Annotated in this window: 46 protein-coding genes, 2 tRNA genes and 1 pseudogene (1 of these 49 running past the window's edge); 29 read left to right on the top strand and 20 right to left on the bottom strand. The window is 47.1% G+C overall.

Features of this window, described 5'->3' with window-relative positions; all coding sequences use genetic code 11:
• Positions 1 to 20: the beginning of a hypothetical protein gene (locus HMPREF0650_RS05575; RefSeq protein ID WP_004349021.1), read on the bottom strand. Its footprint begins 1,282 nt before the window's first position; 20 of the gene's 1,302 nt are visible here — the first part of the coding sequence; it begins with the start codon at positions 18 to 20; its stop codon lies beyond the left edge, outside the window.
• 276 nt (positions 21 to 296) lie between these two features.
• Here HMPREF0650_RS05575 and HMPREF0650_RS05570 point away from each other — a divergent pair, with 276 nt between their 5' ends.
• Entirely contained in the window at positions 297 to 1,637 is a 1,341-nt protein-coding gene (locus tag HMPREF0650_RS05570; RefSeq protein WP_004349020.1) for a UDP-N-acetylmuramoyl-tripeptide--D-alanyl-D-alanine ligase, read from the top strand.
• A gap of 421 nt (positions 1,638 to 2,058) precedes the next feature.
• Here the strand turns inward: HMPREF0650_RS05570 and HMPREF0650_RS05565 are convergent, their stop codons facing one another.
• Positions 2,059 to 3,348, bottom strand: a complete 1,290-nt coding sequence (locus HMPREF0650_RS05565) for an acyltransferase (RefSeq protein WP_155813583.1) — start codon at positions 3,346 to 3,348, stop codon at positions 2,059 to 2,061.
• A 194-nt stretch (positions 3,349 to 3,542) separates the two neighbouring features.
• On the opposite strand from HMPREF0650_RS05565, the gene HMPREF0650_RS13490 reads away from it, so the two are divergent.
• The 3 genes from HMPREF0650_RS13490 to HMPREF0650_RS05550 all read left to right on the top strand — a co-directional run bounded on the left by HMPREF0650_RS13490 (position 3,543) and on the right by HMPREF0650_RS05550 (position 7,875).
• Positions 3,543 to 6,224 carry an McrB family protein gene (locus tag HMPREF0650_RS13490; protein WP_004349017.1) on the top strand — a complete coding sequence of 894 codons (2,682 nt, stop codon included), beginning with the start codon at positions 3,543 to 3,545 and terminating at the stop codon, positions 6,222 to 6,224.
• Positions 6,214 to 7,536 (top strand): McrC family protein, encoded by a 1,323-nt coding sequence (locus HMPREF0650_RS05555; RefSeq protein WP_004349015.1) that lies wholly within the window; start codon positions 6,214 to 6,216, stop codon positions 7,534 to 7,536. The genes HMPREF0650_RS13490 and HMPREF0650_RS05555 overlap by 11 nt, the downstream gene beginning before the upstream one ends.
• Before the next feature lie 266 nt (positions 7,537 to 7,802).
• A tRNA-Pro gene (locus HMPREF0650_RS05550) sits at positions 7,803 to 7,875 on the top strand.
• 73 nt (positions 7,876 to 7,948) lie between these two features.
• On the opposite strand, the gene HMPREF0650_RS05545 is transcribed toward HMPREF0650_RS05550, so the two are convergent.
• From HMPREF0650_RS05545 to HMPREF0650_RS05535, 3 genes are all read right to left on the bottom strand, one after another.
• A complete protein-coding gene (locus HMPREF0650_RS05545) occupies positions 7,949 to 9,616 on the bottom strand; it encodes a formate--tetrahydrofolate ligase (protein ID WP_004349013.1) in 1,668 nt (555 codons plus the stop codon).
• A gap of 206 nt (positions 9,617 to 9,822) precedes the next feature.
• Positions 9,823 to 11,004, bottom strand: coding sequence for a CobW family GTP-binding protein (locus HMPREF0650_RS05540; RefSeq protein WP_004349010.1), 1,182 nt, complete (start codon positions 11,002 to 11,004; stop codon positions 9,823 to 9,825).
• A gap of 80 nt (positions 11,005 to 11,084) precedes the next feature.
• Positions 11,085 to 12,005, bottom strand: coding sequence for a helix-hairpin-helix domain-containing protein (locus HMPREF0650_RS05535; RefSeq protein WP_004349009.1), 921 nt, complete (start codon positions 12,003 to 12,005; stop codon positions 11,085 to 11,087).
• A gap of 218 nt (positions 12,006 to 12,223) precedes the next feature.
• Here HMPREF0650_RS05535 and HMPREF0650_RS12705 point away from each other — a divergent pair, with 218 nt between their 5' ends.
• The gene (locus HMPREF0650_RS12705) at positions 12,224 to 12,628 is read left to right on the top strand and encodes a VanZ family protein (protein WP_081454855.1); all 405 of its coding nucleotides are present in this window, start codon (positions 12,224 to 12,226) and stop codon (positions 12,626 to 12,628) included.
• Here HMPREF0650_RS12705 and HMPREF0650_RS05530 read toward each other — a convergent pair.
• From HMPREF0650_RS05530 to dut, 9 genes are all read right to left on the bottom strand, one after another.
• A complete protein-coding gene (locus HMPREF0650_RS05530; RefSeq protein ID WP_004349008.1) occupies positions 12,576 to 13,076 on the bottom strand; it encodes a CYTH domain-containing protein in 501 nt (166 codons plus the stop codon). The genes HMPREF0650_RS12705 and HMPREF0650_RS05530 overlap by 53 nt on opposite strands.
• 3 nt (positions 13,077 to 13,079) lie before the next feature.
• The gene (locus HMPREF0650_RS13325) at positions 13,080 to 13,217 is read right to left on the bottom strand and encodes a hypothetical protein (protein ID WP_023058109.1); all 138 of its coding nucleotides are present in this window, start codon (positions 13,215 to 13,217) and stop codon (positions 13,080 to 13,082) included.
• Positions 13,218 to 13,240: 23 nt separating this feature from the next.
• Entirely contained in the window at positions 13,241 to 14,365 is a 1,125-nt protein-coding gene (gene prfB, locus HMPREF0650_RS05525; protein ID WP_004349006.1) for a peptide chain release factor 2, read from the bottom strand.
• A complete protein-coding gene (locus HMPREF0650_RS05520; protein ID WP_004349005.1) occupies positions 14,365 to 16,173 on the bottom strand; it encodes an AMP-dependent synthetase/ligase in 1,809 nt (602 codons plus the stop codon). Before HMPREF0650_RS05520 ends, prfB begins: the two co-directional genes overlap by 1 nt.
• A 73-nt stretch (positions 16,174 to 16,246) precedes the next feature.
• Entirely contained in the window at positions 16,247 to 17,581 is a 1,335-nt protein-coding gene (gene nhaA / locus HMPREF0650_RS05515) for a Na+/H+ antiporter NhaA (RefSeq protein WP_040562575.1), read from the bottom strand.
• Between the two features lie 105 nt (positions 17,582 to 17,686).
• On the bottom strand, positions 17,687 to 19,321 hold the full coding sequence (locus HMPREF0650_RS05510; protein WP_004349002.1) for a peptidoglycan DD-metalloendopeptidase family protein: 1,635 nt from the start codon (positions 19,319 to 19,321) through the stop codon (positions 17,687 to 17,689).
• Positions 19,322 to 20,221, bottom strand: a complete 900-nt coding sequence (gene lolB1 / locus HMPREF0650_RS05505) for a lipoprotein insertase outer membrane protein LolB1 (RefSeq protein ID WP_004349001.1) — start codon at positions 20,219 to 20,221, stop codon at positions 19,322 to 19,324.
• A complete protein-coding gene (locus HMPREF0650_RS05500) occupies positions 20,218 to 22,017 on the bottom strand; it encodes a tetratricopeptide repeat protein (protein WP_309545638.1) in 1,800 nt (599 codons plus the stop codon). The genes lolB1 and HMPREF0650_RS05500 overlap by 4 nt, the downstream gene beginning before the upstream one ends.
• A gap of 12 nt (positions 22,018 to 22,029) precedes the next feature.
• Positions 22,030 to 22,467, bottom strand: a complete 438-nt coding sequence (dut, locus tag HMPREF0650_RS05495) for a dUTP diphosphatase (RefSeq protein WP_004348999.1) — start codon at positions 22,465 to 22,467, stop codon at positions 22,030 to 22,032.
• Between the two features lie 101 nt (positions 22,468 to 22,568).
• Here dut and dgt point away from each other — a divergent pair, with 101 nt between their 5' ends.
• The 3 genes and pseudogenes from dgt (at position 22,569) to HMPREF0650_RS05485 (ending at position 25,765) form a co-directional block, all read left to right on the top strand.
• Positions 22,569 to 23,906 carry a dGTP triphosphohydrolase gene (gene dgt / locus HMPREF0650_RS05490; RefSeq protein ID WP_004348997.1) on the top strand — a complete coding sequence of 446 codons (1,338 nt, stop codon included), beginning with the start codon at positions 22,569 to 22,571 and terminating at the stop codon, positions 23,904 to 23,906.
• Positions 23,907 to 24,199: 293 nt separating this feature from the next.
• Positions 24,200 to 24,280 (top strand): annotated as a pseudogene (locus tag HMPREF0650_RS13715) (hypothetical protein); the annotation flags it as partial.
• Between the two features lie 42 nt (positions 24,281 to 24,322).
• Positions 24,323 to 25,765, top strand: a complete 1,443-nt coding sequence (locus HMPREF0650_RS05485; RefSeq protein ID WP_004348995.1) for an RNA/DNA-binding domain-containing protein — start codon at positions 24,323 to 24,325, stop codon at positions 25,763 to 25,765.
• A gap of 316 nt (positions 25,766 to 26,081) precedes the next feature.
• Here the strand turns inward: HMPREF0650_RS05485 and HMPREF0650_RS05480 are convergent, their stop codons facing one another.
• From HMPREF0650_RS05480 to glsA, 3 genes are all read right to left on the bottom strand, one after another.
• Entirely contained in the window at positions 26,082 to 28,439 is a 2,358-nt protein-coding gene (locus tag HMPREF0650_RS05480; protein ID WP_040562569.1) for a GH92 family glycosyl hydrolase, read from the bottom strand.
• A gap of 152 nt (positions 28,440 to 28,591) precedes the next feature.
• A complete protein-coding gene (glsB, locus tag HMPREF0650_RS05475) occupies positions 28,592 to 29,593 on the bottom strand; it encodes a glycine N(alpha)-acyltransferase GlsB (RefSeq protein ID WP_004348993.1) in 1,002 nt (333 codons plus the stop codon).
• Between the two features lie 97 nt (positions 29,594 to 29,690).
• A complete protein-coding gene (gene glsA, locus HMPREF0650_RS05470) occupies positions 29,691 to 30,539 on the bottom strand; it encodes a lyso-glycine lipid O-acyltransferase GlsA (RefSeq protein ID WP_004348992.1) in 849 nt (282 codons plus the stop codon).
• A gap of 324 nt (positions 30,540 to 30,863) precedes the next feature.
• Between glsA and mraZ the strand changes: the two genes are divergently transcribed.
• From mraZ to HMPREF0650_RS05400, 14 genes are all read left to right on the top strand, one after another.
• Positions 30,864 to 31,334: a division/cell wall cluster transcriptional repressor MraZ gene (mraZ, locus tag HMPREF0650_RS05465; RefSeq protein ID WP_040562574.1), complete on the top strand. Its 471-nt coding sequence runs from the start codon at positions 30,864 to 30,866 to the stop codon at positions 31,332 to 31,334.
• Between the two features lie 2 nt (positions 31,335 to 31,336).
• A complete protein-coding gene (rsmH, locus tag HMPREF0650_RS05460; protein ID WP_004348990.1) occupies positions 31,337 to 32,275 on the top strand; it encodes a 16S rRNA (cytosine(1402)-N(4))-methyltransferase RsmH in 939 nt (312 codons plus the stop codon).
• Positions 32,275 to 32,763, top strand: coding sequence for an FtsL-like putative cell division protein (locus tag HMPREF0650_RS05455; protein WP_004348989.1), 489 nt, complete (start codon positions 32,275 to 32,277; stop codon positions 32,761 to 32,763). Before rsmH ends, HMPREF0650_RS05455 begins: the two co-directional genes overlap by 1 nt.
• Complete coding sequence (locus HMPREF0650_RS05450; protein ID WP_040562566.1) at positions 32,760 to 34,916, top strand: PASTA domain-containing penicillin-binding protein; 2,157 nt, start codon at positions 32,760 to 32,762, stop codon at positions 34,914 to 34,916. The genes HMPREF0650_RS05455 and HMPREF0650_RS05450 overlap by 4 nt, the downstream gene beginning before the upstream one ends.
• Before the next feature lie 43 nt (positions 34,917 to 34,959).
• The gene (locus HMPREF0650_RS05445; RefSeq protein ID WP_004348986.1) at positions 34,960 to 36,408 is read left to right on the top strand and encodes a UDP-N-acetylmuramoyl-L-alanyl-D-glutamate--2,6-diaminopimelate ligase; all 1,449 of its coding nucleotides are present in this window, start codon (positions 34,960 to 34,962) and stop codon (positions 36,406 to 36,408) included.
• A gap of 36 nt (positions 36,409 to 36,444) precedes the next feature.
• A complete protein-coding gene (locus HMPREF0650_RS05440; RefSeq protein WP_004348984.1) occupies positions 36,445 to 37,713 on the top strand; it encodes a phospho-N-acetylmuramoyl-pentapeptide-transferase in 1,269 nt (422 codons plus the stop codon).
• Positions 37,714 to 37,843: 130 nt separating this feature from the next.
• Positions 37,844 to 39,175, top strand: coding sequence for a UDP-N-acetylmuramoyl-L-alanine--D-glutamate ligase (gene murD / locus HMPREF0650_RS05435; RefSeq protein ID WP_004348983.1), 1,332 nt, complete (start codon positions 37,844 to 37,846; stop codon positions 39,173 to 39,175).
• Positions 39,175 to 40,452 carry an FtsW/RodA/SpoVE family cell cycle protein gene (locus tag HMPREF0650_RS05430; protein WP_004348981.1) on the top strand — a complete coding sequence of 426 codons (1,278 nt, stop codon included), beginning with the start codon at positions 39,175 to 39,177 and terminating at the stop codon, positions 40,450 to 40,452. The genes murD and HMPREF0650_RS05430 overlap by 1 nt, the downstream gene beginning before the upstream one ends.
• Positions 40,453 to 40,546: 94 nt before the next feature.
• Positions 40,547 to 41,659 carry an undecaprenyldiphospho-muramoylpentapeptide beta-N-acetylglucosaminyltransferase gene (gene murG, locus HMPREF0650_RS05425; protein WP_004348979.1) on the top strand — a complete coding sequence of 371 codons (1,113 nt, stop codon included), beginning with the start codon at positions 40,547 to 40,549 and terminating at the stop codon, positions 41,657 to 41,659.
• A gap of 123 nt (positions 41,660 to 41,782) precedes the next feature.
• On the top strand, positions 41,783 to 43,156 hold the full coding sequence (gene murC / locus HMPREF0650_RS05420; RefSeq protein WP_004348978.1) for a UDP-N-acetylmuramate--L-alanine ligase: 1,374 nt from the start codon (positions 41,783 to 41,785) through the stop codon (positions 43,154 to 43,156).
• A complete protein-coding gene (locus tag HMPREF0650_RS05415; protein ID WP_004348977.1) occupies positions 43,153 to 43,944 on the top strand; it encodes a cell division protein FtsQ/DivIB in 792 nt (263 codons plus the stop codon). Before murC ends, HMPREF0650_RS05415 begins: the two co-directional genes overlap by 4 nt.
• 62 nt (positions 43,945 to 44,006) lie before the next feature.
• Positions 44,007 to 45,446 carry a cell division protein FtsA gene (gene ftsA / locus HMPREF0650_RS05410; protein ID WP_004348975.1) on the top strand — a complete coding sequence of 480 codons (1,440 nt, stop codon included), beginning with the start codon at positions 44,007 to 44,009 and terminating at the stop codon, positions 45,444 to 45,446.
• Between the two features lie 51 nt (positions 45,447 to 45,497).
• Entirely contained in the window at positions 45,498 to 46,829 is a 1,332-nt protein-coding gene (ftsZ, locus tag HMPREF0650_RS05405) for a cell division protein FtsZ (RefSeq protein WP_004348974.1), read from the top strand.
• Between the two features lie 53 nt (positions 46,830 to 46,882).
• On the top strand, positions 46,883 to 47,332 hold the full coding sequence (locus HMPREF0650_RS05400) for a GatB/YqeY domain-containing protein (RefSeq protein ID WP_004348972.1): 450 nt from the start codon (positions 46,883 to 46,885) through the stop codon (positions 47,330 to 47,332).
• Positions 47,333 to 47,574: 242 nt separating this feature from the next.
• On the opposite strand, the gene recO is transcribed toward HMPREF0650_RS05400, so the two are convergent.
• Entirely contained in the window at positions 47,575 to 48,300 is a 726-nt protein-coding gene (recO, locus tag HMPREF0650_RS05395) for a DNA repair protein RecO (RefSeq protein WP_004348970.1), read from the bottom strand.
• A 222-nt stretch (positions 48,301 to 48,522) separates the two neighbouring features.
• Between recO and rpsT the strand changes: the two genes are divergently transcribed.
• Both rpsT and gyrB read left to right on the top strand, forming a co-directional pair.
• A complete protein-coding gene (gene rpsT, locus HMPREF0650_RS05390) occupies positions 48,523 to 48,777 on the top strand; it encodes a 30S ribosomal protein S20 (RefSeq protein WP_004348968.1) in 255 nt (84 codons plus the stop codon).
• Positions 48,778 to 49,113: 336 nt separating this feature from the next.
• Positions 49,114 to 51,087, top strand: a complete 1,974-nt coding sequence (gene gyrB, locus HMPREF0650_RS05385) for a DNA topoisomerase (ATP-hydrolyzing) subunit B (RefSeq protein ID WP_004348967.1) — start codon at positions 49,114 to 49,116, stop codon at positions 51,085 to 51,087.
• Between the two features lie 104 nt (positions 51,088 to 51,191).
• Here the strand turns inward: gyrB and HMPREF0650_RS05380 are convergent, their stop codons facing one another.
• Positions 51,192 to 52,223, bottom strand: coding sequence for a C1 family peptidase (locus tag HMPREF0650_RS05380; protein WP_040562564.1), 1,032 nt, complete (start codon positions 52,221 to 52,223; stop codon positions 51,192 to 51,194).
• An 83-nt stretch (positions 52,224 to 52,306) separates the two neighbouring features.
• On the opposite strand from HMPREF0650_RS05380, the gene HMPREF0650_RS05375 reads away from it, so the two are divergent.
• From HMPREF0650_RS05375 to HMPREF0650_RS05360, 4 genes are all read left to right on the top strand, one after another.
• Positions 52,307 to 53,566, top strand: a complete 1,260-nt coding sequence (locus HMPREF0650_RS05375; protein WP_004348964.1) for a peptidase U32 family protein — start codon at positions 52,307 to 52,309, stop codon at positions 53,564 to 53,566.
• Between the two features lie 418 nt (positions 53,567 to 53,984).
• Positions 53,985 to 54,407 carry a SufE family protein gene (locus tag HMPREF0650_RS05370; protein ID WP_004348963.1) on the top strand — a complete coding sequence of 141 codons (423 nt, stop codon included), beginning with the start codon at positions 53,985 to 53,987 and terminating at the stop codon, positions 54,405 to 54,407.
• A gap of 15 nt (positions 54,408 to 54,422) precedes the next feature.
• Positions 54,423 to 54,953, top strand: a complete 531-nt coding sequence (locus HMPREF0650_RS05365; protein ID WP_036874242.1) for an RNA methyltransferase — start codon at positions 54,423 to 54,425, stop codon at positions 54,951 to 54,953.
• 285 nt (positions 54,954 to 55,238) lie between these two features.
• Complete coding sequence (locus HMPREF0650_RS05360) at positions 55,239 to 56,105, top strand: OmpA/MotB family protein (RefSeq protein ID WP_004348961.1); 867 nt, start codon at positions 55,239 to 55,241, stop codon at positions 56,103 to 56,105.
• A gap of 120 nt (positions 56,106 to 56,225) precedes the next feature.
• Here the strand turns inward: HMPREF0650_RS05360 and trpS are convergent, their stop codons facing one another.
• Positions 56,226 to 57,212, bottom strand: a complete 987-nt coding sequence (trpS, locus tag HMPREF0650_RS05355) for a tryptophan--tRNA ligase (RefSeq protein ID WP_004348960.1) — start codon at positions 57,210 to 57,212, stop codon at positions 56,226 to 56,228.
• A gap of 135 nt (positions 57,213 to 57,347) precedes the next feature.
• Here trpS and HMPREF0650_RS05350 point away from each other — a divergent pair.
• Positions 57,348 to 57,422, top strand: a tRNA-Val gene (locus HMPREF0650_RS05350).
• Positions 57,423 to 57,671 lie beyond the last annotated feature (249 nt).

The raw sequence follows: 57,671 nt of genomic DNA, 5'->3' as shown, positions 1-57,671 counted from the left end.
TAGGCTATTCGCTTTTCCATATTAACAATATATAATTTTAACTAATTATTCAGCCGTATTATAAAATATTCTTTGGCGATTGCAAAATTATCCTAAATCTGAACTTTATACAATACCCAAAAATAGTGATTTTGCATTGTCTCACCACCCCACGAAGCTCAATCCCCATTTAATTTCATCCTCATAAATGATGAGGAGATTTCTAAGACGAAAGAAAATATTTTGTCAACAATGTGATTTCAATTACCTTTGCAATTGAAACAGAACGATCATTGATCGCTCATAAAAAAGAAGGTATGGATATTTCTGAACTATACAAACTGTTTTTAAAGCATCCAGTGGTAACCACTGACAGTCGCGACTGCCCAAAGGATAGCATGTTTTTTGCCTTGAAAGGAACTTCGTTTAATGGCAACGAGTTTGCACAAAGTGCCTTAGAAAAGGGATGCGCGTACGCTGTGATTGACCAAAAGGAATACCAAATACAAGAAGACGAACGCTACATCTTGGTAGAGGACTGTCTGCAAACGTTAAAACAGTTGGCCAACTATCACCGCCGCACACTGGGTACGCCCATCATTGGCATTACCGGAACCAATGGCAAGACTACCACTAAAGAACTGTTGGCAACCGTGCTGGCCGAACGGTTCAACGTGTGGTACACGCAAGGCAACTTCAATAACGAGATAGGAGTGCCCAAGACGCTCTTATGTTTGAAGCCCGAACATGAGATGGCCGTCGTGGAGATGGGTGCAAGTCATCCCGGTGACATCCAATCACTGGTAACAGTAGCTGAACCCGACTATGCCCTCATCACCAACGTGGGGCGTGCGCATCTACAGGGCTTCGGCTCGTTTGAGGGCGTAATGCGCACCAAGGCCGAACTCTACGATTACATGCAGCAGCACAAACCGCAAGGCCTCGTGTTCATCAACCAAGACAACGAGTACCTTAAAGAGATGTTCCGCACCCACTGCCCCAACGTCAAAGCCATGGGATACGCACAGACCGACCGGCCGGACATCAGCATCCGCGGCGAGGTAGTGAGCTGCGCACCCTACCTGAAGTTTAGATGGCGTAAGACAGCGGCTGCCCCCTCACCCCGTGAGGACACACGATGGCACGAGGTGCAGACACAGCTCATCGGCGCCTACAATCTCGACAACATGCTCGCCGCCATCACCATTGGGTCGCACTTCGGCGTTTCCGACGAACAAATTAACCACGCCTTGGCCGGATATGTGCCGAGCAACAACCGCAGCCAACTACAGATCACGGCCCACAACAAGCTCATTGTAGATGCCTACAACGCCAACCCAACGAGCATGGAGGCCGCGCTGACCAACTTCCAACGCATGGACGTGCCGAAAAAGATGGCCATCTTGGGCGACATGCGCGAGCTGGGGGACGTGAGTATGGCTGAACATCAGAAGATTGTGGACCTCATCGCCACACTTAACCTCGACAAGGTGTGGCTCGTGGGCGAGGAGTTTGGTCGCACAAACACAACGCTCCGCAAGTTCAAGGACACGGAGGCCGTGAGGGAAGCCCTGCGACAAGAGCCTCCACAAGGCTATTACATCCTCATCAAAGGCAGCAACGGCATCAAGCTGTTCCAACTTCCAGAGCTGTTGTAACAGCATTCGTTTGCAACGGACAGTCACGAATGTGCAAGGACTTACCGTTCCGAAACATTCCCTGTCCTACCGTTGCGACCGCACGTCCTCATCGTTCTTTTTTCACAACTAATTTGGATGAGGAAAGTGATGATAATCATGTGCCATTTCACCTTGCTGCGCACGGGGGCGCAATGTCATAGACTTTGTGCATCAAACCCATTGACTTTGACGCCTAAACCCTTTGAGTTTACCATTCAAAGTCAATGCTATTGGAACGGCCCGTTCATTGGGATGGGTAGATGAAATCAACAACGAAATAAACAATAAATACGAATTGGCGAATTTCTTACTTTTTTTTCAATGGTAAACAAAGCGCGGCAACCTCATACATCACCATACAATACCATTCAGAAATGTACACATGTTTAAAGTCTTCATACTATGATGAAGCAAATGTAACAACGGCACGTTTTATCACGCTCTCTATCTTTTCAGATGTCAACCGTACGATACGATTTATTCCTACTAATTCAAACATTTTTTTTCTGCACCAATCGATACCTATACATATTGTGAAAATAATCAAGCAGCTCGTTAACATTTTGAACATAAACAAACTATCATCCAGCATTCCTTGCCATACGAACATCTTCTGCCATAATAGTTTCCGCACCATCGCATTATCACTGATCAGATAGACCGCAAGCGTATAAGGAGCTATCTTAACGAGGCAGCTTGTCAAACCATTTTCTTTGATGGTTAAACCTCGAACCCAAAGAAAAACATAGAGCGAGAAAAAAAACACAAAACCATTATAGCTAAAACCAAAAGGCGTCATATTAGTACCATCAAATAAAGGTATAAATATGTGCATCCAGGCAGGATATGTAAAGGTAATAACCGCAGCGACAATGGCTTTTCTGCCATATCGATTCATCGTTCTTGCATATAGTCTAACATAACCAGCAACCAAATACAAAAATATGAACCACAAGAACCCATAACCTCCACCAAAAGTGTCACCTAAAGGAAACTTCACTAATAATGTCAAACTTATTGCTCCCAACCCTATTAACGTCAACAAATGTTTGCTTTGACTAACATGATGAACAAAGACGTTCAAGACAGGAGCGAAGATGAGCAAGCCCATATAATTGGTCATAAACCAATATTCCTTGAAAGTGATAGGAAAGATTACATTGGTCAGCTCTTTTACTTGGAAAGTTTGAAAGCCCATACAACATAAGACCGCATACAAACTCACCGCATAAAACAACACCTCAACCCATAATACAGCCAACCTACTCAGCTTAAAAGATTTGGTTATCATGAAATAACCTGTTATCATCACATAACAATTCACAGCAACATGACATATCTCATATACTATTTCGGACATCATGAAATTACACGAGGACATAGAAAGACCCATTACCCCTCCCGAGGAAATATTAAAATGATAATACAAACCATGAGCGAAGTAATGTTGCACCACAATTCCAAACATTGCAGCCACTCTAAGTAAATCGAAATTGATGAAACGCTTCTGCGAAACCATATCATGTGAAATATTAATGTTCTGCGTGCTTATCTCCATTTTCTTACCAGGTAGATTCAACTTCAAATACAACAACGTTTGCAAATTTAAGTAATAAAACTCAAGTGGTCTTCTGAATCCCAACTTTTTTCTTGGTCTGGCACACGGCTCATTGAGTTCATGATTGACCATTCATTTACTTTTTGCTTGAACCTCAGTTTGTACATCACAGAAATTGTTTATCTTTGTCCTTTGGTGAGTTGCGCCATCATGCGCTTCGCTGCCAAATAAGAAAGTTATCTAATGCGTCTGCAACGTTTCTACTTAAAAAGAATGAAAAACAGAAAGTAAGAAGCATTTAATCAGATAATAGCCAAACTGTCAATATGAAAATATATCAAGAAGCGTTCGTTGATGGAATGTATACGGTTCCCGATTTAAAATTGGACTGGGACTCACTCCTCTCTGATAAGTATAATTTATGGGCAAAATACAAGTTTGCCTTACTTAAATTCTATTATTCTCCAAATCATGAAGGATCATGTTCTGATGTAGCACGGGAATTCAATGACAAGGCATCATCACTGAATGCGCTTATCATGAACTTCGGCCGTGCAGTGCAGAAGACTGTAGGCGATTTTTCAGTCATGCAAAATAATAAGATGCAATACTGGATTATTTCCATGAATGGATATTATGATGAGAAAAATCACTTCGTTTGGCGGCTGAGACCTGACCTCACTGAAGCAATCAAGAGGCAGCTGGAGAGCGAAGCCAATTTAAAGGAAATGTTTCTTGAGCGTTTTCCCGTAGAATCTTTGCGTTCTATGCCAATAGAAAAGTATACGAACCTCAATCGTAAAGACTCTTTTTGCTATTGGCTTGAATCAGGAACATACCGTCTTGGTTCGATCTGGGGTGGTAGTTCGCTGAAATTCGGAATTTATATGTTTGACCAAACACCTAAAGAGGGTATGCCAGTAAAGTATGACGATAAATACTGCTGGCAGGCTAAATACAACAGTAAAACAAGTGCGGAAGCCTTCAACATTGTCAGAGATAAGATTGCAACGATAGCAGAAAAAGCCGTTCAGGGTGATTTGCAAGATGTCGAGGACGTTGACTTCGGTGATGTGGTTAAATGGAAAATAGCCTGCCTTTACTCAGACAAGAAGGTTATTAATATGTTTACTAAGGAACTTCTACAATCAGCTGCGAAGGGTTTTGGGTACAAAGGCGACCTTGAATCACGAATAGACATGAACAATTTTATCGTTTCACAGTATGACGAGAAACGCGAGTCTTTCTATGATTTCTACATGCGTGTGGGTATTCACTATTTTGGAAAATCCGAACCAGAAAAAACATATTGGCTTGCCGGTTATTCTTTTGGTAGTACGAAATCTCAGTTTGATAGGTTTGTAAAAGATGGAATATGGGAGAGTAAGCATGATGAACATAACGTTGCGGACCAAAAACTTCTTCCTCTTGTGCAGACTATATCGGAAGGAGACATCATTATATTGAAATCAACTTCCACCAAGGGTAGCCATCATGACCAACCTTTTATGCGCGTAAAAGCAGTAGGCATGGTAACAAGTAATATTGAAACAAATATAATAGGTGGTTCAACATACTGTAGGTGTTCCGTTGATTATATGAATACGGATGACAAAGACTTTGACGGGGCATTTTATGGTTCGTATCGTAAAACGCTTCACAAATCTGATCGTAAATTGAAAGATGTTATTGATTATGTAAACCGTTTAATGTCAAGCAAAGATATGGCAAGAAAAAATATCATCCATGGAAAACAAAAGACGTATAGTGAGTTCATAGAACTTCTCAACGAGAACTATAATCTTGTCTTGACGGGTGCTCCCGGTACAGGTAAAACACACATGGCACAGGAAATAGCAGCAGAGATGGGAGCCGTGACAAAGTTCGTGCAGTTCCATCCTTCTTATGATTATACTGACTTCGTAGAAGGCTTGCGTCCTATCGAGAAGAGCGATGGACAGATGGAATTTGAGCGCAAAGATGGAATTTTTAAGGACTTCTGTCGTGAAGCCATTAAGAACTTGATTGATTCTGAAAAGAGTATAGAAAGTCTGACTAAGGAAATGTCATGGAAGGACAGGCTTGACCGTTTTGTTGAAGATTCCATTGAAAACGGTAATAAATTTAAAACCGTCAATGGCAGTGAGTTCGTCATTTCTGAAATGAGGGGTCACACCATAGTCATTCATAATGAACAGAATGAAAAGACGACACAGGTTGCTGTAAATGCAGATGAAATACTAGAGTTGCTTACTAGCGGTGTTCCTCTAAATATTGTTAGAGATATACGAAATTATTTCAACCGCAAATTTGGGACCCAGCCAGACTCTTATGCCTTTGTTATTACAAAGGCTGTTCGAGCAATGAAACATAAGAAGACGCCTGTGGTGGAAGCAAACAAGATAGATAGAAAGCCATTTGTATTTATCATTGACGAAATTAATCGTGGCGAGGTATCCAAGATTTTTGGAGAGTTGTTCTACGCTATAGATCCTGGCTACAGAGGGAAACAAGAACATTTGGTACAGACCCAATACCAGAATCTTGTACCTGAGTCGGATATGTTTGCAAAGGGGTTCTATGTGCCGGAGAATGTTTACATACTTGCAACGATGAACGACATAGATCGTTCTGTGGAGAGTATGGACTTTGCCATGCGCAGACGATTTACATGGAAAGAAGTAACTCCAACAGACACGGAGTCTATGCTTAACGCCATGCCGTGTGAAAAGAAGGCTAAGGCTACCATGCACAGACTGAATAGTGCCATTGCAGAAACTGATGGACTTGGAGCTGCATATATGATAGGCCCGTCTTACTTCCTGAAACTCAGTGAAAACGGAGGCGATTTTAGCAAGTTGTGGAAGATGAACATCGAGCCGCTGCTGAAGGAATATTTACGTGGATTCCGTAAGGCAAACGAGATTCTTGACAGATTCCGTAGGACATACTTTGGTACAAAGGAAGAAATAATAGCTGACAAGGCAGAACTGATAGATGAGGATTAATCTGACAGATAACAACATCGGACAATCTGATGCCGGAACGTTTCTGAGAGAGGACGTGGCGGCATTGTTCCCAATCGCTGGCAAGACGATTGCAGAACTATGTGGGGAAAATGAGAACCTTCTCATGTTCCCATATAGCATTGAAACTTCGGATGACATGATTGGTGAGTCTTCTATCATGAGCATACTCAATACCGATGATCCAGACAAGGTACGAATCACTACGGGCAATGTAATGGGCTTCATTGGTGTTGATAATCTCCAAATAAAGATAAAATCAAGATTTGACAAGGGTCGAGACGACTACCTTCTGCACTATATGCTTCAGAAAGTATTGTCGTTTAACCTCTTTGACCTCAGTCACAACAATGAAGAAGAAGATGTCTTTGACTTTATCATGTTCATGTTCCCATACTTTTTGAAAGCAGCTATGCGACAGGGCGTTTATAGGGAATACCAAAACTTTAGTCACAACGATGCAAATCTTAAGGGAACCATTGATATTGCTCAGCATATTGCCAAAAATGTGCCATTCGTTGGAAACATAGCTTACTCGACAAGAGAGTATAGCCATGATAACAATATGACAGAGTTGATTCGACATACCATTGAGTTTATGAAAACGAAACGATATGGGCAGTCAGTCTTGAATGTTGACCATGAGACTATTGAGAACGTGAAGGCTATCGTTGAGCACACACCTTTATATAATAAGAATGAGCGGGGCTGTATAATCAACAAAAATCTCCGTGTGAAAGCTCATCCTTATTTTACAGAGTATCGTCCGTTACAAATGCTCTGTCTACAGATTCTTAGAATGGACGAGGTCAAGTACGGTGAAAGCAATAACGACATTTGTGGCATCCTGTTTGATGGGGCTTGGCTTTGGGAAGAATATGTCAACACCATCTTGAGAGATTACGATTTCAAACACCCTGAGAACAAACTGCACAAGGGTGGTATCTATCTTTTTGATGACCATAGTGGTATACGCTATCCAGACTTCTATAAAGATGACATGGTACTTGATGCCAAGTACAAGTTACTAGGTAGTTACGACAAGGTGTCAAAGGTAGATAGCGATGACATCCATCAAGTCATGGCATATATGACGGCACTGAAAGTAGATCAAGGTGGATTTGTTGCCCCACTGAATCAGAAACAGTTGAACATCCCGACTTCACATCTTAAAGGAAGCTCGGCCACTCTATCAATATATGGCATTGAAATTAGTAAGACAGACACGTCTTATATGGACTTTTGTGAGAATATGAAGGAAATGGAATGTGTATTCGTTGAGTCATTGCATTGACACCGTAGATCATAAGTTCAATTAAGAAATGCAATTTTTAGGAAATACAAAAGAAGCGAAAATATTTTTTTTCAGAGATAAGGGAGGGTGTCCTTAGTAGAGTAAACCAACAAGTTTTGCATTTCGATTTTGAATCTGCATCCATTGAAGTGCCTGTGTTGACGAAAACAAATAAACACGGTTTTTTGTTGCGGTTTGCAAAAAAATGATGTACCTTTGCAAACGCTTTACGGTTTGTTACTTACAGCAAACAACAGAAAGCGCATCGGGATGTAGCGCAGTTGGTAGCGCACTACGTTCGGGACGTAGGGGTCGGGCGTTCGAGTCGCCTCATCCCGACAAAAAAGACGGCAAGTGAGCATTTTCACCTGCCGTCTTTTTTTATTTTTCTGCGATTTGGTCAGTCCTTCGGTTACGACAATCCCTGTATCACGCCATTTTCAACATACAACCTTTCGGCTTGCGGACTCTTGGGCAAGCCAGGCATACGCATGATGCTGCCAGCGATGGCCACAATCATTTCGGCACCGGCATTGATTACAAAGTCGCGAATGGTAATTTTGAAATGGGTGGGTACGCCGTATGCCTTGGCATCTTCGGAGAATGAATACTGCGTCTTAGCGATGCAAACGGGGAAATGAGTATAACCCAAAGCAGCGATATGCGCCAGTTTTTTCTTCGCAGCAGGCTTGATAACAACGTCATCAGCACCATAAATGCGTTGAGCCACCTTACGCACTTTTTCCTCAATGGACTCGTCATCGCTGTATAACAGCTTCAATGGGGCAGACGGATGCTCATCGATGGTGTCGATAACCAGTTGTGCCAAGGCCTCAGCCCCCTTGCCACCATCGGTATAAGCCGTATTGACGGCACAGCCTACACCCAGCTCCTGGCAATGTTCCTGTACCAGTGCCAGTTCTTCATCGGTATCATCGGGGAAGCGGTTGATGCACACCACAACGTTCTGCCCAAAGGCCTGCATGTTGGCAATGTGCTTATCCATGTTGGTCAATCCTTGACGAATGCCGTCGGGATGCGGTTGTTTGATTTCCGTTACGTCAATGCCGCCATGCAACTTGAGTGCCTGTGCGGTTACCACCAGTACGGTGAGTTTAGGCGAAAGACCGGCCTTGCGACACTTAATGTCCAAGAATTTCTCGGCACCCAGGTCGGCACCGAATCCAGCCTCCGTGATGACATAATCGCCAAACGTCATTCCCATCTTGGTGGCCATCACGCTGTTGCAGCCATGTGCAATATTGGCAAACGGGCCTCCGTGGATGAATGCCGGCGTGTGTTCGGTGGTCTGTACCAGATTAGGATGGATGGCATCGTGCAAAAGAGCCGTAATGGCTCCAGCCACGCCCAAATCCTTCACGGTGAAAGGCTTGTCTTCAAAGGTGAAACCCAAGAGGATGTTCTCTACCCGACGCTGTAAGTCTTCCTCATCTTTGGCCAAACAGAGGATGGCCATGATTTCAGAGGCAGGCGTGATGTCAAAGCCCGACTCATTGACTACGCCGTCGGTACGATGTCCCAAGCCTGTGACAACGTTGCGCAGGTTACGGTCGTTGACATCCAACACTCGACGCCAAAGCACCTCTTTGAGTGCGAAACCCTGGTCCTGGTTTTGATAACAGTAGTTGTCGAGCAACGCTGATATCATGTTGTTGGCCGAGGTGATAGCATGGAAGTCGCCGGTGAAATGGAGGTTGATTTTCTCCATAGGCAGCACTTGCGCATAGCCTCCGCCAGCCGCTCCACCCTTCATGCCGAAGCAAGGACCAAGAGATGGTTCGCGAAGAGCAACCACCGCCTTTTTTCCAAGACGGTTCATACCCAGGGCAAGTCCCACGCTGACCGTTGTCTTGCCATTGCCTGTCTTGGTGGGCGTGATGGAAGTGACCATGATGAGATTAGCTTTTTTTACTTTTTCCTCATCGATGAGCGTGTATGGAACCTTGGCCATGTACTTGCCATAAGGTTCAAGAGCCTCTTGAGGAATGTTGATTTTCGCGCCTATCTCAGCGATAGGCAGTAGCTTTGTTTCGTGTGCGATTTGTGAATCTGACTTCATTTTTTCTAATAGTAGTAAGTGTTATAGATTGATTTGCCCTTCAAATGTACTGGAAAAAAATACAATAAACAAAGTTTTCAGCAAAAATCTGATGACATACAGACAGAAAGGGCAAAAAAAGAGTTGGCATTTGCGGTGTCAACTCTTGATGAGTATGTTGTTTTATTGGTAAAGAAAGATGCTTTCAGTACAAAGCCTTGCCGATTTTAGTCGCGCAAGCAAGCATCCAACTCCTTGGTGATGGCTTCCTGATCGAGGTTCTGACCAATGAAAACCAACTTCTGCATGCGGTCACCATACGTTTCATCCCAATCGCGACGCAAAGCCGGTGCTTGAGCTTTCATCTGCTCCAACTGGTCGGCCGGCATGGTGGCATACCACTGACCGGCATCGCGTATCTGCACTTGCTTGCCGGCTTGTTCGAAGACATAGCATTTATTTTTTTCGTCATTGAAATAGCAAATGCCTTTGCAGCGAATGACATTCTTTGGCCAACGGCGCGCCACGAAGTCGTCGAACAGCCCCAAGTCCATGGCTGGCCGGCGATAGTAGACGAAAGTCTGGATGTTATACTCCAGTGCTTCGCCACTCTCCTCGTTCTCAATGCCTTCGGGATGGTCGTGATGATGATGGTGATGGTGTTCGTCCTCGTCATGCTCACCCTCTAATTCTGCTATCCAACTGGCCGACGTAGCCACCTCGTCAAAATTGAATTGGCCCGTGCCAATAATCAAATCTAGATCTACATCGCCGTAATTACACTCAAGGATGTTTGCCTTGGGTTGCAGTGCACGGATGATTTTCTTGACCTTTGCCAACTCTTCAGGCGTTACCTCAGCAATCTTATTGATAATGATGGTATTGCAGAACTCAATTTGTTCGATGACCAAACGCTCCAAATCATCTTCGCCAATATTCTCTTTCAGCAAATCGTTTCCACCGCCAAACTCGTCCCGCAAGCGCAGGGCATCGACCACTGTCACGATGGAATCGAGCTTGGCGATGCCGTTTTTGGCAAGCTGTGGGTACAATTCGGGGTAAGCACAGATGGTTTGTGCGATGGGAGCTGGCTCACAAATGCCACTCGCCTCAATGACAATGTAGTCGAATTTGCCCATGCTAACGATGTCGTTGAGCTGCTGTACCAGGTCGAGTTTCAGGGTACAGCAGATGCAACCATTTTGCAAGGCCACCAAACTGTCATCCTTCTGTCCAACCACCCCACCTTGTTCGATGAGGCTGGCATCGATGTTCACCTCACCGATGTCGTTAACAATGACGGCAAACTTGATGCCTTTCGTGTTGGATAAGATTCGGTTGACCAGCGTTGTCTTGCCACTTCCCAGGTAACCTGTGAGCAACAAGACGGGTATTTCTTGTATTTTCATCTCTAAACCTATTTATGATTGTGCCACAAAGGTATAAAAAAAGTTGGACAGGTGGCCATCTGTTTCCAACATTTTAAGCACTACTCCTCAAACGAAACATAGGGTTTGAGCCGCTCAATGGCCTCGGGTGTGAAATCTTTCAACATGCCCAGGTCTTCCAATCGATGGATAGGTCCTTTCAATCGGCGATAGTCAGCGATGGCACGGGCTCGGTAATAACCCATGTAGGGGTGCCGCTTCAGCTGGTTGATAGATAGTTTGTTGATGGACAGGCGATGAATTTGATTGGCATCGCGTGGTGGTAAAGAAAAATAAGTCAATGCTTCTTCGGGGAAATCCTCTATTTCTAACAGCTGTCGAGTATTGTAAAAGCCTCCTAAACGCATTCGGTAGTTCACGATTTGGCGGGCGAAATAGCTGCCAATGCCCGGTACTTTTTTCAACATGGACGTGTCGGCAGCGTTGAGAGCGACATGCTCGGTAGATTTGATTTTGATGGGAAAACGAACGGTGTCACGCACCAATTCAGGCGTTGGTGCTGCATTTGCGGAGAGTGTTGACGCAGGTAGATAATCAGAACTGATGTGAATGTATGGCTCCATGGCAAGATATTGCTTACGCGTCAGTCCATACAAGCGGGAAAAATCGGAAGCCTTGCGATACACACCACCGGCCGCTCTGTATTTGTAGATATTGCGCACCTGCCACGGTTGCAATCCCAAGCGCAACAGGTCTGTGCTGTCGGCTGTGTTTGGATCAAAGGGGAAGAGTTCAACTTGTCGGCCTTCCACCTGATAATATGCTACAGGTTGAGAGCTGGAACGGTATGAACTGCCTGGCTCTTTGACGAAAACGGTGTCACGTTCAGATGCGCCTGTCGTTGTTTTCTCTTCGTCACTGAGCAAGAAAAACAGGGCCGTAGCACAAATTCCAACCGTGAGCAGAAAGATAAGCGCTTTGCGGTCGGACTTGTTGAAATAAAAAAAATCTTTGATGGACATGGCAGATTCGGCAAATGATTTGATACAATCGTGCTGTTGATATCTTGAAAATATTGTATCTTTGCATAAAATAGGCTACGCCTCAACAAAGTAAGTAAACTTCCTTTGTCTTCGGCTTGCACTATTTTTGCATAAAATAGGCTACGCCTCAACAAAGTAAGTAAACTTCCTTTGTCTTCGGCTTGCACTATCTTTGCATGAAAAAAGTTCGGTTTCCTATGCAACAAATCATACAATTTATCAAGCGCTACCCCTTTACTACCGTACTTATCTTTGGTATTTGGGTTGTTTGCTTGATTCCTATTCCAGAAATCCCATTAAGTGGTGTCACGCTCATAGACAAGTGGACGCATGTTGCCTTGTACACTATTTTGGGTTGTTGCATTTGGATTGAAACTGCACGCAGCCGCCAAAAGCTAAGTAACAAACAGCTCTTCATCCTCACATTTGCAGCCCCAATCATCATGGGAGGCCTGATAGAAATCGTTCAAGCAACCTGCACAGGGGGCAACCGCAGTGGCGAGTGGATGGATTTTCTGGCCGACAGCATCGGTGTTGTGCTGTCACTGCTTATCGGTATTCTTCTGGTAACGTGTCTTTCCAAGCGGAAAAAGGATTCGTGAGCATGTATTTGTTGTAGAAACGCGCATCTCCAGTGACCTCCGGACCAATAAAATCTGGCTTCTCGTAAGGTTCATTTTCTGACTTCAATTCCACCTCGGCCATAACAAGTCCCTCGTTATCGCCATAGAATTCATCCACTTCAAACACATGATTGCCACTTTTAACGAGATAACGACGCTTGTCGATGATATCTCCTTGGCAAAGCTGTAGTAGATGCGAAGCTTCTTCGAGCGTGATTTTTGTCTCAAACTCATAGCGCGTCATTCCGCCATGAGTGGATTTTCCCTTGATGGTTAAATATGCTTCGTCGTCACGAACACGAATCCTCACCGTCGCATTGAGGCAAGGTATGTATCCCTGTTGGATATGACTACTGGAAAAGGCGGCACGCTTGAATGCTCCGCCTTTCTTGACAAGGAACTTGCGTTCAATCTCAAATCCGCTCATCCGTTATACGTTCATGGCGACAATAATCCAAATGATGGCACAAACAAGCAATGCTATGGAGAGCCATTTAATGACATTCTGCGCTTGTTTTTCTTGTCTTGCCTCGCGCTTAGCTCGATTCATTTTGCTTTTTTCACTCATAGTTGTATTATTTTAAAGGTTGATTAGTCATTCTCATCCGCAACTGGAAATTCCATGAGGTAAGCTTTGATAAACTCATCCAGCTTACCATCCATCACTGCGTCTACATCGGTTGTCTGATAATTGGTGCGGTGATCTTTCACACGACGGTCGTCAAAAACATAACTTCGGATTTGACTTCCCCACTCTATCTTCTTCTTTCCAGCCTCAATTTTAGCTTGCGCCTCCAACCGTTTTTTCATGGCACGGTCGTAAAGTTGACTCTTCAAGAGCTGCATGGCCTTGGCTCGGTTCTTTGGTTGGTCACGTGTTTCGGTGTTTTCAATCAGAATTTCTTCTTCCTCTCCCGTGTCAGGATCTTCGTATTGATAGCGAAGACGAACGCCAGACTCCACCTTGTTCACATTTTGTCCGCCTGCACCACTCGACCGGAAGGTATCCCACGACACACGAGCAGGGTCAACAAACACCTCAATGGTATCGTCCACCAGGGGTGAAACAAAGACACTGGCGAAGCTGGTCATACGCTTACCCTGGGCATTGAATGGAGAAACGCGCACCAAGCGATGCACTCCGTTCTCGCTCTTCAAATATCCATAGGCATATTCGCCACCTTCTATCTTCATTGTCACGCTCTTGATGCCAGCCTCATCACCGTCCTGAATATCACTGATGGTACACTTGTAATCATGAGCCTCGGCCCATCTCATGTACATACGCATGAGCATTTGTGCCCAATCCTGACTTTCTGTACCGCCTGCTCCCGAGTTAATCTTCATCACACAGTCCATGGGATCTTCGGTTTGACGGAGCATGTTCTTCATTTCCAGATGCTCTATGGCGGCAACAGCCTTGGCATAGTCGGCATCCAACTCGTCTTCAGTAATCATTTCATCACGATAGAAATCGAATGCCAACTCCAATTCATCAGCCAACTGACGCACCTGCTGATAACCAACGAGCCACTTCTCAATACCCTTGACCTTAATCATCTGTTCTTGGGCCCGCTTAGGATCTTCCCAAAAATCAGGCGCTTGTGTGCGTAGTTGTTCTTCTTCGAACTCTACTTTTTTCTGGTCTATGTTCAAATACCGATGAAGGGCTTCAGCACGCTCCATCACATCTTTTAACTGGTCGCTTGTTATCATTATTCTTCGTACATGCTGTCAATGACGTCCTTGTAGATTTTATAGACGGCTGGACGTCTGATTTTCAATGTATCCGTCAATTCCCCACGCTCCATATTGAAATGGTGAGGAAGAAGAGTGAATCGCTTGATTTGCTCATAGTGGGCCAACGACTGCTGTAGAGTCTTGATGCGTTCCATCATCATGTCCTTGATCTGTTTATTTTCACACAAATCTTCTCTATCCACATAGGCGATACCGTGATCGCTGGCATATTCTTCCAAGAGCCTGAACTCTGGTACAATCAATGCCGAAACAAACTTTCTTTGGTCAGCGATTACAACCACTTGGTCCACATATTTGTCTACCAAGAGCATCGCCTCCACCATCTGTGGTGCGACATATTTTCCGTTACTCGTCTTGAACAGATCCTTGATTCGCTCTGTCAAGTACAGCTCTCCGTCTTTCATGTAGCCTGCATCGCCCGTATGGAAGAACCCATCCTCATCAAAAGCTGCTGCATTTGCATTGGGCAGTTCATAATATCCTCTGGTGATGGTAGGCCCTTTGAGCAGGATTTCATTATTCTCTCCTATCTTAATCTGAATACCATCAACCGGTCTACCTACCGAGCCAACCGTGTATGGCCTGTCCATACGATCACAAGAAACGGTGGCCAAGCTCTCGGTGAGACCATACCCAACCATCATGTAGATACCAATGGAATGGACAAACTCTTCGACTTCCGGTGAAACATAAGCACCCGCTGTTGGAAAGAAGTGTGGGTTCTGCAAACCAATTTGTTTGCGAACCAATGCCATGACACTCTTATTATATACTTGATATTCTGCAGACAAGGCAAAAGGAGGTCGTTTTCCTTTACTCAAATAGTCGATATTATATTTCTTTCCAACGGCCAATGCCCTGTTGAAAAGTTTCTTTTGTACGGGATTAGCACTATCAATGCGCTCTTTCACCGCTATATAAACTTTCTCCCAAAAGCGAGGAACGGCCGACATAGCGGTAGGTTTCACCTCACGCATGGTCTGTTGTATTTCTTTGGGATACGTGTTAATAATGACGTGGGCACCTGCCGTTAGACACAAATACAACCAACCCCGTTCAAAAATATGCGTAATGGGCAGAAAGCTCACTACACGGTCTTCCTCACCAACAGGCACACTTTTTCCATTTGCTTCCATGGCTGCGTCGTACTGACCGTAGGTCAATACCACGCCCTTGCTTACTCCTGTGGTTCCACTGGTATACAGAATGTTGCAAATATCCTCATCATTGGCATCTGTCCATCGTTTTTCTACCTCCAATTGATGTGGCAGATTCTCACCTAATCTAATAAAGTCTTCAAAATAAATAGCATTTGTATCGTACGCACTCAATCGAACACTGTGATCAAAAATGATAATTCGCTCGAGTGTAGGACATAGCGAAAACACACGATGTGCCTTGTTATACTGTTCTTGTTCGCCAACAAAGAGGAAGCGTATCTGTGCGTTGTTTATTATATATTGTATCTGCTGCTCACTGCTGGTAGCATACAAAGGGATGGAAACGGCCCGAACCCCATAAGCACCAAAATCTGTATACAGATACTGGAGGCAGTTTTGTGCAAACACACCGATTTTTTCTTGTGGTTTCAATCCAAAGTCAATCAACGCATTAGACACCTGTTTCACACGCAAAGAGAACTGCTTCCAAGAAACAGTCTTCCACTTCAAACTGCCAAAGCTACGAAAGGTCAGCGCATCACGCGAACCATATTTCTTTGCTTGTTCATGTATCAGTACGGAAAGGTGATGTCTTGTTTGCATAAGATAGAAAAAATTTATATGTTGTAATCACAAAGGTACGACAAATTGATTCATTTTCCAAGAAATGGCTCCCTTAATTTTTATTGCTCGATGATTTCAATAACTTGTAGCCAATGAGTCCACCGAGGATTGAAGCCATGAAGATACCAATCTTTGCTTGCGTGAGCATCATCTCCGTTTGAAAGGCAAGAGTTGAGACGAACATCGACATCGTAAAGCCTATAGATGCCAGGAAGCCCAGGCCCATCAATCGACGATTTGACATATCTGCTGGCGTTTTTGCAAAACCAAACTTATTCAACAACCAGGAAATGCCTACCACTCCCAATGGTTTTCCCAATAAAAGTCCCAGCGCAACCCCTATGGTAATATTCGTAGCAAACACTGCTGACCAATCGATGTCCACCAAGTTTACACCAGCGTTGGCAAAAGCAAAGACGGGTAGCACGATAAACGTTACGATTGGGTTCAGATGATGCTCTATCAACTGCAGGGGAGGAATGGCAGTGGTGGTGTCTTTCTGGATATGAGCCAGTATCTCCACTTGCTCTTTCTCGAGCGTCCTCACGTCATTCGACTCGGCCTTGTCGAATCGTCTGGTCAGCTTTCGCACACGATGCAGGAATGCATTCTCATCAATCTCCGAATCTGCGGGGATGGTCATGGCAGCCAGTACAGCTGCGATGGTGGCATGAACACCCGACAGGAGGAAACAAACCCACACGCCGGCAATGCCCAGCAGGGCGTAGAAGAACAGGTTCTTCACCCCCAACTTGTTGCCGACGAACATCAGCAACAGAAAGCCCAAACCCAATAACACATTAAGCACAGATATTTCCGAGGTATAGAACAAGGCTATCACGATGACGGCTCCCAGGTCGTCAACAATAGCCAAAGTTGTTAGAAACACCTTGACGGATGATGGCACGCGACTACCTAACAAGCTAACCACGCCCAGGGCGAAAGCAATATCGGTTGCCATGGGTATGGCCCATCCCACCGCCTCTTCTGTACCAGCGTTGAGCGAAAGATAAATCGCCGCAGGAATCAGCATACCTCCCACAGCAGCTCCTATTGGCAAAACCGTGTTGCGTAAGTCGGCCAGCTCGCCAGCAATAAACTCGCGCTTCAGTTCCAGCCCCACCAGGAAGAAGAACACGGACATCAGTCCATCGTTAATCCAGTGGTGAAGGGTGAAATTAAAATACGAATCACCATTCCATAAGAACCCAAATGTCTGTTGGAAAAAGTCGTGATAGCTTGGCCCTAGAGCCGTATTGGCCAACACCATGGCCAACAGAACGCTGATGGCCAGCACGATGCCGCCCGACTTCTCCTGCCCCATAAACAGTCTTACGGGTTCTAATACCTTATTATTTATCCTGGTTGCAATCTGATTTTTATTCATCTCTATGTTTTTTCGGGTTAGCTTTTTATTCACGGCCAGCCTTCAATCCACACACAAAACCGCTCCATGGCGACTGATGGATGCTGCCGCACAAGGCGCTCGGAGCTATCTACCCAGCCACGACTCGGGATTGAGTTTGGCTGTCCCGTTACGCAATTGGAACTGCAAAATGTTATCCCGTCCGACAGTTCCAAGCACTTGACGGGTCTTTACTTTCTGTCCTTGAGAAACGCTAACCGACCCCAAGTTGCAATACACTGAAATATACGAGCCATGGCGAACCATCACCACCGTCGTTCCTGCATAAGACATCACGGCACTCACCTCGCCGTCATAAATAGCCCGTGCCTTGCAACCGGGGCTTCCGAGGATATTAACACCTTTATTATCAAGCGTTACATTCTTCAATCCCTCCACATTGTACTGCCCAAAATGGCTCACGATGCGGTACCCACCAGTAATCGGGATGGGCAAACGTCCGCGATTAGCCTCAAACCCTCCTGACAGCATACGATCTACCGAACTCATCTTAAGACTCTCATCAGCGCGCTTCTGCGCCCTGGCGATGGTCTCCCTGTTGCGCACTGCGTCACTGGCAGCCTTGCGCTCGGCAGCCTCACGGGCTGCTTGAGCCTCGCGAGCGGTTTGCTCTGCGGCCAATCTAGTCTCAGCTGCCGCCTTTGCCTGAGCAGCCGACTTCTCCTGTTGAGCCTTCTCTGCGGCGGCTGCGGCAGCACGTGCCTCGGCTTTCAAGCGCTCCTCACGCTCTTTGGCCTCAGCTATCCTACGCGCATTCTCACGGGCGGCGGCCTCGGCTTCGGCCTTCTTTCGTGCCAGTTCGGCTGCTCTTTTGCGTGCAGCCTCTGCTAGTGCGGCCTTCCGTTTGGCCTCAGCTTCTGCTCGAGCCTTGGCTTTGGCCACCTCGATGGCAACCAACTTATCAATCTGGGCGTTGAGCGCAGCATCTTTCTTGCGCTGCTGGGCAATAACGTTTTGAATGGTTTTCTGCTGCTTTTGCAGGTTGCTAACCATCTGCTTCTGTTCCACCTGCTGTCCCTCGAGGGTTTGTTTTTCTTTCCTTCCCTGATAGAGCAGATTATTTTTCCTTCCCTTAGCATTCTGCAATTGTACATGTTTTTCTTCCACCTGCGCCTGTTTAGCTTTCAAGCCTTCCCCCTGTGCGCGTTGATAAGTGGCATAGTCGCGCACAAACTGAAAGCGACGGTACATCTGAGCAAAGTTCTTCGCCGAGAAGATAAACATGATTTTGTCCTGTATGGTATGGCTGCGCGTCATGTAGGCCATCGACTTGATGTACTTTTGTTTGCGCTCCGCCAATTGTGTTTGCAGCGTTTGCAGCTGCGACTTGATGATATCTATATTCCCATTCAAATGATGAATGTCGGCCTCAATGCTGTCGATATTTTTCTGTCGATCGTTAATCGCCGTGTTGAGAATCATCAAATCTTGCAACCTTTTCTTCACATCCGACTGGTTGGTACGCAACGCTCTTTCCTGTTGCTTAATCTTCTTCTGAATCTGACTGCGCTGACTTTCCAATCCTTTGATGGATGAATTGGAATATCGAACTGTCTTTGTCGACTTTTTCTTGGTTGCTTTTTTCTTCTTGGTCGTGGTCTTTGTGGTTCTTGCTCGCTGTTTCGTGGGCGTACGTTTCTTCTGTGCCGGCAGCGAAACCGTCAAAATTAATGCTAGAAGTATAATTAAATAACGTTTCATTTACTTGTTTAAAAGTTTGCCTAAAACCGCCTTTACATCCATCTGCTTGTACCGACTAGAGACCGTGGAACGCTCTTCCCAATTGCTGTCTGTCTGTACATCATTCATGTCGATGGTTACTTGGCCTTGTTGCGGTGTCTTAGTAGCCGTGGTCATGAAGGAGAACACCTGCTTGGCAGGAAACTGTTTCACACCAACGGCCTTAAAATTGTCGTAATTCCAAGTCAAGGTTGACTTCCCGTGTTTGTTACTTTGGTAGGAAACCACGGTAGACAAGATGCGTCCATTGGTTCTATGGGCATTCCAACGATATTCCATGCTGCCCTTTTTCAGCAACAATGGTACGGTTTCACCCATGGGCGACAGGCGCACATCGAACGACTTCAGGTCTGATTCGCTGACCTTTTCTTTCCCGGGAACCAACAACTGATTCCAGAAGAGTGCCTGCAAGCTGTAGAATGTCAGACCATTATCGCGCAAGAAATCCAACTCACGATAGTCGGCTCGCACATACTCTTTGTGCATACGGTCTATGATAAGCACGCCATCGGGGGTGAATTCAATCCGTCCCACCTCTGTCCCCAAAAAGGGAATGAACACTTGCAGACGAATCACCTTGTCCTTCCGCATGCGTACAGAGCCTGGCGCAGAAATCCTTTTGCCACCTCGGGTAAGACTAAACGTCATGTTCCCAACGATGTTTTGCGCGTATACCTGATTATCATACACACGCTGCACGAAAGCCAGCTCTTGCATATCCTCGGCAATACCGGGCTTGACAGCACTTGTATGAGGTTCTTTTCCTGGCAAGGGTTCCTTGACAACAGTTTTTTTGGAGGCACAAGATGCCAGCAACAAGACAGCGCACACGGTCAAAACCCCATGGAGTATTTTATTCATTTCTTGATGTATTTCTTCTGTTTAATCTTCCGTTCAATCAGGGCTTGATCATCTTTTGAGGCTAGTTTCAAGGCCTCTTGCCAATATTTCAGCGCCTGATCGATGTTTCCATTCATGGCATAAATATCCCCGGCATGCTCAATGATGACGGCGCTTTGCACGGAATCGGTATCATTCTTCAGCGCCTGATCAATGTATAACTTTGCCTCGGTGTATCGCTCTTGCATGAACAGTATCCAAGCGTAGGTGTCCAGATACGTCGCATTGTTAGGCGATGCCGTTACCGTTTTATAACTCATTTGCTCTGCCCGCTTTAAATTCTGACCATCTTCACTTAGAAAATAAGCATAATTGTTCAAGCAGGCAATGTTGTCATCCTTCCATTGCAGACAACTGTCGTAGGCCGCAAAAGCCCCCTGTTGGTCGCCTTGCTGGTGCAACAAATCGCCCATCATGGAATAAAACTCGCTCACCAATTCGGTATCGCTCTTGTCGTTGATGGTACTCACGCCGCGTTTAAGGGCATCAATGGCCTTGGGTTGCTCGTCTTGCTGCACATGGGCCCAAGCCATGTAGTAGTAATAAGCCATCTCGTCGGGCGTAAACTGCGCGCCTTCTTCACAAAGGGCAATGATTTTCTTCCAGTTTTTTCCAGGCAGATACATGCGCAACAACTGCAAACGAGCAGGCGAGTTGTCGGGCGCAATGTCAATGACGTGTTGCAAGGCTGCCATCACCGTGTCTTGCGGCATCTTCTTCAAACTCATGTAGGCGGCTGCTAAGGAAGCGATGTCAGCATCTTTGGGATGAACTTTCATCATGCGCTTAAACAGATTGAGCACCTCTGTACTGTCGCCCTTGTGGTCTTCATTGTCCCGAATCACTTGCTGTAGCATCGTCATCTTGGTCTGAATCTCCGTGTCCTTACTCATCAAGATGCGGTCTCTCAGCGCGATAGCCTTCTCTTTGTCACCCACCTGGTTATGATAATCGTATAGCGAAGCCAACACAAAGCCGTTATCGGGTTCCTCTTCCAAGGCCTGGGTGAACAGTTTATAAGCCTTCTTTTGTCCGCCATGCTGCATGAGCCAATTGCCTAACATCACCCTGTAGTTCACGTCATTGGGATGACTGTCGGCCAGTTGTTGCAAGGTTTTGCGAGCCGATTCCTTATCACCCATCATCTCATAAACGCTCATTTTCGAAAGCGTAAGTTCCTCATTGGTTCCTTCAGCCTGCTCGATACGCTCCAAAACAGAAAGCATCTTGTCGTAATTTTTCTGCTGATTGTACAACTGTCCCAAGATGCTGAGCACATCCGTGCGCTGATGATTGTTTTCATACAGACGCTCGTAGGCGGCGATGGCCTTGTCGAAAGCACCCGTTCCGATGTAATATTGCGCCACCCGCTCTTGGTAATGACTGTTTTCCGGTTGCAAGGCAGCCGCCTTCTCGAACTTCTCCAGTGCCAGCGTATCTTTCTTTTGTTGGGCCAACAAGCGCCCTTGCGCATAATAAGCTTCGGCTCCCTGTGGATGGAGGGTCAAGCACTGGTGCAGTAAACTATCTGCCAACTCCAGCTTACCTGCATTCAGTTGACTAACAGCCTCAAGGAAGAGATAGTGGTATTGTGACTGCTTGTCCTCAAACAGCATTTTCTTCAAATCCGCTTCGGTCAGCGGTTTGCCTTCTGGCTCCTGTGCCCAAGCTGGCAAGGCCAAGCTCATCAGCATCCAGCCCACAAGCAAACAGCAAAGAATGTGATTCAAACTAATTTTCAAGTTTTGCTTCATCATATTGACGCTTGCCTATTTCACACCCGTGTGGCCATAGCCTCCCGTTCCACGTTCGGTCTCATCCAGCTCCTCCACTTCGACGAAATGCCCTTGTTCGTGTCGTGCTATCACCATTTGGGCAATGCGCTCACCATCGCGAATAACAAATTCTTCCTGCGAGAAATTCACCAACAGCACCATCACCTCGCCCCGATAGTCGGCATCTATGGTGCCAGGCGTGTTGAGTACCGTGATGCCATGCTTCAACGCCAACCCGCTACGAGGCCGAACCTGAGCCTCGAATCCCTCTGGAAGAGCGATGAAAAGCCCCGTAGACACCAGCTTTCGTTCCATCGGCTTCAACACGATGGAAGCCTCAAGGTTGGCTCTCAAATCCATTCCTGCACTCTGACTGGTGGCATAAGCAGGCAACTGCTGATGACCTTTATTGATGACTTTTATCTGTATCATAACTATTCAATAATGTGCAAAAATAAGGAATAATCGCCATAAAGTGGCATTATTACTATTAAAAAGAACCAAATTACGCAAATTTCCACTACTTTTGCGTTATGAAATGGCAAAAATTAATTTCCAACAAAAGGCTTGGACAAGAGCTCAAGCACACCGAACGTCATGACGACCGGTCGGAGTTTAAACGCGACTACGACCGTCTTATTTTCTCGGCACCGTTCAGACGCATGCAGAACAAGACGCAAGTGTTTCCCCTACCCGGTTCCATCTTCGTGCACAACCGCCTCACCCACTCGTTGGAAGTGGCCTCGGTGGGCATGTCGCTGGGCAATGACGTAGCTGCACAACTGTGCGAGAAGCATCCCGAACTGCGTGGAACGACGTTTGAACAGATAGGAACCATCGTCAGTGCGGCCTGTCTGGCACACGACATGGGCAACCCTCCGTTCGGACACAGCGGCGAGAAAGCCATCCAAACCTTCTTCACCGAGGGTGCCGGAACCTACTTGCAGGAGCGCGTAAGAGAACGATTCTGGGACGATATCACCCACTTCGAAGGTAACGCCAACGCCTTCCGACTGCTTACGCACCGGTTCAACGGTCGGCGAATAGGCGGCTTCGTGATGACCTACTCCACCCTGGCCAGCATCGTGAAATATCCATTTGCCAGCAGTCTGGCAGGGAGTCACCGAAAATTTGGTTTCTTCTCATCCGAAGAAGACACCTACGTCAAGGTGGCAGAAGAACTGGAAATTAACAAACTCTCTGAACCACACCAACCCTTACGGTATGCACGTCACCCGCTGGTTTATCTGGTTGAGGCTGCGGATGATATCTGCTACGAGATCATGGACATTGAAGACGCCCATAAACTCAAGATTCTCTCATACGAAGAAACAGAGCATTTGCTCATGAATTTCTTTGCCCCAGAGATGCAAGATCACATCCGACAACGCATCAAAGACGAGGGCGTGACCGACAACAACGAAAAGGTGGTGTATATGCGGGCCTCGGCTGTGGGCAAACTGGTTAACGAATGCGTGGAAGCCTTCGTGGCAAACGAGGAAGCGATACTGGACGGTACGCTACAAGGCTCGCTCATCGACCACATCAGTGAGCTACAGCGTAAGGCTTACAGGCAATGCGCAGAACTGTCGTACGAGCGCATCTACCACAGCAAACCCGTGCTGGATGTGGAGCTGGCGGGTTATAAAATCATGCAGACACTTATGCAGACGCTCATCGAGGCGGCCGTCAATCCCGACCGTTTCTATTCGCAACAGCTCATGCGGCGATTCAGTAGCCAGTACGACATACAAAGTCCTGACCTTGAAACGCGCATCATGGCCGTGATTGACTATATCAGCGGCATGACCGATGTGTATGCCTTGGACATCTATCAGAAGATTAACGGAATCTCCCTACCAGTTATCTGATGCCGGAAGTATCACGACTCGCTGCCCACTCTGCAAACATCCTTTACAACACACTGATATAGAATCCCTTACAAAAGCATTGACTTTGACCGTCAAACACATTGACTTTGACTGCCAATAGCATTGACCTTGCTTGGCAAACCCATTGACCTTGCAGCGGCAGGGCATAGACACCTTGATTTGTGTCATAAAGATACGCTATAGCTAACGAAAAATACTCCAAATACAAGAAAATATCAATGTTGTTCAATAATAACCTTTTTTGCTTGCAGTTATGATATGAAATTCTTAATTTTGAGCATCCTAACAATAACACCTTCCATTTTACGGCAGAATTTACCTGTAAGAATGGGCAAGACGAATTCCGTCCCGATGCTTGACAGCTTGAAATTTAATGAGAATATACAGTAAAGGATATGGTAACAAAAGATGAAGTTCTTGAACTTTTACGCAGCACAGAAACCTACAGAATAGAGCGTACAATTTCTACAGGCGACATGGATAAGTTTCAGGAGGCTATTTGTGCATTTTCAAATGATTTACCGAACTGTCGGAAAAAAGGTTATCTTATTTTAGGCGCTCATGACAATGGAACTTTATCTGGGCTAAGGGTAGATGATACCTTGATGAAGAAAATAGCGGGGATTCGTTCTGACGGCAATATACTTCCTTTGCCGATTATGTCTGTAGAAAAGTTTGAGTTTGATGAAGGCGATTTGCTTGTTGTAGAGGTGTCACCCGCTTTGATTCCGCCGGTTCGTTATCGTGGACGCACCTTTATACGTATAGGACCGCGTCGGGATATTGCCACGGAGTCAGAAGAAAGAGTGCTTTTGGAAAAAAGGACATCTTATATGGCTTCATTCGATGCCATGCCTTGTTTCGGTTCATCACTAAAGGATATTGATGTCCAGTTTATAAAGCAGGAATATCTCCCACAGATAATAGACACTGATATCCTGATGACGGATAATCGGTCTTTACAAGAACAATTAGCAGCAATCCATCTTTATGACATTGCCAACGATTGCCCTACAAATGCCGCCATTATTCTTTTCGGGAAAAATGCCTCTTTCTTCCTGCATGGTTGTTATGTTCAATATGTGCATTTCGCAGGAGAGGACACAGGAAGTGAGATTCTTAACGAAAGACAGATTCGTGGCAGTCTGTGTTCAATACTTCCTAAGCTGGAAAGCTTTGTGAAAGATGCTATCGTCACAGCACGTCCGATGCCTGTGAGTATGCTGCGAGAACAGATTGTGTTTAACTACCCTGAGTTAGCACTTCGGGAGTTGCTGATGAATGCCTGTATGCATCGTGACTATCAGTCTAACATGCCTATCAGAATATACCAGTTTAGTAATCGGATTGAAATTCTCAATGCAGGAGGCTTGTATGGGGAAGCTCGTCCTGAAAACTTTCCAACAGTCAACGATTATCGAAACCCTATCATCGCTGAAGCTATGCGTGGAATGAAATACGTGAATATGTTCAATCGAGGCATTCAGCGTGTCAAAACCATGCTAAGAGACAACGGAAATCCAGAACCTGTCTTCAATGTAAGTAAAATTACAGCTTTCGAAGTGATGGTGCAACCATCTTTGTCACTTAACTTAGTCACTGACGGAGAAAAAGTGACTAAGTCAGCGACTAAGTCAACAGAAACGATGAACGAGGTTTTGGCTTTCTGTGAACGCCCCAGAAGTCTCACGGAGATTATGGCGCACTTGGGACTAAAGCACCGTAACAACGCTAAAAGTCGATATATCGACCCTTTGATAGAGAATGGATTTCTTGAAATGACAATACCTGAAAAGCCCAACAGTAGAAATCAAAAGTACGTGCGGGCTTTATCTTAGTCACTTATCTTAGTCGTTTAGAAGTGACTAAGTCGCCTTTTCGGTAATTGAATTACCGAAATACTTTTTTCAAAGGCGGTTCTCTTCATTTGTGATTTGTTTGATACACCCTCATAGGTGCACGTTGAAGAACTACGCCCTGTAGAGGCAAAATTGTTCTGACGAAGTTGACGAAGCCAGGTAAACAGCTACACTTCCGATACAGGGCAACTTGGGCAGCATGAGGAAAGCGTGCCTACCCCTGGCTAATCAAGGGGCTGGCACGCTTCGATTACGGCGACGCACCGCCTTTGCGGTGCGTCGAATGAAGTCTATTTTAATACTTGTCCTTAGGCGTATTGCCCATGGTCACATCCAGTGTGCCGCCCTCGGTGAAGGTTGCGAACGGCAAGTAAGTGCTGTCGAGCGTCTTTCCGTTGAGCTTGTATTCCTGCACATAGATATTCTCCTTGCTGTTGTTGCTCACGTTGATGACAAACTTGTCACCCTTATAATAATCCTTGTTCAGACGAATGGTAATCTTGTCGAACAAAGGACTACCTAAACCAAAGGACGGTTGCTCGGCTGTGAGTCCCTTGACATCGAACATACCGATAGACGACTGTACGAACCAAGCACCCAACTGACCCTGGTCCTCATCCTGTCCGTAACCGTAGCCATGAATACCATCTGTACCATAGAACTCGTCCAAGATGGCACGCACCCACTTCTGGGTGTGCGATGGCTTGCCAGCCTCGTTGAACATCCATGAGATGTGCAGACAAGGCTGGTTGCCTTGGTTGTAAAGCGTCTTCAATCCAGCGAAAGCACCCACCTCGGTACCACCGCTGAAGATGAGCTTCTGCGATTGGGTGAAGATGCTATCCAAACGGTTGTTGAACTCTTCGGCACCCACCTTAGCCACCAACGCTTTGGCATCGTGCGGCGCATAGAACGTATACTGCCAAGCGTTGCCTTCCTGGAATCCGCGCCATACTTGTATTGGGTCAAAATTCTCAATGAAGCTGCCATCGGCCTTCTTCGGACGAACAAAATTGGTTGACGTGTCATAGATGCGTTCCCAGCCCTTGGAAAGATCCATCAACTTCTTATAGTCGTCTGTCTTTCCCAATGCCTTGGCCATCTGTGCGGTAGCCCATGCGCCAAAAGCATACTCCAAGGTGTGCGAAGCAGAGAACATGAACATTTCGTCTGATCCTTCACCCGTGTCCTGGTGAGGCACATAACCGTGTTCTACAAAGAGTTTGGTATCGGTCTTTCCTGCACCAAATGGTCGGTTCTCACCATCCAACTCGTTCTTGCGGCAGGCCTCGTAGGCAAGATTAACATCGAAATCACGGATTCCACAAGCATAAGCCGCTGCAATCATCAAGCTCAACTGATTGGTTCCTACGCCCGATACATAACGGCTATTGGCCAGTCCATCGCCCAACCATCCACTGTCTTTGTATACCTGAAGATGACTGCTGATGAAGTCGGACATGTGCTCGGGATAGGCCATGATCCACACTTGGTTGAGATTCCACTGTGCTCCCCACATGGCATCGGTATTGTAGAGGTTGAAAGCAGGTTTGCCATCCTTCATCTCAATTTGGCCAACGGTACCATCGTGTTTGGGGTAAGCGCCGTTTACGTCACTGGCAATACCACGACCCAAGATGGCATGATACAATCCTGTGTAGAATTTCACCTTATCATCCTTGTTCGTTGTTTCAACCGCAATGCGACTCAAATGCTCATTCCAAGCCTCATGCGACTGCTCCTTAGCCTCGTCAAAAGCCAAGTCCTGCGCCTCAGCCTCAAGGTTCTTCTGGGCATTCTCCACCGAAGTGTAGGACACACCCACCTTTACGGTAATCTTTTCCTGATCAGTTGTCTCGAACGTCAGATAAGCACCCGCGCCCAAACCCGTAGTGGACAGCGAGTCAGCTTTAACGGTTTCGCCGTTGAAAGTACCTACCCCAACAGGTTTCTTGTCGACAACGGCATGGAAATACAAGGGGACTTCGGCGCCCGGCTGGTATTTCTTTACATACTCAGGCAGGGTGATCACCCAGCCTTCGACAACGGTTCCGTTATCCTTAATCTGTACTGAGGCATCCTTTACGGCACCACTTTCGCCCTGGCGGTTACCGATATCAAAGAGGATGCGGCTCTCCTTGCTGGCCGGGAAGGTGTAACGCTGGAAGGCAACACGCGTGGTGGCCGTCATTTCGGCCGTGACATTGTAGTCCTTGAGTAGCACAGAGTAGTAGCCAGCCGTGGCCACTTCATCATCGTGCGAGAAGCGTGAGCGGTAGCCTTTACGCTCGTCCGTCATGGCAGTGTCGCCAGGTACGGTGAACAATTTGCCCACGGTGGGCATCAACGTGATGCCTCCAATCTGGAATTCGTGCAGGCAGGGGAATCCCTCGATGCTGGTGTCACGATAATCATAACCCGTAGCCTCCCAGCCAGATTTATTCCCATAATGTCCATTGGTTGATGGCCCGGGCTTAGCCATGCCGAAAGGTAAGGCACCGGGAGCCATGTGGAAATAACGACAGTGCGCCGTTCCGATGCGTGGCTCTACATAGTTTGTCAGGTCTTCTGTTGTTGCATTGTCAGTTTTCGTACAGGACATCATGCCAAAAATGCCGGCGAAAGCCAGTAATGCCATTGAAATTTTTCTCATGTCTGTTGGTTCTTGTTAGTTAATAATAGTGAATTAGCTAAATGTATACGCCACCTCCTACTGTTTGAATCATGCAAATTCTGACTATTGAAGATGGTGCAGATGAACAAGCATGCGCATGCCAGTCACTACCAATTGTAACTTTTGGCTGCTTATGACTTGTTGTTGTTTTCCTTATAAATGATGTTGTTGACACCCGAAGTGATTTCAAGCGACTCGCGATGCTCCTTGATGAAACTATCGATATGTCGTACACGTTTGTCCTCCAATATCTCGTCTACCGAAATCAGGATTCCCGTTTCTTCCACATCACCGAACCCATTGTTGATGGCAGTGCCAAACAGTTTCATCGTAGGACTTAACCCCATGTAGGCATTAACCAAGGGAGGGATGTTGTATCCCAATTGCCGTATCTCTCTGTTGAGGATTCTGTAATCTGACTTGAAATCCGTTTCAGAGAACAACTTTTCCAATTCTTTGGGATCTTCCTGTAACTCCAAAGGATTTCTCGACACGATAAGATGATCCTTATCATCAAAATGCTTCTTCAAGAAATAAAGTATCATGTCACGTCCCCTGCGGATATAAGAAGGGTACATCGTCATCTTACCGAAGAAATACTTGAGATTAGGATTGAGAACGGTCAGTGCACCGAGACCATCCCACAGGTTGTCCAAGGCGAAGATGCTTTTGGTGTTGCGGCGCACGTTTTGATATTCCAACGCCACGAAAGACCTTCCCAGCTCTACGGTATAGGGCATGTAGTCTTGAAGAAACTTATCGGAGAAATGGAAAAGGTGGCTGGTGGCCAACTTAGGCTGCCCATTGTCGTCCAATTCCCAGTTGGAACCGTACTGATACCGATAGCCTCCGATGATTTCATCCGCATCGGGATTCCACACAATCAGCTGCTTGTAACAGTTGTCGCAGGTATCAAATTCATCGATATCCATGGACTTTCCGGTGCCTCCGCCAGCGGTACGGAAGGCAATTTCGCGCAATCGTCCAATCTCCTTCATCACGTTGGGTGAGTCATGGGCTGTGACCACGAAAATTTTGTTGTGGCTTTTGTTCGTCATCCGGAGCCGCTTCTCAGGCGTCAATTCAGCTTTCAACAGCTCCCTATCGATGGGCTGGATAATCTCTTCTTGCATGGTTTCTTAGAGGATTGACGAAGAAGGACCATTCATTGCGAGTATGGGATTCTCTCAAATAAGATCTCTCAACGCTTGATTGATATTTCAGTTATCTCTATTCAGCTGTTTGTGTTGGTTGCAGTTGGTATACTTTATTTTGTACATACTGCGCCCATTGCTGCGCATTCTTACGCTTGTCAAAGGTCTGCCAAGGTATCGGTTTGCCTATCGTAACGCGGAATGTCTTGTGTCTGTTGCGATACATTTCATCAACTAAGAACAGCATCGCCACGTTAAATTTTAATTTCAGGGCCTTACAGATATTGGCGATACGATAAAACCGGTCTGAGTTTCGCCCCTCAAAATGAATGGGTACCACGTCTCTCTGATATTCAACACTCTTGGTAATGAAGGTTTTCTTCCAGGGAATGTCACGAATTTGACCATTGATTTTACGTGAACAGAGGCCGGCTGGGAACATGATGATGTGGTTGTCACTTTGGAAGGCCGCATCCACCATTGCGGGGAAATTGCGACTTTGTTTACCAGTTTTATTGATGCCGATGCCTAAAGGGCGCAGTCCCGGCAGGTTCATCAACAAATCATTCAACAGGTATTTGATGCGGCCACCATAATGTCGGCCGATAATAGCGCCCAAAGCGACCCCGTCAGCACCACCTAGCGGATGATTTGATGCGAAGATGTATAGTCGACCATCTTGTGGATTCGGCAAATTTTCCCTACCTTTGACCTCCAAAGAGGCATCCAGATATTGGACACACGCTTCAAGCCAATCGACTCCTGTCAAGTCTTTGCTTTCCCAAAGAAATTGATTCACTTCATCTTGATGGGTAATCTTCTTGAGCCAACGGGTTGCAAAATGTGGAACATATTTAGCCTTGTCGCCTAGTTTACTGCGCAAGATGTCATCGATGTCTATGGTTTTCTTTGTTACGTCACTCATTTAGGTCAAAAAACTTTCTTTGCAAAAATAACATAACTTTTTGTATTATGCCGCTTTTTTATGCAAAAATGTTCAAAAATTATCTAATCTGTTATACCGTTGTCACACGACGAAACAGGTGTTTCATGGATGTTACAGATATCATTTTGAACGATTGATCTGAGTTAAGTTGAAGCCATCGAATCGAGAAGTTGTAGAGAATAAAATACGTTAAATAAACTAAAAATACAATTTTCTCATCATTTTATGTATGAAAGTGGGGAAATGTGGGGAAAAATATGTATCTTTGACAACAAATATCGATATGCATATAAAGAGGTACACATGCGATTTTTAGGAAATATAGAAGCAAAGATAGACGCCAAGGGCAGAGTGTTCTTGCCGGCAACGTTCAGGAAGGTACTGCAAGCAGCAGGCGAAGAGAGCCTCGTTCTGCGGAAGGACGTGTTCCAATCGTGCCTCACCCTCTATCCTGAATCAGTATGGAACGCACAGTTAGACACCTTAAGAAGACGCCTTTCACGCTGGAATGCACAAGAACAGCTCATCTTCCGTCAGTTTGTTTCCGACGTTGAGCTGTTGTCACTCGACGCCAATGGACGTTTATTGATACCGAAACGTTACCTAAAAATGGCAAATATCGAACAAGCTGTGAAATTCATTGGCATGGACGACACCATAGAGATGTGGTGCAACGACGTGACAGAGAAACCTTTCATGCAGCCGGAGGAGTTCGGCAAGGCCCTGCAAGAAATCATGAGCAAAGGCGCAGAGCCAACCAAAGAGACTGAATAAAAATGAGCATCAAGACAGCAGAAACATACCATGTGCCGGTTCTCTTACAAGAGAGCGTTGAGGGGTTGAACATCCAGCCCGATGGGATTTACGTGGATGTAACCTTCGGAGGCGGTGGCCACTCCATGCAGATTCTGCGCCAACTGGGGGAAAATGGCCACTTATTCAGCTTCGATCAAGATCTGGATGCAGAGAAAAACATCCCTCAAGCGGGCAATGAACTGCTGCAACAAGACAATTTTACGTTTGTACGTTCAAACTTCAGATACCTCAAGAACTGGATGCGATACTACGAAATAGAGCAGATTGACGGACTGTTAGCTGACCTAGGCGTATCCAGTCATCATTTTGATGACGAAAGTCGGGGGTTCTCTTTCCGCTTCGACGCACCCCTCGACATGCGCATGAACAAGACAGCGAGCATCACAGCTGCCGACGTTGTAAACACATACAGCGAAGAACGCCTTGCCGATGTGTTCTACCTCTATGGAGAATTGAAAAACGCTCGACGCATCGCCTCGCTCCTGGTGAAAGCGCGAACCGAAGAGATGATTGTGACCACACAGGACTTCATTCAAGCCACAGCACCTCTGTTCAAGAGAGAACGAGAGAAGAAAGACATGGCTAAGCTGTTCCAAGCCCTGCGCATCGAGGTGAATCACGAGATGGAATCCCTAAAAGAAATGCTTGAAGGTGCCAAGCAACTACTTCGACCAGGAGGCAGATTGTCTGTCATCACTTACCATTCTCTGGAAGATCGGATTGTCAAAAATATGATGAAGACTGGCAATGTGGAGGGAAAAATGACGCAGGACTTTTTCGGAAAGATAACAACTCCTTTCTCACTAATCAACAAAAAAGTGATTGTGCCAGCAGAGGATGAGCAGCAACGAAACCCAAGAAGCAGAAGTGCGAAGTTAAGAATCGCTGAAAAGAAGTAATGAAAAAAGAAGATATTGACAAAGAATCAAAACCCATCTTGTCGGTTTCAGAAGGAAAACAACCGGAAGAATCTGCGAACAACCAAAAGGAAGTTGCAGATGAGGGTCCTACACTCAAGGAAGTCATCCTAGAGCAAGCCAGAGAAGGAGAGGCTCCACTGTCCAAGAATTTCACATTGAAGAAGATTCTTGGTGGAGACATTTTGACTACTTCCACCATCCGCAAGCAAATCTGGGTCGTACTGCTCATTACTTTTTTCATCATCATCTACATTTCAAACCGATACAGCGTGCAGCAACACCTCATTGAAATTGACCAGTTACAGAAAGAGTTGCAAGATGCCAGATACAAAGCACTGTCTACCAGTAGTCAACTGACGGAAAAGAGCAGAGAAAGCAACGTGCTCGAAATGTTAAAGAACAATAAGGACAGCGTCCTCAAAATAGCAAACCAACCACCTTACATCATCACCGTTCCTGCAGAATGAATAAGTTTGATTATAAAAAGATAATGCCTCGCTACAGTGCCCTCGCCATCATGATGACACTGATAGCACTTGCCGTGGTTGGTAAAACAATCTACATCATGACAGCCAAGCGCGACTATTGGACCAAAGTGGCCAATCGCGTAAAGCGCGACAGTGTAGACATCAAACCTATGCGAGGCAACATTCTTAGCAGCAATGGTGAACTCATGGCAAGTTCATTACCCGAGTTTAAGGTGTACATGGACTTCAAAACCTTACATGAGTCAAAAACCGACACACTATGGGATGAGAAGATTGACTCTATCTGTCAAGGTCTGGCAACCATCTTTCCAGAAAAGCCTGCCAGTGCATTCAGAGCCGAGTTGGAAGAGGGAAGGAAGAAACAAAGCCGCCATTGGCCCATTTGGAAAAAGCGCATCGACTACAATACTTTTACAGATGTGAAAGCGTTGCCGTTGTTCAATCTTTCTAAATATTCCAGTGGTTTCCACTACGAAGAATTCAACGCGCGACAACGCCCCTATGGTTCGCTAGCTGGAAGAACCGTGGGTGCCATGTATGGAGCTAAAGACACGGCTCGATTTGGACTTGAGTTGTCCTACGATTCCATCCTCCGCGGAAAGAACGGCATCGTGCATCGTCGCAAGGTGCTCAATAAGTTTCTTGACATCATGGACACACCTCCTGTCGATGGGGCAGACATTGTCACAACCATTGACGTTGGCATGCAAGACCTTGCGGAAAGAGCTGTCATCGACGAGTTGAAGAAAATCAACGGAAATGTTGGCGTGGCACTGGTCATGGAGGTGGCTACTGGTGACATCAAGGCCATCGTCAACATGGAGAAATGCTTTGATGGTGAATACCGAGAAGTAAAGAATCATGCCGTTAGCGACCTGCTGGAACCTGGATCTGTGTTTAAAGTTGCCTCGATTATGACAGCACTTGATGACGGTGTTGTGGACACCACGGCCAGAGTAGAGACTGCTGGTGGCGTTTGGCCGATGTATGGCAGACACATGAAAGACCACAACTGGCGTAGGGGCGGCTATGGTTTGTTAACGCTTCCACAGACTCTTCTATACAGCTCCAACATCGGTATCAGCCGCATTATCGACGACAATTATAAAGATCAGCCCGAGAAATTCGTACGAGGAATCTATCGAACGGGGCTGGCCGACAACCTGAATATTCCGTTAGTGGGTTCGTCTCCAGCTGTTATCCGTCTGCCCAAGAAAAACAAACGCGGCCAATGGCTCAACTGGAGCAAGACTGCTTTGCCCTGGATGAGTATTGGTTACGAAACACAAATTCCACCCATTTCCATGATCACGTTTTACAATGCCATCGCCAACAACGGCAAGATGATGCAACCGCGCTTTGTAAAAAAGGTGGTGAAAAATGGAGAAGTGTTAATAGAGTTTCCACCCAAGGTACTCCGCTCACAGATATGCAAGCCCAAAACGCTTGGTGAAATTCAAACCATTCTTGAACATGTGGTCAGCCAAGGATTGGGCAAGAAAGCCGGATCACCATCTTTCAAGGTGGCCGGCAAGACGGGTACGGCACAAATCTCACAGGGTTCGGGTGGATATAAGGTAGGACGAACCAACTATTTGCTGAGCTTTGCCGGCTATTTCCCCGCCGACAAGCCTCGATACAGCTGCATTGTTTGCATCCAGAAGTCGGGACTTCCCGCATCAGGAGGTGGCATGAGTGGTGTTGTGTTTCATCACATTTCAGAGGGTATCATGGCCCAAGACCTTAAACTTGACGTTAAAGATGCCAAAGATTCAACATCGATTTTGTTGCCAGATGTAAAAAATGGCAATGTCCTCGCAGCCAACTACGTGCTCAGTCACTTGGGAATCAATGCCAATCAAGATTGGTCTGGCTCATACACCAAGGGCAATCCCATCTGGGGTTCAGCTGAAATACAGAACAATACGGTTGTCAAACTCAGGAAAGTAAAGGTGCATGGCCACAAATTCATCCCCAATGTGGAGGGAATGGGGGCGCGTGATGCCGTCTATATCTTGGAGAGCAGAGGCGTCAGAGTCAAGCTTGACGGACGTGGAAAGGTTATCAGTCAGAGTCTGGAACCAGGCCATAGCATCAAGAAAGGCGATGTATGTCACCTGACATTGCAATAGATTTAGCAATACACCACAGTAACATTTATAAGAAATTACCTATATGACATTCAGTGAATTGATTAAGGGCATCAAGACATCCGCCGTCATCGGCGAAGCCAATGTCAACATCACAGGCGTGGAAATCGATTCCCGCAAAGTAAAAGAGGGCAACCTATTCGTAGCCATCAAGGGCACACAGGTGGACGGTCATCAATACATACCCAAAGCGATAGAGCTGGGAGCCGCCGCTATCTTATGTGAAGAAGCGCCACAACAGCCACAACCAAACGTCACCTACGCGGTGGTGAAATCGACAGAAGATGAAGTAGGGAAAGTTGCCACCCGCTTTTTTGGCGACCCTTCCAAACACCTCAAGCTGGTAGGTGTCACAGGTACCAACGGAAAGACCACCGTTGCCACCTTATTATATAATCTATTCAGAAAGTTAGGTCACAAGTGTGGACTGCTTTCTACGGTCTGCAATTTTATCGAAGGGCAGGAGATTCCTGCCGACCACACCACCCCCGATCCTATTGAACTCAACGAATTGTTAGCCAAGATGCTGGCTGCTGGCTGCGAATACGTATTCATGGAATGTTCGTCACACGCCATTGCACAGAAACGAATCGGCGGACTTACCTTCACGGGAGGCATCTTCACCAACCTCACGCGCGACCATTTGGATTATCACAAGACCTTCGAGAACTACCGCAACGCCAAGAAATCATTCTTTGACGGCCTACCCAAGTCGGCTTTTGCCATCACCAACGCTGATGACAAGAACGGCATGGTGATGGTGCAGAACACCAAAGCCAGCGTTAAGACCTACTCCATCCAGTCGATGGCCGACTTCAAAGCGCGCATCATCGAATGCCATTTTCAGGGAATGTACCTGGCGATTGACGGTCAGGAGGTTGGTGTACAGTTCACGGGCAAGTTCAATGTCAGCAACCTGCTAGCCGTTTACGGTGCCGCACGCATGCTGGGCAAGCAACGCGAAGAGACACTCATCGCCATGAGCACCTTGCACACCGTCAACGGCCGCATGGACACGTTGCAGTCGCCCGAAGGGTTTACGGCCATCGTAGACTACGCTCATACGCCCGACGCATTGAAAAATGTGCTGTTGGCCATACACGAGGTTGACGGAAAGGGGCATATCATCACCGTTTGTGGTGCCGGTGGCAACCGTGACAAGGGCAAGCGTCCACTCATGGCGAAGCAGGCTGTGCAGCTCAGTGACAAGGTTATCATCACCAGTGACAACCCTCGTTTTGAAGATCCACAAGACATCATCAACGACATGCTGGCGGGTTTGGATGCGCAAGACCAGAAAAAGGTGCTAACCATCGCCGACCGTAAGGAGGCCATCCGCACGGCCTGCATGCTGGCACAGAAGCAAGACGTGATTCTTGTTGCAGGCAAAGGACACGAAACGTATCAGGAAATCAAGGGCGTGAAACATCATTTTGACGACAAGGAAGTGCTGCGCGACATTTTTGCCCAGTAACATCGTCATTGAACAACATAATAAACAGCACACAGCATGTTATACTATCTTTTCAGATTCTTAGAACAATACGGCATCTCGGGGGCTCACGTATGGGGCTACATCTCCTTCAGAGCCTTGCTTGCCCTCATCTTTTCGCTGGTCATCTCGGCCTGGTTTGGTGAGCGATTCATCAAGTACCTGCGCAAGAAACAAATCACCGAGACGCAGCGCGACGCCTCCATCGACCCCTTTGGCGTCAACAAGATTGGCGTTCCTTCCATGGGTGGTGTCATCATCATTGCCGCCATTGTCATCCCCGTGCTGCTTTTGGGCCGACTCAGAAACATCTACCTCATCCTGATGGTCGTGACAACCCTTTGGCTGGGGTTCCTCGGTGGCATGGACGATTACATCAAGATATTCCGCAAAAACAAAGAAGGACTGAAAGGAAAGTACAAGATTGTGGGACAGGTGGGCATCGGATTGATTGTCGGACTGGTACTTTGGTCGTCGCCGGATGTGAAGATTAACGAAAATTTAGCCATCGAACAGCAAGGAAAGGAAATGGTTATCAAGCACCGAACCGATGCGCGCAAGTCGCTCAAAACCACCATTCCGTTCGTCAAAGGGCACAACTTGGATTACGCGGGCGTAATGCGTTGGTGTGGCAAATACAAGACAGCGGCCGGTTGGATATTGTTTGTCGTGATGACCATCATCGTGGTGACGGCAGTTTCGAATGGTGCCAATCTCAACGATGGCATGGATGGCATGTGCGCAGGCAATTCGGCCATCATCGGCGTGGCACTGGGCATCCTGGCCTATGTCAGCTCGCACATCGAGTTTGCCTCGTACCTCAACATCATGTACATACCAGGTTCGCAAGAGCTGGTGGTGTTTATGTGCGCCTTCGTGGGTGCCCTCATCGGTTTCTTGTGGTACAACGCCTACCCCGCGCAGGTGTTCATGGGCGACACGGGCTCGCTAACCATCGGCGGCATCATTGGCGTTTGCGCAGTGATTATTCATAAAGAACTGTTGCTGCCCATCCTTTGCGGCATCTTCTTTGTGGAGAGTGTGAGCGTTATGTTGCAAGTATATTATTACAAAATGGGCAAACGCAAAGGGGTGAAGCAACGCATCTTCAAGCGCACGCCCATCCATGACAACTTCCGCACGCAGGATTCGCAACTGGATCCCGACTGCAAATACCTCATCAGAAAACCTCATTCGGCCGTACACGAGTCGAAAATCACCATTCGCTTTTGGATCATCACCATCATCCTGGCAACCATGACCATCATCACACTGAAAGTGAGATAGTTACAAACTCATTGAGATTGACACGCAAAGTCATGGAGATTGGAGGCCAAAGTCAATGACATTGTACAAACAACCAAAGCCAACAGCCAAATTAGCGGGTGCAAGTAAATAAAAAAAAGGAGTAGAACACATGAAAAGAATAGTTATTCTCGGAGCAGCAGAGAGTGGAGTTGGAGCTGCCATCTTAGCCCAAAAAGAAGGTTTCGACGTATTTGTTTCTGACATGGGTGAAATCAAAGACAAATACAAGAAGACGCTGGATGAGCACAACATTAGGTGGGAAGAGAAGCATCACACCCCCGAACTCATTCTGAACGCTGACGAAATCATCAAGAGTCCGGGCATCCCGAAAGAGGCTCCAATGGTGCAGAAGGCCATGGCAAAGGGCATCGGCATCATCAGCGAAATAGAGTTTGCCGGGCGTTACACCCACTCGAAGATGATTTGCATCACGGGCAGCAACGGCAAAACCACCACCACGTCGCTGATTTACCACATCTTCAAGTCGGCTGGCTACGATGCCGGACTGGCTGGCAACATAGGGCGCAGTCTGGCACTGCAGGTGGCCGAGGACCCGCATGAGTACTACATCATCGAGCTGAGCTCGTTCCAGTTGGACAACATGTACAAGTTTAAGGCCGACATCGCCATCCTGCTGAACATCACCCCCGACCACTTGGATCGCTACGACAACTGCATGCAGAATTATGTGGACGCCAAAATGCGCATCATACAGAACCAAACCGCGCAAGACAGCTTCATCTACTGGAACGACGACCCCATCATCAAGCGCGAATTGAAGAAGTATAACATCAAGGCCGTGCAATGCCCCTTCTCTGAACTCAAGGAGAAAGGCTCGATAGGATACATCGAAGAGGGCGAATACACCATTGAGAAGCCTACCCCATTCAACATGGAGCAGGAGGCACTGGCACTCACCGGCAAGCACAACATCTACAACTCGCTGGCCGCAGGCATTGCCACCGACATCGCAGGTATCAGGAACGAGGTTATCAGAAAGAGCCTCAGCGACTTTCCCGGCGTGGAACATCGTCTGGAAAAGGTGTGCAAGGTGGGCGGCGTACAGTACATCAACGACTCGAAGGCCACCAATGTGGATGCCTGCTGGTATGCGCTGGAAAGCATGCGAACGCCCACCATCCTCATTCTGGGCGGAAAGGATAAGGGAAACGACTATGGCCCAATTAAAGATTTGGTGAAAGAAAAGTGCGTCGCACTGATGTATCTCGGAGCCGACAACAGCAAGCTGCACGACAATTTCGACAACTTGGGCATCCCAGTTCGCGACACCCACTCGATGAAAGAATGCGTGGCAGCCTGTTACGAGTTGGCCAAACCAGGCGACACGGTGCTGCTCAGTCCTTGTTGTGCCAGCTTCGATTTGTTCAAGAACATGGAAGATAGGGGCGATCAGTTTAAAACTTTGGTAAGAAATCTGTAATGGACAAGACGTTAGGAAATATCTTCAAGGGAGACAAGGTCATCTGGATGGTCTTCTTCTTCCTCTGCATCATTTCGGTCATCGAGGTGTATTCGGCCTCTGCCGGACTGACTTACAAGGGCGGACACTATTGGGCTCCCATCGTGAAGCACACGGGCATCCTGCTGGTGGGCGTGTTTGCCATGGTGGTAACGCTCAACATCAAGTGCAAGTACTTCAAGATTGTAACCCCCTTCCTACTACTGATAGCCGTCGTCGCGCTGATAACGGTTTTGCTGGCAGGGCAGTCTACCAACGGTGCCCAACGGTGGATTAGCATCGTAGGCATACAGTTTCAGCCCTCCGAAATCGCCAAAGGCGCGCTGGTTCTGGCTACAGCGCAGATACTAAGTGCCTTGCAAACCGAGCACGGAGCGGACAAAAACGCCTTTAAATACATTCTCATCGTGAGTGCTTTCATCATTCCGCTCATCATGGTAGAGAATCTTTCCACGGCCATGTTGCTGTGTATGGTCATCTTCATGATGATGATTATCGGGCGCGTACCTGGCAAAATCCTTGGGAAGGCATTGGGGGTAGTCACATTGTTGATTCTAACCGTCTTCACGCTGGTGATGGTTGTGGGGGAAGACCATGAGAAAGAAAACGCCAACCCAAACCACATAGAACAGGTTGCCGTAGCGGAACAAAAGAAAGATCCCAGCATGTTTGGCTCTGTGTTCCACCGCTTTGACACCTGGAAAGGGCGCATCGACCGATTCATAGCTGGCAAAGAGACCCCTCCGGAGGAATTCGACTTGGATAAAGACGCACAGATAGGGCATGCCAACATTGCCATCGTGTCGTCGAACTTTATTGGTAAGGGACCGGGAAACTCGGTAGAACGCGACTTTCTGTCGCAGGCTTTCTCCGACTTCATCTATGCCATCATCATCGAGGAGATGGGGCTTTTCGGCGGATTCTTCGTGGCCATGCTGTACATCATCCTGCTCTTTAGGACTGGACGCATAGCCAACCGCTGCGAGAACAATTTCCCTGCCTTCCTCGCTATGGGACTGGCTCTGCTGCTGGTGACCCAGGCTTTGTTCAATATGTGCGTGGCCGTGGGCCTGGCACCCGTTACGGGTCAGCCGCTGCCATTGGTCAGCAAGGGCGGAACTTCCACCATCATCAACTGCGTTTACATCGGTGCGATACTCAGTGTCAGCCGTTCGGCCAAGAAAAAACCAGACGCCGACAGTGACGAAGTGATGGCCGAAAAGCTCGCAACGGCATAGTCTTGTCACCTAATGGCATAAAATAAATATGGTGAATCATGACAAAAAGACATATTTTTTGATTACTTTTGTCCATTAAATACATCTGAGTTAGATGAGCAACGAATTGAGAATTATTGTCAGTGGTGGCGGAACGGGAGGACATATCTTTCCAGCCATCTCCATCGCTAACGCCATCAAGGCAAAGCGTCCTGATGCGAAGATACTCTTTGTGGGGGCTATCGGGCGCATGGAAATGGAGCGCGTGCCCAAAGCTGGCTACGAGATAAAAGGACTACCCATTTGCGGATTCGACCGCAAACACCTGTTGAAGAACATCTCCGTGCTGTTCAAAATATGGAAAAGTCAGCGCATGGCTAAGGCCATCATCAAAGACTTCAAGCCGATGGCCGCCGTCGGAGTGGGTGGATATGCCAGTGGCCCCACGTTGAACGTTTGTGCAAAACGGCACATTCCTTGCTTGATACAGGAACAAAACTCGTATGCTGGGGTGACCAACAAGTTGTTGGCGAAGAAAGCAGACAAGATATGTGTGGCTTACGAAGGCATGGAACGATTCTTCCCAGCCGACAAAATCATCATGACAGGCAACCCCGTGCGGCAAAATGTGCTGCAAACTGCCTTGACACAACAAGAGGCAAGGAAGTCATTCGGGCTAGACCCAGACAAGAAAACCGTGCTATTGGTAGGCGGAAGTCTTGGAGCCAGAACCATCAACGAGAGCGTGATGAGCCACCTGGATATGGTAAGAGCGAGCGGTGTGCAATTTATTTGGCAAACTGGGAAATATTATTTCGAAGGCATCACCAAGGCCTTGCAGTCGGAAGAGCCGCTGCCCATGCTCCACGTAACTGACTTTATCAGCGACATGGGGGCTGCCTACAAGGCGGCAGACTTGGTGATAAGCCGCGCCGGAGCCAGTTCTATCAGCGAGTTCTGTCTTATTGGCAAGCCCGTCATCCTGGTCCCCAGTCCGAACGTGGCTGAAGACCATCAAACGAAAAACGCCATGGCTTTGGTCAACAAGAACGCTGCCATTTATGTCAAAGATTCCGAAGCGAAGGACATGTTGCTACAACAAGCCATCGAAACCGTACAGAACGACAGTAAGTTGGCATCGCTGAGCGAGAATGTTTTGAAGCTCGCATTGCCTCATTCTGCCGACATCATCGCAGATGAGGTCATCAAACTGGCATCGAACCGGTAGACAAAAACGCCGGCAAAGAAAAGCATAGAACATGAAAGGGAACGTCCGCCAACGCCAATGAGCGAAGCGAACGAACTACCTGCAACTTTCGATAACTCCACAAGACAAAAGAAGAGAAGAGAAATGGACATAACAGAGATCAAGTCGGTTTATTTCATTGGGGCTGGCGGCATTGGCATGAGTGCCATCGCTCGCTACTTCATTCATAAAGGTGTGGTGGTGGCTGGTTACGACAAGACACCTTCTGCACTGACCAACCAGCTTGAGAAAGAGGGAATGCTCATTCACTATGAAGAAAATGTGGAGGAGATACCGCATGCATGTAAGAACCCACAGACATGCCTTGTTGTCTACACACCCGCCATTCCGGAAACCCATCAAGAGTTGAAATACTTCAGGGAAAACGGCTTTGAGATACAAAAGCGAGCACAGGTGCTCGGCACATTGACCCAGACACACAAGGGATTGTGCTTTGCAGGAACGCACGGTAAGACCACAACCAGCACCATGTGCGCCCACATCATGCACCAGAGTCATGTCGACTGCAATGCCTTTCTCGGCGGCATCTCAAAGAACTATGGCACCAACTACATCCTGTCAGATGCGAGCGATTATATCGTTATCGAGGCCGATGAGTTCGACCGTAGTTTCCATTGGCTGCGTCCGTGGATGAGTGTAATCACCTCCACCGACCCCGACCATCTGGATATCTACGGCACAAAAGAGGCTTATCTGGAGAGTTTCCGTCACTATACCACGCTCATTCAGCCAGGTGGAGCGTTGATTATCCATCGGGATTTGGAGATGAAGCCTGCGGTTCAGGAGGGCGTAAGCATGTATGACTACAGCAGGGACAAAGGAGATTTCCATGCAGAGAATATCGAAATTAAAAATGGTCATATCACTTTCGATTTCATTTCGCCCTTGGAAAATGTAGAAGGCGTAGAACTTGGTCAGCCCATTCCCATCAACATTGAGAACGGCGTGGCTGCCATGGCTATGGCACAACTGAATGGTTGCACGGCCGAAGAACTGCGATATGGCATGTCTACCTATCATGGAGTGGAGCGAAGGTTCGACTTCAAGATTAAGAACGACCGCCATGTGCTGCTCTCCGACTATGCGCATCACCCAAAGGAGATATACCAAAGTGCCAAAAGTCTGCGCGAGTTGTATCACGACCGCAAGGTGACGGCCATCTTTCAGCCGCATCTTTACACCCGAACCAGAGACTTCTATAAGGAGTTTGCCAAAGCATTGAGCCAGCTGGACGAAGTGATTTTGTGCGATATCTATCCCGCTCGTGAGCAACCCATCAAGGGAGTGACGTCACAACTGATATACGATGAACTTACCTGTAAGGAGAAAAGCATGATTCACAAGGAAGAGGTTCTCGACCTGGTGAAGCGACGCGACTTCGATGTCCTCGTGATATTGGGCGCCGGTGACTTGGATAATTACGTTCCACAAATGGCTAAGATCATAGAAAGCAAGTGAGAAGAAACCTGAAAAAGATAATAACCATCGTACTGGATGTGGTGCTGGGCATCTATCTGGTCTTTGCTTTCACGGCATTCAACAAGCCTGATGAAACGGCCAACGTATGCACAAAAGTAAGCATTGACATTGCAGACGAGGCCCAAAATGGTTTTATCAACGCCGCAGAAATCAGGGATCGACTGGAGAAGCACAAGCTCTACCCGCTGGAAAAGCCATTGAAATACGTAGATGCCCGCAAGATAGAGGACATGTTGAAGACCAGTCCGTTTGTCAATACGGCTGAATGTTACAAAACACAAAATGGACATGTCAACATCAGCATCACGCAACGAATGCCCATCGTGCGCATCAAGTCGGTCAATGGTGACGACTATTATCTGGATGATAAGGATGCCATCATGCCCAACTCCAGTTACACGAGCGACCTCATCATCGCGACTGGCTACATTAACAAATGGTTTGCCACGCATTATGTGTCGGCGCTGAGCAAAGCATTGATGGGTAACGAGCTATGGAAAAACCAAATAGAACAAATTCATGTTCTACCCGACCGCGGCATAGAGTTGGTCCCCAGGGTGGGCGACCACATCATTTATTTGGGTCAGTTGCCCACAAGCAATGACCGAACAAAGCGGCTCTCGTTGATTGAGAGCTTCACCAAGAAGAAACTCACACGTCTGGAAAAGTTCTATAAATATGGCCTTTCACAGGCGGGATGGAACAAATATTCTTACATCAACCTGGAGTTTGACAACCAAATCATCTGCAAAAGACGAAGCAATTGAACGGATGTGAGAACAAAAGTACATAACACGAACAAAAAGATTTGATAAAGATATAAAAACGTATGGCAAAGGAATTTATCGTAGCTATTGAACTGGGATCGTCAAAAATCACAGGTATTGCAGGAAAAAAGAATTCAGATGGAAGCATCTCCATTCTTGCTGTTGTCAAAGAAGATTCCACCTCGTGCATACGCAAAGGTGTAGTTTTCAACATTGACAAGACAGTATTGTGCTTGACCAACATCATCAAGAAGTTGGAAACTACGCTCAAAACCAACATAGCCCGAGTTTATGTTGGTGTCGGAGGACAGAGCATCCGCAGCGTCAAGAACGTCATCATCAAGGATTTGCCCGCTGAAACCGTCGTAACTCAGGACATGATTAACGAGCTGATGGACGCCAATCGCAGCATGACTTACGCTGAACAGGAGATATTGGACGCTGCCACGCAGGAATACAAGGTTGACGCGCTATACCAGTTAGACCCGGTTGGCATTCCTTGTTCAAGGTTGGAGGGTAATTTCCTCAACATACTTTGGCGCAAAACGTTCTACAAAAACCTCAACCAATGCCTCAACAAGGCTGGCGTGGAGATTGCCGAACTGTATTTAGCACCACTGGCTTTGGCCGACGCCGTACTGACAGAGACCGAAAAAAGAACTGGCTGTGCACTGATAGACCTGGGTGCTGACACCACAACCGTATTGGTATATTACAAAAATATCTTGCGTCATCTCGCCGTGATCCCATTGGGTAGCGAGAACATCACCAAGGACATCACCTCCTTGTTGATGGAAGACAGTCAGGCTGAGCAAATGAAATTGAAATACGCTTCTGCCTACACCGACAATAGTGACATTGATGACAACAAGAAATACCCTATCGACCAAGACAGAAAAGTTGAGAGCCGCAAGTTCATCGAGATTGTAGAATCGCGCCTACAAGAAATCATTGAGAACGTTTTTTATCAGATTCCAAACGAATATGCCGACAAACTCATTGGCGGAATCATCCTCACAGGCGGCGGTTCGAACATGCCCAACATTGAGAAGGCCTTTACCAACCAAGCCCCAACGGAGAAGATTCGCATAGCCAAGTTTGTGAACCAGAATATCAATTCCAACCTCCCAGAGATTACAGCTCATACCGGAACTATGAACACCATCCTGGGTTTGCTCGCCAAAGGCGACATCAATTGCGCTGGCGAAGAGATTACTGCCGACTTATTCCAAAGCAACGAACCCAAGCACACCACGCCGACGCCCGCTCCAGCCAAAGGTCCTCGATCGTATACGGAGACGTCCGGAACGGGCATCGTACAGACCGAAGAAGAAAAAGAATTGCTGCGTAAGAAAAAAGAGGAGCAGGAAGAAGCTGAGCGAAAGGCGCAGGAAGAGGAGGAACGCCGCATAGCGAAAGAGAAAAGAGAGAACTCTCCCGTCAACAAAATATGGAAAAGCATTAAAAACTTTGCCAGCAAAATAACCGAAGAGGAAGAATAAGCAGCAGCCCTATCACGACATCCCAAGAACGAACCATTAAGAATTACAATTATGTCAGACAATACCCACACCCCTAACATTCTCGATTTCGGAGAACCAGACAAAGCAAGCAGCATTATCAAGGTAATCGGTGTTGGCGGTGGCGGTGGCAATGCCGTCAACCACATGTATCGCGAAGGCATTCACGATGTAACCTTCGTGCTCTGCAACACCGACAATCAGGCGCTCAACGACAGTCCGGTACCCTTCCACTTGCAGCTCGGCAAAGAAGGACTGGGAGCCGGCAACAAGCCCGAAAAAGCTCGCCTGGCCGCCGAAGAGAGCCTCGAAGATATCAAAAACATGCTCAACGATGGTACCCGCATGGCATTTATCACGGCCGGTATGGGCGGTGGTACGGGTACAGGAGCTGCTCCGGTCATTGCCCGCGTGTCCAAGGAATTGGGCATTTTGACCGTTGGCATCGTCACCATTCCTTTCCGATTCGAGGGCGATAAGAAGATTAATCAAGCCCTGGACGGCGTGGAAGAGATGGCCAAGCATGTGGATGCCCTGCTGGTTATCAACAACGAACGGCTGCGCGAGATATACCCTGACCTCACCGTGCTCGACGCTTTCGGCAAAGCCGATGACACCTTGAGCATTGCAGCCAAGAGTATTGCGGAGATTATCACCAACCACGGACTGATTAACCTCGACTTCAACGATGTGAAAACGGTGCTGAAAGACGGCGGCGTGGCCATCATGAGCACGGGCTTTGGCGAGGGCGAGGGCCGCGTGAAGGCTGCCATCGAGGACGCATTGAACTCTCCGCTGTTGAACGATAACGACATCTTCAACTCCAAAAAGATACTGCTCAGCATCAACTTCTGCAACGAAAAGAACGACAACAGCGGTCTGATGATGGAGGAAATGAACGATGTGAACGACTTCATGGGACGCTTTGACAGCGACTTTGAAATCAAATGGGGCATCGCCATCGACCCAGACCTCGGCAAGAAGGTAAAAGTCACCATCCTGGCCACAGGTTTTGGCATCAGCGATGTAGAGGGAATGGACAGCCACATCGGCAAACGTCACTCGCAAGAAGAAGCCATGCGCCTGGCCGAAGAGGAAGAGCGAAAGATACAACTCATCAACCGCAAGGAGCAATATTACAAGGATGGGAAAAACTCTAAGTACAAACGTCACCCGCACGTCTATCTCTTTAGCAACGAAGACCTCGACAACGAGGACGTTATCCTGGCCGTAGAGAGCTTCCCCACCTACAAACGTACGCGCCAAATGTTGGACGACATACGCAAACAGGCATCGGGTGAACCCAAGGAACCCGAACAAAAAGAGAACAATGAACCCATACAGGGACTCATCAGTTTTGAATAAAACAATATACACCGACGACAGCTCGTCAACAAATACAATAAAACATCAAACAAATGGCATTATTTGAAAAGGTTAACGAAGACATCAAAACCGCAATGAAAGAGCGCGACAAGGTAGCACTTGAGACGCTGCGTAACATCAAAAAAGTTTTCCTCGAGGCTAAAACGGCACCGGGAGCCAACGATACATTGGAGGATGCAGACGCTTTGAAGATTATTCAGAAGCTGGCCAAGCAAGGCAAAGAATCGGCACAGACGTACATAGACGCAGGCCGACAGGATCTTGCTGACGCCGAATTGGCACAGGTTTCTGTCATTGAGCGCTATCTGCCCGAACAACTGTCGGAAGCCGAAATAGAGAAAATCGTCAAGACCATCATCGAGCAAACGGGCGCCGCAAGCATGAAGGATATGGGGAAAGTCATGGGAATGGCCAACAAGCAATTGGCTGGCAAGGCCGATGGCAAAACCATTTCAGGCATCGTTAAAAAGCTGCTCGCCTAATTCTTAAACTCAATTTCGCCATCCGAGAAACTAACGGCAAGAACCCTTTGAAACACTATGTATCAAAGGGTTCTTGCCGCTTTCTATTTCCTTGAAAATCAATTCATTAATACTCGCCCTACAATTGCATTGAGTTTGGGCTGCAAAGTCATGCACTTTGCACGCCAAAAGCATATAGATTGATGCCCAAAGTCAATGACTTTTCAAGGCCAGGCCACAAAGGCCCGAGAAACAACCAATGGCTACCGGAACAAATCTTGCAAAACCGAGAGTGATTTCAGCTCGGGGAACGAAGGGATGTGCAAGCGATAGTAGCGCAATATCAGGTTGGCGCAACGATTGCGCTCCTCACGGGAAAAGCGGAAAAGGTGCATCGTTTCGTAGTTCATTCGCATCAGCTGACCAATCTTCGCCGCCTCATCTGGAGGAATAAAGTCGGGATGTAAGGGAACGAGGGAACAGAACACCCCGTTGCGAAGGTCGAAGAAATCGCCCGCATGCCAGTTCTCAAGATTTGGATAAAACCCAATGAAGCGCGTCAGATGCATCATGAACACCAGATGAAAATTGGCGAAAGCCCCCTCCGCCGAATCCAACCAACGAATGCTGTTCTCCACATATTGATACAACGCCCCCACCTCATGCTCGCCACGCACGCTGAAATACAAGAATTCTGACAAGAACAAGGAGATGGACAACTTATAAGAATTGAAAGGAATGGTAGAGAACGGATAGGCCAGTCGCATCTCCTTGATGCGCTGCAACTGCTTGTTGGGACGCTCATCAAACTCGATGTCCAAGATGGTGAGCGGCTGAAAATAGGGCTTCCCTACCCTGCCGCCCTTGCCCGTGCGCATCCGCTGAATAAACGAGACGTTCCCCATCGCCTGAGTGAACAAATCTGTAATCAGCTGAGAATCGCCATATTTGATGGTGCGTAGTACGATAGCTTGCGTTTTTACTAACATCTGAACGTGGGTTTGAATGGCAAAAATACTGATTTTCATACATTCAATGAAAAATTACAGCATAAAATTTGGTTGGTAAGGAAAAATGTCATAACTTTGCACCCGCTAATCAAATGGCACGGTCCCTTCGTCTATCGGTTAGGACGTGAGATTTTCATTCTCAAAAGAGCAGTTCGACTCTGCTAGGGACTACACAAAAGAAATAAAAGAAGTAAATAGAAGATGGCAAATCACAAATCATCACTTAAAAGAATCCGTCAGGACAAAGTTAAGACTTTGCACAATAAATATTATGCAAAGACCATGCGCAATGCTGTACGCAAGTTGCGTGCAATGACCGACAAGGATGAAGCTGTCAAGCTGTATCCTGAAGTACAGAAGATGGTAGACAAGCTGGCCAAGACCAATGGCATCCACAAAAACAAGGCTGCCAACTTGAAGTCAAGCCTCTGCAAGCACATCAGCAAACTCGCATAAGTCCATCTGACGACCCCACATACAAAGGTTACATTTCGAAAGAAGTGTAACCTTTTGAGGTTTCACCCACCTCAATCTCTTCCTCCGTTAACACAACACAGCGTCTTTCCCAATCTTTAAGCAGGCGAATCATCACAGGTTCGTCGCTGACCAACACTGGCTACGAGGTGGGCAAGAACCACAAAATACCAGAAAACAGAAATACTTTATTCGCATCTTTAAACCACATAAAAAAGGCAGACGCACGCTACCCTTTTACGCATTTTTAGCAACAAAACATTTCCTCATTTGGCTGTAATTTCGTATCTTTGCATATCATAATATACAAAACGACAAATGGCAGAAAATCAGAATACCGAAAACAATTATTCGGCCAGTAACATCCAAGTATTGGAAGGACTTGAGGCTGTTCGCAAACGCCCTGCAATGTACATCGGTGACATCAGTGAGAAGGGTCTCCATCACCTGATTAACGAGACCGTGGACAACTCTATTGACGAAGCGATGGCAGGTTATTGCACCGACATTGAAGTGACCATCAACGATGACGAATCAATAACTGTACAAGACAACGGTCGAGGCATTCCCGTTGACCAGCACGAAAAACTGCACAAGTCGGCCCTGGAAGTGGTCATGACGGTACTGCATGCCGGCGGAAAGTTCGACAAAGGCTCGTACAAAGTCAGCGGTGGTCTGCACGGAGTAGGTGTAAGTTGCGTTAACGCACTATCCTCTCACATGACATCTCAGGTGTTCCGTGACGGCAAAATTTACCAACAGGAATACGAAAGGGGCAAAGCCCTCTACCCCGTGAAAGTCATTGGAGAGACCAACCTGCGTGGAACGCGTCAGCAGTTCTGGCCAGACGGATCTATTTTCACCACCACTCACTTCCAATGGGACATCATTGCGAGGCGCATGCGAGAGCTGGCTTTCCTGAATGCAGGCATTCGCATCACCCTTACTGACCTGCGTCCCAATGAGGAGGGCAAGACACGAACGGAGGTTTTCCATGCCAAAGACGGTCTCAAAGAGTTCGTCCGCTACGTTGATCGGCACAGAACGCACCTCTTCGATGATGTCATCTACCTGAAAACAGAGAAGCAAGGCATCCCCATTGAGGTGGCTATCATGTACAATACCGACTATTCTGAGAACATACACTCGTACGTTAACAACATCAACACAATAGAGGGTGGCACGCACCTCACAGGTTTTCGCGCCGCACTGACACGCACGTTGAAGACGTATGCAGACAACGACCCCGTTATTTCAAAGCAAATTGAAAAGGCAAAGATAGAGATTGCCGGTGAAGACTTCCGCGAAGGACTTACCGCCGTGATATCTATTAAGGTGGCAGAGCCACAGTTTGAGGGACAAACCAAGACCAAATTGGGCAACAGTGAGGTATCTGGTGCCGTGCAACAAGCTGTTGGCGAAGCACTTACCAACTACTTGGAAGAGCATCCTACCGAGGCAAAACAAATCTGTGAGAAGGTGGTTTTGGCAGCTACGGCACGTATTGCGGCACGAAAGGCGCGCGAGAGCGTTCAGCGTAAGAACGTCATGAGCGGCGGAGGACTGCCAGGCAAACTGGCCGACTGCTCCAACAAAGACCCGAAAGATTGTGAGATATTCCTGGTGGAGGGTGACTCCGCAGGTGGATCGGCTAAGCAAGGACGCGACCGATACACGCAAGCCATATTGCCATTGCGTGGTAAAATCTTGAACGTAGAAAAGGTTCAATGGCATAGAGTGTTCGAGGCCGAGTCGGTGATGAACATCATTCAGAGCATCGGCGTGCGCTTTGGCGTAGACGGAGAGGACGACCGAGAGGCCAATATCGACAAGCTGCGCTACGACAAGATTATCATCATGACCGATGCCGACGTCGATGGTTCGCACATCGACACACTCATCATGACGCTGTTCTATCGCTTCATGCCCAAAATCATCGAAGAAGGGCACCTCTACATCGCCACCCCACCGCTTTATAAGTGCACGTACAAGAACAAGGCAAGTGAATATTGCTACACTGAACAGCAACGACAGGCCTTCATAGACAAGTACGCCCAGGGCGAGGAAGATAGCAAGAGCATTCACACGCAGCGATACAAAGGTCTTGGTGAGATGAACCCTGAACAATTATGGGAAACCACCATGGATCCAAAGACCCGTCTGTTGAAGCAGGTAACCATCGAGAATGCAGCCGATGCAGACGAGATATTCTCCATGCTCATGGGTGATGACGTGGAGCCACGTCGTGAATTTATTGAACAAAATGCAACCTATGCGAACATTGATGCATAGGCGCTAAATAAGTAAAAGCTAAGGGGCATGCAATCGATTTGTATGCCCCTTTTTTTGTTTTCTAATGTGTCGTGTGGGCCAACCCTTGTTGTTAGGAAGGTTTATCACACCCCATAGGCCGCTTGACTCATGTAAACAGCCACCGTTTTCAAACGCAGATAATTGTCGCTGAGATACATATATCCGCCAAAAGGATTGTTCTTACCCCACGAATTTTTAGCAATATAGTAGGTATTTCCTCGCTTATCGTGCGCCAATCCCACCAATACCATACAATGGTCGTCAGTAGTTTTCAGTGTTTCAAACTGCCTTTGACGCGCTGCTGGCGTAACGTTTACGGCCTCATTGGGCAACTTGGCCACGCCCTTTGCAAACGAAAATCCCGGCTCGCTGATATCTCCTTCCCAGCAAACAGGATGCCCCGTCTGCAAAGCCCGCTTGACATGTGCCATCAAAGTGTCCAGGGATACATTCATAAAGGCATCGCGGTACCGATTATCTGGTATCTCCAAAGCAAACGAATGACCGTAGGGATGGTGCGTAAAGCTGGTTAATGAGAGATATTCATGAGGTAAACAAACGCTGTGAGCAAACTGTTTTGGCGTATATTCGGCATGCCTGAAAAAGACAAACCGCGGCATGAAACCTACTTCAGCGTCCAATATTTCATCCACACGCCCATCCATTTTCTGCAAACTTGCTGACCGCGAGGCCGCCAACTGCATCTTTCTTGCCAACACATTGTAATTCACTTGCTTCCCATTATATGTGTCCTCATGCAACATACCATACCTTTCCAGCAAACGAAGAGCCATCGAAGCCGTCCCACGAAGCGACACCTGCTTTCTACCTCCCGCAAAGAAAGACTCACGAGCCTGTTCCTTCAGCAACATTCGAGCGAGATAATCAACCGACAAGTTGACCGAATCGCCCATCATTAGTCGTTCCGATTCGATGGTTCCCAGCATGGCATACGCCCAACAAAGCGAACTGCTTCCCTGATTCTTCACTGGGGTGGCCTTCAACATCACATCCGTTTTGAACTGATGATGCAGTAACTCGTTCGACTTATTCGCATTTCTGCAAGCCGAAACTACAACCAACGTGCTACACACAAACAAGAGTATCTTTCTCATCTCTGTGCAAAGATAATACAAAAACCGAACAAATCGCACAGCTTTACTTTGCAGTTATTACAAATAAGCGTAACTTTGCAAGTATGAAGCATCAATTATCAGACTTTGAAATCATGGCACCCGTGGGGTCCAGAGAGAGCCTTGCAGCCGCCATTCAGGCCGGAGCAGGAGCGATATACTTCGGCATCGGCCAGCTTAACATGCGCTCACACTCAGCCAATCATTTTACAATTGACGACCTGCACGACATCGCCGACACTTGCAAGGCACATGGCATCAAAACCTATCTCACAGTGAACACGGTGATTTACGGCGAGGACATCCCAACCATGCGCAAGATAATCGATGCGGCAAAGGATGCCCAGATATCGGCAGTGATTGCCAGTGACGTGGCCGTGATGACCTATTGCGTGGAGAAAGGGGTGGAGGTGCACCTATCCACCCAACTCAACATCTCCAACATCGAGGCCCTGAAGTTCTACGCTCGCTTTGCCGACGTGGTGGTATTGGCGCGTGAACTGAACCTAAAACAGGTGAAAGAGATTCACCAACAGATTGTCGAACAACACATCTGCGGCCCCCGTGGCGAGCTCATCCGCATCGAGATGTTCTGTCATGGCGCGTTTTGCATGGCAATCAGCGGCAAGTGTTACATGAGTCTTCATGATGCCAACCGCTCGGCCAACCGTGGTGAATGCGTGCAAATCTGCCGCCGTTCGTACACCGTTACCGACAACGAGACGGGCAACCAACTTGAGATTGATAACAAATACATCATGAGTCCGAAGGATTTGAAGACCGTTCGCTTCATTAACCTCATGATGGATGCGGGCGTTCGGGTGTTCAAAATCGAAGGCAGGGCTCGCGGGCCAGAGTATGTGTACAATGTGGTGACGTGCTACAAAGAAGCCATTCAGTCGGTTATCGACGGCACTTTCACCGAAGAAAAGAAAGATACTTGGGACAAACGCCTGTCCGCCGTCTTCAACAGAGGATTCTGGGACGGCTATTACCAAGGTCAGAAGCTGGGCGAATGGACCAAAGAATATGGCAACAAGGCTACCGAGAAAAAGGTCTTGGTGGGCAAGGTGGTGAAGTATTTTTCTAACCTTGGCGTCGCAGAGTTAGCCATCGAAGCCGCTGAGATAGAGCTTGGTGAGCATCTACTCATCACGGGTCCCACCACGGGCGTGATGTATTTCGACGCCAACGAGATACGCTATGAGCTGAAACCGGTACAGAAGGCCGAGAAAGGATGGCGCATCTCCATTGCCGTTCCTGACAAAGTTCGCCCCAACGACAAGCTATTCAAGATAGTTAGTGCGGTGAAACGGGATGCGTGAAAATGGCGGCCTCTCCCCCAACCCCTCCCCGAAAGGGAGGGGAGTAATTAGCTTGTTCGCTGCAGGATATTGTTCAAACCCCAAAAAATCAACGTGAACAAATCATAAAGTTCAAAGCTCAAAGCTCAATGTTCAAAGTAAACAAGCTATAAAGTTCAATGTTCAATGTTCAATGTTCAAAGTAAACTGACTATAAAGTTCAATGTTCAAAGTTCAATGTTCAAAGTAAACAAACTATAAAGTTCAAATCTCAAAGCTCAATGTTCAAAGTAAACAAATCATAAAGTTCAATGTTCAAAGTTCAACGTTCAAAGTAAACAAGCTATAAAGTTTAATGTTCAAAGTTCAATGTTCAACGTGAACAAACCAAAAAGTTCAATGTTCAAAGTTCAATGTTCAAAGTAAAATCCCTCTTTTTATGACCATCAACGAATTGCAAGACGAAGTAATAGAAGATTTTTCAACGCTGTCCGACTGGATGGACAAGTACCAAATGCTCATCGACTTGGGCAACGAATTAGATCCATTAGACGAACGGTACAAAACCCAATCGAACCTCATTGACGGCTGTCAGAGTCGCGTTTGGCTGCAATGTGACGAGCAAGAAGGCAAGTTGTACTTCACGGCCGACAGTGATGCGCTCATCGTCAAGGGCATCATAGCGCTGCTCATTCGCGTGGTCAGCGGTCATACGCCCCAGGAAATCATGGATGCAGAACTCTATTTCATCGACCGCATCGGCCTTCATGAGCATCTATCCCCCACACGAGCCAATGGCTTACTGGCGATGGTAAAGCAGATGAAGATGTATGCGTTGGCCTTCCAAGCCAAACAACCTTAACCTATTGCTGGGAAATTGAGAAAATTAAAGACCATAGAAATGCAGCGGTTGTCGGTCAAGGACTTCAAAGCGGCCGACAAACTACCGCTGGTCGTCGTGCTGGACGACGTGCGTTCCTTATATAATGTGGGGTCAGTATTCCGCTCGTGCGATGCCTTTCGGGTTGAAGCGGTGTACCTCTGCGGCATCACGGCCACCCCTCCACATCCCGAGATACACAAGACTGCCTTGGGTGGAGAGGATAGTGTGGACTGGCGGTACTTCGCATCGGCCACCCAAGCGGTAGAAGATTTGAGGGAAAGGGGATACTGTGTTTACGCCATCGAACAGGTGGTAGGCTCCACTAAGCTGCAACATTTGTCCGTTGACCGCAGTCAACGTTACGCCGTAGTGTTTGGCAATGAGGTGAAAGGCGTGCACCAAGACACCGTTGACGCATGCGACGGATGCCTGGAAATACCGCAGTTTGGCACCAAACATTCGCTCAATGTTTCCGTCACCGCAGGCATCGTGGTATGGGAGTTCGCCCAAAAACTGCTGTTGTAATCATACGACACTCATCAAAGTTGATGACAGAAGAAAGTCAAGTTGAATACAGCAAACTGTAAAATAAACACAGCAATCGGCATTCGTCTAACGTGTTAACGCTCAATAAATAACGGCTTAAGCGGTTAAAATATTTTAATTTCGGTTTACTTCTCATTGCCTTTGCCGTCATTATATGTATATTTGGCACAAGAACCGTGTACCCAAACAGGCTTAAAATGACGTTCATCCAAGAGCCTGACACGCACGAAAAGAAGATTTTAAACTGAATAAAACAATAAAATCATGAAGAAGAAAAATGCTGTTATATTGCCCTTGTTGGCCGCAACATTACTTGTTACAGGCTGTGCCAGCAAGAAAGATTTAGAGAATTGCCAAACGGAGAACCGCGAGTTGACGAACAACTACATGACAGCCAAAGAACAACTGGCTGCCGCACAGGCTCGTCTTACCTCGCTGGAGGAACAACTTGCACAGCAAAAGAAAAACTATGCTGACTTACATAAGTCACTGGACAAGAGCTTGTTGAACACCAGCTCCAACAACATCAACATCTCCAAGTTGGTTGATCAGATTAATGAGTCAAACCAATACATCCGTCATTTGGTAGAGGTAAAGTCTAAGTCAGACTCGCTGAACATGGTGCTCACCAACAACCTCACCCGCTCTTTGAGTCGTGAGGAGTTGAAAGAGGTTGACGTTCAGGTGCTCAAGGGCGTGGTATACATCAGCTTGGCCGACAACATGCTGTACAAGAGCGGATCTTACGAGATTAATGACCGTGCTGCAGAGACGCTGAGCAAGATTGCCAAAATCATCATGGACTACAAGGATTACGATGTCTTGGTAGAGGGTAACACGGACAACGTGCCGGTAAACCAAAACAGTCCGCTGATGAAAAACATCCGCAACAACTGGGATTTGTCAACCCTTCGCGCATCGAGCGTGGTGCAGTTCTTGCAAAGCCACTATGGTGTTGATCCTAAGCGAATGACTGCCGGCGGCCGTGGTGAGTACAATCCGCTGACAAGCAACAACACGGAATTGGGCAAACAGCGCAATCGCCGTACGCAAATCATCATCACACCGAAGCTCGACCAGTTCATGGATCTGATTGACAAGGCACCCGAGAATGAGGGCATGGCGAAGTAACGCAATGATTTTCTGCCGATGCCGCAGGTCTCGGCAGGTAAAAATATAACTGAAAGCGGGGGCGTTCCAAATGTTGGAACGCCCCCACTTTCGGTGTTCATGCAGCCTTTGTCAGACCTGTTATGACCTGAATCCGATGATTCTACGCACCTCTTTCAAGGTAACGCTGGCACTCTCGCGCGCCCGGTCGGCACCCTCTTTGGCAATCTTGTCCAACAACTCCTTATTCGAAATGTATTCGTTAATCTGCTCTCTAATGGGAGCTACTGTCGCACAGATGTCCGCTGCAATCTGCTTTTTCAGGTCTCCGTAGCGAATGCTGCAATCGTTCCACTTCTCATCAAAATAGTCGTATGTGTCTTGTGTCGAGCAAATTCGCAAGAACGTGAACAAGTTTTCTATTACCTCCGGTTTCTCACTGTTGGCCTTCTCGGGGCCACCGTCCGTAACGGCCTTCATCACTTTCTTCGAGATGGTCTTGTCATCATCGTGCAGATAGATGCAGTTTCCGGTGCTCTTCCCCATCTTTCCACTTCCATCCAGGCCAGGTACCTTCAAAGCCTGCGAGTTGAAATAGAAGTTTTGCGGTTCAGGAAAGAAGTCAACGCCATAAATTCTGTTGAAGCGCGAGGCGCACTTTCGCGCCATTTCCATGTTTTGTTCCTGATCTTTACCTACCGGAACCTTCTTAGCCCGATGCTGCAAAATGTCGGCGGCCATGAGCGTTGGGTATGTAAAGAGCCCTGCGTTGACGTTGTCTGGCTGCTGACGGGCCTTTTCCTTAAACGTGGTGACGCGCCCCAGTTCACCGATATAAGCGTTCATGTTGAGGTAAAGATACAATTCCAGCGTTTCTTTCACGTCACTCTGAACATAGATGGGAGCCTTTTGGGGATCGATGCCACAGGCAAGATATTCAGCCAAAATAATGCGTGCGCTGTCTTGTATGTCTTCTGGTTTGGGTCGAGTGGTCAATGAATGCCAGTCTGCAATGAAAAACATGCAATCATACTTGTCCTGCATCTCTATGAAGCTCTTCACTGCACCGAAATAATTTCCCAGGTGTAAATAACCTGTCGGGCGTATTCCACTAACTACTTTTTCCATTATTTATTCCTTTTTTTAATTGATTATCATCTGCAAAGGTACATCAAATTGAACTCAACGCAAAAAAATATAATCAAAAGTTTGGAGGTTATCAGAAAAAGGCATATCTTTGCACCCGCTTACTTCAAGTAGCAAGGGCGTTTAGCTCAGCTGGTTTAGAGCATCTGCCTTACAAGCAGAGGGTCGGCGGTTCGAATCCGTCAACGCCCACTGGGGTGTTTCCCTGTAATCCTTCGGGATTGCAGGGATATTTTTTTTATCATTATGTTTGCACCGCCTCGCCCATCAAAATTTTATCAATCAGTAAATCAAAGAGTTATAACTCCTTTCTAATAGCATTGAGTTTGGCGGTCAAAAGCAATGAGTTTGGCGGTCAATAGCAATGAGTTTGCTGGCCAAAAGCTATGACTTTGTTTTTCATCCGCATATCAATCATTTGTTTCAACAACGAATTGAACC

The sequence above is a fragment of the Hoylesella buccalis ATCC 35310 genome (assembly GCF_000177075.1).
GTDB classification, from domain to species: Bacteria; Bacteroidota; Bacteroidia; order Bacteroidales; family Bacteroidaceae; genus Prevotella; species Prevotella buccalis.
The sequence above is the reverse complement of the archived record's forward strand: the minus strand, read 5'-3'. Positions and strand labels throughout refer to the sequence as shown.

What these genes read in the sequence shown, in the direction of transcription:
- rpsT (WP_004348968.1), top strand. Translation starts at nt 48,523, where the DNA reads ATGGCAAATCACAAATCATCACTTAAAAGAATCCGTCAGGACAAAGTT.
- HMPREF0650_RS05570 (WP_004349020.1), top strand. Translation starts at nt 297, where the DNA reads ATGGATATTTCTGAACTATACAAACTGTTTTTAAAGCATCCAGTGGTA.
- HMPREF0650_RS05430 (WP_004348981.1), top strand. Translation starts at nt 39,175, where the DNA reads ATGGACAAGACGTTAGGAAATATCTTCAAGGGAGACAAGGTCATCTGG.
- lolB1 (WP_004349001.1), bottom strand. Translation starts at nt 20,221, where the DNA reads ATGAATAAAATACTCCATGGGGTTTTGACCGTGTGCGCTGTCTTGTTG.
- HMPREF0650_RS05555 (WP_004349015.1), top strand. Translation starts at nt 6,214, where the DNA reads ATGAGGATTAATCTGACAGATAACAACATCGGACAATCTGATGCCGGA.
- murC (WP_004348978.1), top strand. Translation starts at nt 41,783, where the DNA reads ATGGACATAACAGAGATCAAGTCGGTTTATTTCATTGGGGCTGGCGGC.
- ftsA (WP_004348975.1), top strand. Translation starts at nt 44,007, where the DNA reads ATGGCAAAGGAATTTATCGTAGCTATTGAACTGGGATCGTCAAAAATC.
- HMPREF0650_RS13325 (WP_023058109.1), bottom strand. Translation starts at nt 13,217, where the DNA reads ATGAGTGAAAAAAGCAAAATGAATCGAGCTAAGCGCGAGGCAAGACAA.
- rsmH (WP_004348990.1), top strand. Translation starts at nt 31,337, where the DNA reads ATGAGCATCAAGACAGCAGAAACATACCATGTGCCGGTTCTCTTACAA.
- HMPREF0650_RS05510 (WP_004349002.1), bottom strand. Translation starts at nt 19,321, where the DNA reads ATGAAACGTTATTTAATTATACTTCTAGCATTAATTTTGACGGTTTCG.
- HMPREF0650_RS05545 (WP_004349013.1), bottom strand. Translation starts at nt 9,616, where the DNA reads ATGAAGTCAGATTCACAAATCGCACACGAAACAAAGCTACTGCCTATC.
- HMPREF0650_RS05440 (WP_004348984.1), top strand. Translation starts at nt 36,445, where the DNA reads ATGTTATACTATCTTTTCAGATTCTTAGAACAATACGGCATCTCGGGG.
- prfB (WP_004349006.1), bottom strand. Translation starts at nt 14,365, where the DNA reads ATGATAACAAGCGACCAGTTAAAAGATGTGATGGAGCGTGCTGAAGCC.
- dgt (WP_004348997.1), top strand. Translation starts at nt 22,569, where the DNA reads ATGAAATGGCAAAAATTAATTTCCAACAAAAGGCTTGGACAAGAGCTC.
- HMPREF0650_RS05375 (WP_004348964.1), top strand. Translation starts at nt 52,307, where the DNA reads ATGAAGCATCAATTATCAGACTTTGAAATCATGGCACCCGTGGGGTCC.
- glsA (WP_004348992.1), bottom strand. Translation starts at nt 30,539, where the DNA reads ATGAGTGACGTAACAAAGAAAACCATAGACATCGATGACATCTTGCGC.
- mraZ (WP_040562574.1), top strand. Translation starts at nt 30,864, where the DNA reads ATGCGATTTTTAGGAAATATAGAAGCAAAGATAGACGCCAAGGGCAGA.
- gyrB (WP_004348967.1), top strand. Translation starts at nt 49,114, where the DNA reads ATGGCAGAAAATCAGAATACCGAAAACAATTATTCGGCCAGTAACATC.
- HMPREF0650_RS05535 (WP_004349009.1), bottom strand. Translation starts at nt 12,005, where the DNA reads ATGTCCATCAAAGATTTTTTTTATTTCAACAAGTCCGACCGCAAAGCG.
- HMPREF0650_RS13490 (WP_004349017.1), top strand. Translation starts at nt 3,543, where the DNA reads ATGAAAATATATCAAGAAGCGTTCGTTGATGGAATGTATACGGTTCCC.
- HMPREF0650_RS12705 (WP_081454855.1), top strand. Translation starts at nt 12,224, where the DNA reads ATGCAACAAATCATACAATTTATCAAGCGCTACCCCTTTACTACCGTA.
- HMPREF0650_RS05370 (WP_004348963.1), top strand. Translation starts at nt 53,985, where the DNA reads ATGACCATCAACGAATTGCAAGACGAAGTAATAGAAGATTTTTCAACG.
- HMPREF0650_RS05565 (WP_155813583.1), bottom strand. Translation starts at nt 3,348, where the DNA reads ATGGTCAATCATGAACTCAATGAGCCGTGTGCCAGACCAAGAAAAAAG.
- murD (WP_004348983.1), top strand. Translation starts at nt 37,844, where the DNA reads ATGAAAAGAATAGTTATTCTCGGAGCAGCAGAGAGTGGAGTTGGAGCT.
- HMPREF0650_RS05540 (WP_004349010.1), bottom strand. Translation starts at nt 11,004, where the DNA reads ATGAAAATACAAGAAATACCCGTCTTGTTGCTCACAGGTTACCTGGGA.
- trpS (WP_004348960.1), bottom strand. Translation starts at nt 57,212, where the DNA reads ATGGAAAAAGTAGTTAGTGGAATACGCCCGACAGGTTATTTACACCTG.
- HMPREF0650_RS05480 (WP_040562569.1), bottom strand. Translation starts at nt 28,439, where the DNA reads ATGAGAAAAATTTCAATGGCATTACTGGCTTTCGCCGGCATTTTTGGC.
- HMPREF0650_RS05530 (WP_004349008.1), bottom strand. Translation starts at nt 13,076, where the DNA reads ATGAGCGGATTTGAGATTGAACGCAAGTTCCTTGTCAAGAAAGGCGGA.
- ftsZ (WP_004348974.1), top strand. Translation starts at nt 45,498, where the DNA reads ATGTCAGACAATACCCACACCCCTAACATTCTCGATTTCGGAGAACCA.
- HMPREF0650_RS05400 (WP_004348972.1), top strand. Translation starts at nt 46,883, where the DNA reads ATGGCATTATTTGAAAAGGTTAACGAAGACATCAAAACCGCAATGAAA.
- HMPREF0650_RS05380 (WP_040562564.1), bottom strand. Translation starts at nt 52,223, where the DNA reads ATGAGAAAGATACTCTTGTTTGTGTGTAGCACGTTGGTTGTAGTTTCG.
- HMPREF0650_RS05360 (WP_004348961.1), top strand. Translation starts at nt 55,239, where the DNA reads ATGAAGAAGAAAAATGCTGTTATATTGCCCTTGTTGGCCGCAACATTA.
- recO (WP_004348970.1), bottom strand. Translation starts at nt 48,300, where the DNA reads ATGTTAGTAAAAACGCAAGCTATCGTACTACGCACCATCAAATATGGC.
- HMPREF0650_RS05485 (WP_004348995.1), top strand. Translation starts at nt 24,323, where the DNA reads ATGGTAACAAAAGATGAAGTTCTTGAACTTTTACGCAGCACAGAAACC.
- glsB (WP_004348993.1), bottom strand. Translation starts at nt 29,593, where the DNA reads ATGCAAGAAGAGATTATCCAGCCCATCGATAGGGAGCTGTTGAAAGCT.
- dut (WP_004348999.1), bottom strand. Translation starts at nt 22,467, where the DNA reads ATGATACAGATAAAAGTCATCAATAAAGGTCATCAGCAGTTGCCTGCT.
- HMPREF0650_RS05450 (WP_040562566.1), top strand. Translation starts at nt 32,760, where the DNA reads ATGAATAAGTTTGATTATAAAAAGATAATGCCTCGCTACAGTGCCCTC.
- HMPREF0650_RS05500 (WP_309545638.1), bottom strand. Translation starts at nt 22,017, where the DNA reads ATGATGAAGCAAAACTTGAAAATTAGTTTGAATCACATTCTTTGCTGT.
- HMPREF0650_RS05455 (WP_004348989.1), top strand. Translation starts at nt 32,275, where the DNA reads ATGAAAAAAGAAGATATTGACAAAGAATCAAAACCCATCTTGTCGGTT.
- murG (WP_004348979.1), top strand. Translation starts at nt 40,547, where the DNA reads ATGAGCAACGAATTGAGAATTATTGTCAGTGGTGGCGGAACGGGAGGA.
- HMPREF0650_RS05445 (WP_004348986.1), top strand. Translation starts at nt 34,960, where the DNA reads ATGACATTCAGTGAATTGATTAAGGGCATCAAGACATCCGCCGTCATC.
- HMPREF0650_RS05520 (WP_004349005.1), bottom strand. Translation starts at nt 16,173, where the DNA reads ATGCAAACAAGACATCACCTTTCCGTACTGATACATGAACAAGCAAAG.
- nhaA (WP_040562575.1), bottom strand. Translation starts at nt 17,581, where the DNA reads ATGAATAAAAATCAGATTGCAACCAGGATAAATAATAAGGTATTAGAA.